General features: G+C 71.8%; 52 protein-coding genes and 1 pseudogene (1 of these 53 cut by a window edge). 33 read left to right on the top strand and 20 right to left on the bottom strand.

Annotation, left to right across the window (positions count from 1 at the left end; all coding sequences use genetic code 11):
* Positions 1-166 carry the start of an RrF2 family transcriptional regulator gene (locus tag ACFWA7_RS17905; protein WP_385534148.1) on the bottom strand. Its footprint begins 293 nt before the window's first position, so only the first 166 of its 459 coding nucleotides appear in the window; it begins with the start codon at positions 164-166; the stop codon falls past the left edge of the window.
* Between the two features lie 196 nt (positions 167-362).
* Here ACFWA7_RS17905 and ACFWA7_RS17900 point away from each other — a divergent pair, with 196 nt between their 5' ends.
* The 3 genes from ACFWA7_RS17900 to ACFWA7_RS17890 all read left to right on the top strand — a co-directional run bounded on the left by ACFWA7_RS17900 (position 363) and on the right by ACFWA7_RS17890 (position 3964).
* Positions 363-1760 carry a family 2B encapsulin nanocompartment shell protein gene (locus tag ACFWA7_RS17900; protein ID WP_385534151.1) on the top strand — a complete coding sequence of 466 codons (1398 nt, stop codon included), beginning with the start codon at positions 363-365 and terminating at the stop codon, positions 1758-1760.
* A gap of 156 nt (positions 1761-1916) precedes the next feature.
* Complete coding sequence (locus ACFWA7_RS17895; RefSeq protein ID WP_385534154.1) at positions 1917-2948, top strand: family 2 encapsulin nanocompartment cargo protein polyprenyl transferase; 1032 nt, start codon at positions 1917-1919, stop codon at positions 2946-2948.
* 389 nt (positions 2949-3337) lie between these two features.
* Complete coding sequence (locus ACFWA7_RS17890) at positions 3338-3964, top strand: GNAT family N-acetyltransferase (protein WP_385534157.1); 627 nt, start codon at positions 3338-3340, stop codon at positions 3962-3964.
* Positions 3965-3999: 35 nt separating this feature from the next.
* Here ACFWA7_RS17890 and ACFWA7_RS17885 read toward each other — a convergent pair whose 3' ends face one another.
* Positions 4000-4572 carry a TetR/AcrR family transcriptional regulator gene (locus tag ACFWA7_RS17885; protein WP_385823799.1) on the bottom strand — a complete coding sequence of 191 codons (573 nt, stop codon included), beginning with the start codon at positions 4570-4572 and terminating at the stop codon, positions 4000-4002.
* Positions 4573-4712: 140 nt separating this feature from the next.
* Here ACFWA7_RS17885 and ACFWA7_RS17880 point away from each other — a divergent pair, with 140 nt between their 5' ends.
* From ACFWA7_RS17880 to ACFWA7_RS17865, 4 genes are all read left to right on the top strand, one after another.
* Complete coding sequence (locus ACFWA7_RS17880; protein WP_385823797.1) at positions 4713-5288, top strand: dihydrofolate reductase family protein; 576 nt, start codon at positions 4713-4715, stop codon at positions 5286-5288.
* A 58-nt stretch (positions 5289-5346) separates the two neighbouring features.
* Positions 5347-5790 (top strand): DUF6304 family protein, encoded by a 444-nt coding sequence (locus ACFWA7_RS17875; protein WP_385823795.1) that lies wholly within the window; start codon positions 5347-5349, stop codon positions 5788-5790.
* 143 nt (positions 5791-5933) lie between these two features.
* A complete protein-coding gene (locus ACFWA7_RS17870; RefSeq protein WP_385534168.1) occupies positions 5934-6899 on the top strand; it encodes a DUF1648 domain-containing protein in 966 nt (321 codons plus the stop codon).
* Complete coding sequence (locus ACFWA7_RS17865) at positions 6899-7255, top strand: GntR family transcriptional regulator (RefSeq protein WP_385534171.1); 357 nt, start codon at positions 6899-6901, stop codon at positions 7253-7255. The genes ACFWA7_RS17870 and ACFWA7_RS17865 overlap by 1 nt, the downstream gene beginning before the upstream one ends.
* Positions 7256-7264: 9 nt before the next feature.
* Here ACFWA7_RS17865 and ACFWA7_RS17860 read toward each other — a convergent pair whose 3' ends face one another.
* From ACFWA7_RS17860 to sodN, 7 genes and pseudogenes are all read right to left on the bottom strand, one after another.
* The gene (locus ACFWA7_RS17860) at positions 7265-7672 is read right to left on the bottom strand and encodes a VOC family protein (protein ID WP_385823793.1); all 408 of its coding nucleotides are present in this window, start codon (positions 7670-7672) and stop codon (positions 7265-7267) included.
* 10 nt (positions 7673-7682) lie between these two features.
* Entirely contained in the window at positions 7683-8333 is a 651-nt protein-coding gene (locus ACFWA7_RS17855; protein ID WP_385534176.1) for a hypothetical protein, read from the bottom strand.
* 14 nt (positions 8334-8347) lie between these two features.
* The gene (locus tag ACFWA7_RS17850) at positions 8348-8908 is read right to left on the bottom strand and encodes a hypothetical protein (protein ID WP_385823790.1); all 561 of its coding nucleotides are present in this window, start codon (positions 8906-8908) and stop codon (positions 8348-8350) included.
* Positions 8908-10494 carry a hypothetical protein gene (locus ACFWA7_RS17845; protein ID WP_385823788.1) on the bottom strand — a complete coding sequence of 529 codons (1587 nt, stop codon included), beginning with the start codon at positions 10492-10494 and terminating at the stop codon, positions 8908-8910. Before ACFWA7_RS17845 ends, ACFWA7_RS17850 begins: the two co-directional genes overlap by 1 nt.
* A 242-nt stretch (positions 10495-10736) precedes the next feature.
* Entirely contained in the window at positions 10737-11615 is an 879-nt protein-coding gene (locus tag ACFWA7_RS17840) for a helix-turn-helix domain-containing protein (RefSeq protein ID WP_385823786.1), read from the bottom strand.
* 262 nt (positions 11616-11877) lie between these two features.
* Positions 11878-12415: pseudogene (locus ACFWA7_RS17835) on the bottom strand (NUDIX hydrolase).
* A 125-nt stretch (positions 12416-12540) separates the two neighbouring features.
* Entirely contained in the window at positions 12541-12936 is a 396-nt protein-coding gene (gene sodN / locus ACFWA7_RS17830; RefSeq protein ID WP_067163856.1) for a superoxide dismutase, Ni, read from the bottom strand.
* 166 nt (positions 12937-13102) lie between these two features.
* Here sodN and sodX point away from each other — a divergent pair, with 166 nt between their 5' ends.
* On the top strand, positions 13103-13528 hold the full coding sequence (gene sodX / locus ACFWA7_RS17825; RefSeq protein ID WP_385823784.1) for a nickel-type superoxide dismutase maturation protease: 426 nt from the start codon (positions 13103-13105) through the stop codon (positions 13526-13528).
* Here the strand turns inward: sodX and ACFWA7_RS17820 are convergent.
* The 4 genes from ACFWA7_RS17820 to ACFWA7_RS17805 all read right to left on the bottom strand — a co-directional run bounded on the left by ACFWA7_RS17820 (position 13432) and on the right by ACFWA7_RS17805 (position 16951).
* On the bottom strand, positions 13432-14061 hold the full coding sequence (locus tag ACFWA7_RS17820; protein WP_385534191.1) for a CGNR zinc finger domain-containing protein: 630 nt from the start codon (positions 14059-14061) through the stop codon (positions 13432-13434). The two genes, sodX and ACFWA7_RS17820, sit on opposite strands and share 97 nt — an antisense overlap.
* Positions 14062-14213: 152 nt before the next feature.
* Complete coding sequence (locus tag ACFWA7_RS17815) at positions 14214-14975, bottom strand: amino acid ABC transporter ATP-binding protein (protein ID WP_385534194.1); 762 nt, start codon at positions 14973-14975, stop codon at positions 14214-14216.
* Positions 14972-15913 (bottom strand): amino acid ABC transporter permease, encoded by a 942-nt coding sequence (locus ACFWA7_RS17810; protein ID WP_385534196.1) that lies wholly within the window; start codon positions 15911-15913, stop codon positions 14972-14974. The genes ACFWA7_RS17815 and ACFWA7_RS17810 overlap by 4 nt, the downstream gene beginning before the upstream one ends.
* Positions 15914-15985: 72 nt before the next feature.
* Entirely contained in the window at positions 15986-16951 is a 966-nt protein-coding gene (locus ACFWA7_RS17805; protein WP_385534199.1) for an ABC transporter substrate-binding protein, read from the bottom strand.
* Positions 16952-17496: 545 nt separating this feature from the next.
* On the opposite strand from ACFWA7_RS17805, the gene ACFWA7_RS17800 reads away from it, so the two are divergent.
* From ACFWA7_RS17800 to ACFWA7_RS17790, 3 genes are all read left to right on the top strand, one after another.
* On the top strand, positions 17497-18711 hold the full coding sequence (locus tag ACFWA7_RS17800) for an NADP-dependent malic enzyme (protein WP_385534201.1): 1215 nt from the start codon (positions 17497-17499) through the stop codon (positions 18709-18711).
* A 214-nt stretch (positions 18712-18925) separates the two neighbouring features.
* The gene (locus ACFWA7_RS17795) at positions 18926-19891 is read left to right on the top strand and encodes a zinc-binding dehydrogenase (protein ID WP_385534203.1); all 966 of its coding nucleotides are present in this window, start codon (positions 18926-18928) and stop codon (positions 19889-19891) included.
* A gap of 64 nt (positions 19892-19955) precedes the next feature.
* Positions 19956-21317, top strand: a complete 1362-nt coding sequence (locus ACFWA7_RS17790) for a cellulase family glycosylhydrolase (RefSeq protein WP_385823783.1) — start codon at positions 19956-19958, stop codon at positions 21315-21317.
* A gap of 11 nt (positions 21318-21328) precedes the next feature.
* On the opposite strand, the gene ACFWA7_RS17785 is transcribed toward ACFWA7_RS17790, so the two are convergent.
* The 3 genes from ACFWA7_RS17785 to ACFWA7_RS17775 form a co-directional block, all read right to left on the bottom strand.
* A complete protein-coding gene (locus ACFWA7_RS17785; protein ID WP_385534209.1) occupies positions 21329-22186 on the bottom strand; it encodes an MBL fold metallo-hydrolase in 858 nt (285 codons plus the stop codon).
* Positions 22187-22580: 394 nt separating this feature from the next.
* Positions 22581-23474: a helix-turn-helix transcriptional regulator gene (locus tag ACFWA7_RS17780; protein ID WP_385534212.1), complete on the bottom strand. Its 894-nt coding sequence runs from the start codon at positions 23472-23474 to the stop codon at positions 22581-22583.
* A gap of 1 nt (position 23475) precedes the next feature.
* Positions 23476-24339, bottom strand: a complete 864-nt coding sequence (locus tag ACFWA7_RS17775) for a DUF4097 domain-containing protein (RefSeq protein ID WP_385534215.1) — start codon at positions 24337-24339, stop codon at positions 23476-23478.
* Positions 24340-24490: 151 nt separating this feature from the next.
* Between ACFWA7_RS17775 and ACFWA7_RS17770 the strand changes: the two genes are divergently transcribed.
* Positions 24491-25315, top strand: a complete 825-nt coding sequence (locus ACFWA7_RS17770; RefSeq protein ID WP_385534218.1) for a hypothetical protein — start codon at positions 24491-24493, stop codon at positions 25313-25315.
* Between the two features lie 16 nt (positions 25316-25331).
* On the opposite strand, the gene ACFWA7_RS17765 is transcribed toward ACFWA7_RS17770, so the two are convergent.
* The gene (locus ACFWA7_RS17765; protein WP_385534221.1) at positions 25332-25517 is read right to left on the bottom strand and encodes a DUF6104 family protein; all 186 of its coding nucleotides are present in this window, start codon (positions 25515-25517) and stop codon (positions 25332-25334) included.
* Positions 25518-25651: 134 nt separating this feature from the next.
* On the opposite strand from ACFWA7_RS17765, the gene ACFWA7_RS17760 reads away from it, so the two are divergent.
* The 20 genes from ACFWA7_RS17760 (at position 25652) to ACFWA7_RS17665 (ending at position 52524) form a co-directional block, all read left to right on the top strand.
* Positions 25652-26050 carry a CU044_2847 family protein gene (locus ACFWA7_RS17760; RefSeq protein ID WP_385534224.1) on the top strand — a complete coding sequence of 133 codons (399 nt, stop codon included), beginning with the start codon at positions 25652-25654 and terminating at the stop codon, positions 26048-26050.
* Positions 26043-28016: a trypsin-like peptidase domain-containing protein gene (locus ACFWA7_RS17755; protein ID WP_385823781.1), complete on the top strand. Its 1974-nt coding sequence runs from the start codon at positions 26043-26045 to the stop codon at positions 28014-28016. Before ACFWA7_RS17760 ends, ACFWA7_RS17755 begins: the two co-directional genes overlap by 8 nt.
* Positions 28017-28503: 487 nt before the next feature.
* Positions 28504-29505, top strand: coding sequence for an AAA family ATPase (locus ACFWA7_RS17750; RefSeq protein WP_385823779.1), 1002 nt, complete (start codon positions 28504-28506; stop codon positions 29503-29505).
* 5 nt (positions 29506-29510) lie between these two features.
* On the top strand, positions 29511-32993 hold the full coding sequence (locus ACFWA7_RS17745; RefSeq protein ID WP_385823777.1) for an SAV_2336 N-terminal domain-related protein: 3483 nt from the start codon (positions 29511-29513) through the stop codon (positions 32991-32993).
* Positions 32990-33265 carry a hypothetical protein gene (locus ACFWA7_RS17740; protein ID WP_385823775.1) on the top strand — a complete coding sequence of 92 codons (276 nt, stop codon included), beginning with the start codon at positions 32990-32992 and terminating at the stop codon, positions 33263-33265. Before ACFWA7_RS17745 ends, ACFWA7_RS17740 begins: the two co-directional genes overlap by 4 nt.
* Positions 33262-34500, top strand: a complete 1239-nt coding sequence (locus ACFWA7_RS17735; protein WP_385823773.1) for an FxsB family cyclophane-forming radical SAM/SPASM peptide maturase — start codon at positions 33262-33264, stop codon at positions 34498-34500. The genes ACFWA7_RS17740 and ACFWA7_RS17735 overlap by 4 nt, the downstream gene beginning before the upstream one ends.
* Positions 34501-34599: 99 nt before the next feature.
* Entirely contained in the window at positions 34600-37587 is a 2988-nt protein-coding gene (fxsT, locus tag ACFWA7_RS17730) for an FxSxx-COOH system tetratricopeptide repeat protein (protein ID WP_385534237.1), read from the top strand.
* 224 nt (positions 37588-37811) lie between these two features.
* A complete protein-coding gene (locus ACFWA7_RS17725; RefSeq protein ID WP_385534239.1) occupies positions 37812-39005 on the top strand; it encodes an acyltransferase family protein in 1194 nt (397 codons plus the stop codon).
* 57 nt (positions 39006-39062) lie between these two features.
* Positions 39063-39773 carry an SDR family oxidoreductase gene (locus ACFWA7_RS17720; RefSeq protein ID WP_385534241.1) on the top strand — a complete coding sequence of 237 codons (711 nt, stop codon included), beginning with the start codon at positions 39063-39065 and terminating at the stop codon, positions 39771-39773.
* A 53-nt stretch (positions 39774-39826) separates the two neighbouring features.
* Positions 39827-40285 carry a carboxymuconolactone decarboxylase family protein gene (locus tag ACFWA7_RS17715; RefSeq protein WP_385534243.1) on the top strand — a complete coding sequence of 153 codons (459 nt, stop codon included), beginning with the start codon at positions 39827-39829 and terminating at the stop codon, positions 40283-40285.
* A gap of 160 nt (positions 40286-40445) precedes the next feature.
* Complete coding sequence (locus ACFWA7_RS17710) at positions 40446-41330, top strand: sigma-70 family RNA polymerase sigma factor (protein WP_385548878.1); 885 nt, start codon at positions 40446-40448, stop codon at positions 41328-41330.
* Between the two features lie 410 nt (positions 41331-41740).
* Positions 41741-43261: an MFS transporter gene (locus ACFWA7_RS17705; RefSeq protein ID WP_385548875.1), complete on the top strand. Its 1521-nt coding sequence runs from the start codon at positions 41741-41743 to the stop codon at positions 43259-43261.
* Between the two features lie 147 nt (positions 43262-43408).
* The gene (locus tag ACFWA7_RS17700; protein ID WP_385548872.1) at positions 43409-43825 is read left to right on the top strand and encodes a pyridoxamine 5'-phosphate oxidase family protein; all 417 of its coding nucleotides are present in this window, start codon (positions 43409-43411) and stop codon (positions 43823-43825) included.
* 197 nt (positions 43826-44022) lie between these two features.
* Entirely contained in the window at positions 44023-45510 is a 1488-nt protein-coding gene (locus tag ACFWA7_RS17695; protein WP_385823771.1) for an FAD-dependent monooxygenase, read from the top strand.
* 113 nt (positions 45511-45623) lie between these two features.
* A complete protein-coding gene (locus tag ACFWA7_RS17690) occupies positions 45624-46460 on the top strand; it encodes an NAD(P)H-binding protein (RefSeq protein WP_385548866.1) in 837 nt (278 codons plus the stop codon).
* An 84-nt stretch (positions 46461-46544) separates the two neighbouring features.
* The gene (locus ACFWA7_RS17685; RefSeq protein WP_385548863.1) at positions 46545-47531 is read left to right on the top strand and encodes an alpha/beta fold hydrolase; all 987 of its coding nucleotides are present in this window, start codon (positions 46545-46547) and stop codon (positions 47529-47531) included.
* Between the two features lie 30 nt (positions 47532-47561).
* Entirely contained in the window at positions 47562-49028 is a 1467-nt protein-coding gene (locus tag ACFWA7_RS17680; RefSeq protein ID WP_385548860.1) for an FAD-dependent monooxygenase, read from the top strand.
* Positions 49029-49235: 207 nt separating this feature from the next.
* Positions 49236-50420, top strand: coding sequence for an acyltransferase family protein (locus ACFWA7_RS17675; protein ID WP_385823769.1), 1185 nt, complete (start codon positions 49236-49238; stop codon positions 50418-50420).
* A gap of 238 nt (positions 50421-50658) precedes the next feature.
* Complete coding sequence (locus ACFWA7_RS17670; protein WP_385548854.1) at positions 50659-51126, top strand: carboxymuconolactone decarboxylase family protein; 468 nt, start codon at positions 50659-50661, stop codon at positions 51124-51126.
* A gap of 168 nt (positions 51127-51294) precedes the next feature.
* Positions 51295-52524 carry an acyltransferase family protein gene (locus ACFWA7_RS17665; protein ID WP_385548851.1) on the top strand — a complete coding sequence of 410 codons (1230 nt, stop codon included), beginning with the start codon at positions 51295-51297 and terminating at the stop codon, positions 52522-52524.
* A gap of 12 nt (positions 52525-52536) precedes the next feature.
* Here the strand turns inward: ACFWA7_RS17665 and ACFWA7_RS17660 are convergent, their stop codons facing one another.
* The 3 genes from ACFWA7_RS17660 to ACFWA7_RS17650 form a co-directional block, all read right to left on the bottom strand.
* Entirely contained in the window at positions 52537-52671 is a 135-nt protein-coding gene (locus tag ACFWA7_RS17660; protein ID WP_371654683.1) for a hypothetical protein, read from the bottom strand.
* A gap of 93 nt (positions 52672-52764) precedes the next feature.
* Positions 52765-53586, bottom strand: a complete 822-nt coding sequence (locus ACFWA7_RS17655) for a BTAD domain-containing putative transcriptional regulator (RefSeq protein ID WP_385548848.1) — start codon at positions 53584-53586, stop codon at positions 52765-52767.
* A gap of 91 nt (positions 53587-53677) precedes the next feature.
* Positions 53678-54526 (bottom strand): BTAD domain-containing putative transcriptional regulator, encoded by an 849-nt coding sequence (locus tag ACFWA7_RS17650; RefSeq protein ID WP_385823767.1) that lies wholly within the window; start codon positions 54524-54526, stop codon positions 53678-53680.
* A 572-nt stretch (positions 54527-55098) separates the two neighbouring features.
* Between ACFWA7_RS17650 and ACFWA7_RS17645 the strand changes: the two genes are divergently transcribed.
* A complete protein-coding gene (locus tag ACFWA7_RS17645) occupies positions 55099-55560 on the top strand; it encodes a carboxymuconolactone decarboxylase family protein (protein ID WP_190090118.1) in 462 nt (153 codons plus the stop codon).
* The last annotated feature ends 103 nt before the right edge of the window (positions 55561-55663 follow it).

Here is a 55663-nt window from a genome sequence, read left to right as displayed (position 1 = left end):
CGAGGTGCTGGAGCCTGGCGACCACCTTCGCGGTGTGCGTATAGGGCACCCGCATGGTCTCGGCCACCTCGCGGGTGGTGGGCGGGGCTTCCCGGTCGCCCTCGTCGGCGACGGCCAGGCGCATCAGTACGCGAAGTGCCAGGTCCGTGAATCTCGTCAGCCGCATGGCGTCAGCCTAGATAACTTGCATATGGCGTGCAAATTTATGGCCGGAACCGCAGGTTGCCCCGGGGGGAGAGCGCAACCTGCCCCGCCGAACACCGTTCTAGTCCCACTCATTTGTGTAATGGCGCGCGCACGGTCCGTGCTGGAAGGCTGCTCGCGCAGGTCAGCTCATGATCGGAAGATCGAGAGGGATACACATGTCGGTCGAGGCAGGGCCCGAGAACCGCGCGCAGCAGAGTCTTGGTACCGCAGCCGCGCGGAATCTGGCGACCACCACCAAGTCCGCCCCGCAGATGCAGGAGATCACCTCGCGGTGGCTGCTGCGGATGCTGCCATGGGTCCAGGTGCAGGGCGGTACGTACCGGGTCAACCGGCGACTGAGCTACTCGGTCGGTGACGGGAAGATCACCTTCATGCAGACCGGCGAGCGGGTGGCCGTCATCCCGGCCGAGCTGGGGGAGCTGCCCGCGCTGCGCGGGTTCGAGGACGAGTCCGCGCTGACCGAGCTGGCGAACCGGTGCGTGCAGCGCGACTTCGCCGCCGGGGAGGTCCTGGCCGCCGAGGGCGACCCGGTGGACACCGTCTACCTGCTGGCCCGCGGCCGCGTGGAGCAGATCGGCACGGGGCCGTACGGGGACGAGGCGGTGCTCGGGGTCCTGGCGGACGGGGCGCACCTGGGCGAGCAGGCGCTGATCTCCGGAGAGGCCGTCTGGGACGCCACGGCCCGCGCCGCCACGGCCTGTACGGTCCTGGTTCTGTCCCGGTCGGACGTGCTCAACCTCGCGGAGCGGGCGACCTCGCTCGGCGAGCACCTCGCGGCGGTCGCGCTCGTGCCCAGCCAGCGCACCAACAAGTACGGCGAGGCGGCGATCGACCTGGCGTCCGGCCACGTCGGCGAGCCGGTCATCCCGCACACGTACGTGGACTACGAGGGTGCGCCCCGCGAGTACGAACTGTCCGTCGCGCAGACGGTCCTGAAGGTCCACAGCAGGGTCGCGGACCTCTACAACCAGCCCATGAACCAGACCGAGCAGCAGTTGCGGCTCACCGTGGAGGCGCTGCGCGAGCGCCAGGAGGACGAACTCATCAACAACCGTGAGTTCGGTCTGCTCAGCAACTGCGACTACGGCCAGCGCCTCCAGCCCCACGACGGGGCGCCCACCCCCGACGACATGGACGAACTGCTCTCCCGGCGCCGGGGCAGCAAGCTCTTTCTCGCCCACCCGCGTGCCATCGCCGCCTTCGGGCGCGAGTGCAACAAGCGCGGTCTGGTCCCGGAGAGCGTGGAGATCGGCGGCAACCGCATCCCGACCTGGCGCGGTGTGCCGATCTTCCCGTGCAACAAGATCCCGGTCACCGATGCCCGTACGACCTCGATCATCTGCATGCGTACCGGCGAGGCAGAGCAGGGCGTCATCGGGCTCCAGCAGAGCGGCATCCCGGACGAGATCGAGCCGAGCCTGTCGGTGCGGTTCATGGGCATCGACGAGCAGGCGATCATCTCCTACCTCGTCACCGCCTACTACTCGGCCGCGATCCTGGTGCCGGACGCCCTCGGCGTCCTGGAGAACGTGGAAGTGAGCCGCTGGCGCTGATCCGCAGGGACCCCGCGCGGGCGGTCGGCGGCACGGGAGGTCCGCCGGCCGTCCGCCCGGAAACCGCGTACCGCACGCGGCGCGTGAACGCGCGTACCGGCCACGGCGTATGGAACACCACGTATCGAACACGGCGAGAGGAATGTCGAGTTGGTCATGGGGGAAGCCGTCGAGGGGCGCGAGGCCGTGGATCTGCTGGAGCGGACCCGGGCGGCGGTCAATCCGTGGCTGCGGGACACCGTGGAGTCGTTGCCCGGCTCGATGCGGCGGGTCGCGATGTACCACTTCGGCTGGGAGCACGCGGACGGCACACCGGCCGCCGGGCAGGCGGGCAAGGCGATCCGGCCCGCGCTCGTGCTCGCGGCCGCCGGGGCGCTCGGCGGCGATCCCGAGGACGCGCTGCGGGCCGCGGCCGCCGTGGAGCTCGTCCACAACTTCACGCTGCTGCACGACGACGTGATCGACGAGGACGCCACCCGGCACCACCGGCCCACCGCGTGGACGGTGTTCGGCACCCCGGACGCGATCATCGTCGGGGACGCGATGCTGGCGCTGGCACTGCGGCTGCTCGCCGAGGACGGCCACCCGGCGGCCCCGGCCGCCTCGGCCCGGCTCGCGGCCTGTGTCATCGAGCTCTGCGCCGGGCAGCAGGCCGACTGCGCCTTCGAGCAGCGCGGCCCCCAGGAGGTGTCCCTGGACGAGTGCCTGGACATGGCGATGGCCAAGACCGGGGCGCTGCTGGGGTGCGCCTGCTCGCTGGGGGCGCTGTACGCGGGGGCGGGGCCCGAGGAGGTGGCCGCGCTCGACGCGTTCGGCCGCGAGGCCGGGCTCGCCTTCCAGCTCATCGACGATCTGATCGGCATCTGGGGCGACCCCGGCCGTACCGGCAAACCCGCCGGCGCCGATCTCGCCTCGCACAAGAAGTCGCTGCCGGTGGTGGCCGCCCTGACATCGGGCACCCCGGCGGCGGCCGAACTCGCCGAGCTGTACCGGGGCCCGATGGGGGCCGCCGCGGTGCGGCGGGCGGCGGGGGCGGTGGACCGGGCGGGCGGCCGCGACTGGGCGCAGATCCACGCGGCCGACCGGATGGCCCGGGCGGTGGACCAGCTGTCCCGGGCGGTCCCGGACCTCGCGGCGGCGGGAGATCTGCTGGCCCTGGCGGAGTTCGTGACCCGGCGCTCCCGCTGACCGGCCCGAGGGGGGATGGGGCGAGGGTCTGTCCGGTGGGTCTGGTCGTCCCGGCCCGGAGTGCGGTCTCGGTGCTGGTGAGCGGGGGTCTGGTGCTTCCCCAAGCTCTCCACTTCGTTCGAGCGGGGGAGACCCCGATGCCGCGAGGCGGAGGAGGGCGACGCGGCGGAGCCATGGCAACCGAGACAACGCCGCTGGGGGTCCCCCCTGGCCCTCAAGGCATTGGGGGAGGGCGTGCCAGCCCCCGCGTGCCGACCAGATCCCCCAGACAGGCCCTGGGGGTCCCGGGGCTGCCTCCGGGGCCCCCTCGTGCCCTGACTCGGGGAGAGCCAACTCTAGGATCGTTCCGATCAGTTGAGGATGAACGGAACGCGACAAGGGCGGCCGACATGGGTACGGGACCGGGCACGGGCATACGGCGGGTCGAGCCGGACGACGAGAAGGCCGTGGAGACGGCGGTGCGCCTCCTCGACGAGGCGTTCCAGGACGACCCGGTGAGCAGCTGGGTCTTCCCTGACCCGGCGCACCGCCGCGAGGTGCACCGCCACCTCATGCGCGCCTTCCTGGAGATCTCGCTCGCCGAGGGGCACGCCGACCTCACCGAGGACGGCACGGCGACGGCCCTGTGGATCGACGTCCCGGCCGAGCCGGAGGAGGACGGCGAGGACGGCGAGGAGGACGGCCCGGCGCAGCTGCGCGCCGCCGTCGACCCGGAGAACGAGCGCGTCGAGCTGATCGGACGGCTCACCGGCGCAGTCCATCCGCACGGCCGGGCGCACGCGTATCTGCTGCTGATCGCGGTCGCCCCGGACCGCCAGGGCCAGGGAGCGGGGGCCGCGCTGATCGCGCCCGTTCTGGAGCGGTGCGACCGGGAGGGCCTGCCCGCCTATCTGGAGGCGAGCAGCGCACGCAGCTCGCTGCTGTACGAGCGGCTCGGCTTCGCGCACCTCGGTGAGCCGCTGCGGCTGCCGGACGGCCCGCTGATGTACCCGATGTGGCGTGAGCCGCGGGGCTGAACGATTCTCCACCGTACGGGGACCGGGGCCGGGGCTCAGCTCCCGAGCACCCGGTCCACGACCATCTGCACCAGCCGCTCGGCCGTGTCGTCGCCGAGCACGCCCGGCAGGGTGAGGTGCTCGACCAGCAGACCGGTCATGGCGAAGTAGAGCAGCCGTACCGTGTCCGCGTCGCCCGGCAGCCCGGCGTCCAGATGGAACGCGATGTTCGCGTCCAGGTCGGCGCGGATGGCGCCGGTCAGCGCCTCCCTCAGCTCAGGCCTGCGGGTGGCCTCAAGACGGAGCTCCAGCAGCGCGAGATAGCCGGTGCGTTCCTTGACGATCCGCCGCAGCAGCCAGTGCATCAGCGAGGCGACCAGCTCCCGCGAGGGCTCGGGCCGCATCGCCTCGCTCACCTCGGCCGGATCCGGTGTCATCCGTACGTGGATGTGCCGACCGGCCTGGGTGAACAGGTCGTCCCTGCTGGTGAAGTAGTTGGACGCGGTGCCGGGCGGCACCTTGGCCTCGGCGTCGACGGCGCGGAAGGTCAGCCCGCGTGCTCCCTCGCGCGCCAGCACCTCGATCGCCGCGTCCACGAGAGCGGTTCTGCGTTCCGGGTTCCTGACCATCCGAGCTCCTCCTGCTTCGTCGAAGGCCCGCGGCCTTCTTCGAAAGTCCGCGACCAAAGGCCTTGCGCAACCACTACACGCGAAGTACTTTACGTGAAGTGGTTGATCGACCGGCCACCCCCCGAGCCGAAGAGGCCAGTTTGCGCAAGCTTTCGTACTACATCGCCCTCACCCTCGACGGCTTCATCGCCGCCCCGGACGGGTCGTACGACTTCTATCCGCTGAGCGAGGAGTTCGTCGGCTTCCTGGCCGCCGACTTCCCCGAGACCCTGCCGACCGCCGCCCGCCGGGCCCTGGGCGTCGACGAGGCGCCCAACCGGCGGTACGACACCGTGGTGATGGGCAGGGGGACGTACGACCCCGCCTTCAAGGAAGGCATCACCAGCCCGTACGCCCATCTGCGCCAGATCGTCTTCTCGCGCAGCCTCGGCGAGTCCCCGGACCCGGCCGTCGAGGTCGTCTCGGGCGACCCGGTGCCGTACGTCCGCGCACTCAAGCAGGAGGAGGGCGCCGACATCTATCTGTGCGGCGGCGCCGACCTCGCCGGGCAGCTCATCGACGAGATCGACGAGCTCGTGATCAAGAGCTATCCGGTCGTGGCGGGCGCCGGAATCCCCTTGTTCCGGGCGGAGTTCACGCCCCGCTCCTTTGTGCCGACGGACAGCCGTTCCTTCGAAAACGGTACAGTCGTGACCACTTACACAAGGAAGCGCTAACTCCCATTTCGGTCACACCCTGTGACGAACAGCAGGTTGCGCCGCTAATCTCCCGCCCATGACCACACAGTCCTGGGCGGGCTGGTACCGAGACCGCCATGGATCCGAAGCGCTGACGATCACCGCCGACGGGACCCAACTGCACACCCGTATCCGGGGAGTCGACTTCGCCGGAGCCGGGTTCGACTCGCTCGGCCCGGTGCCCGGCATACCGACGGGGGGCTCGTTCGCGCTCGACGGCGGCACCTTGTTCGACTTCGTCCTGGAATGGGACATGCCGGTACCGGTCGCCTCCGACGACGGCGCGGTCCACCACGCCACCCTGAGCTGCCTGCTCTCCCTCAAGCCGCCCGAGCCCGATCTGGGGCTCGCGCTGCACCTGGGGGGAGCGGTGTACGCCTCGGGGAGCGCCGAGGTCGACTTCGCGTCGGTCCTCGACGACATCCGCCGCCAACTCCCTTACGGGGCCCACCTCCAGCCGTCCGTCCTCGAAAGCATCTGACCCGGGCGCGGCCGTCCGTACCGAGACCAGGTACGGACGGCCGCTTTCTTCTTCGGGCTTCCGTCAGAAAGCCGTCAAAAAACCGCAGTTGGCGCTCCCCACGGCCGCATTGTTCTACTACTGTGCGAACAATGAAGGTTTCGATGAACCGTGCCCGGTACCGCCTGGTGGCCGTCGCCGTGCTGCCGTTCCTGCTGGCGCTCGCCGTCGACCTGCTCCTCTTCGCCGCCCTGCGCGACCGGCTGCCGACGCGCCTGGCCACCCACTTCAGCGGCGGAGGCACCGCCGACGGCTATGCGGACCGGGGCGCGTACGTGGTGGTGAACCTCGGTCTCGCGGTCGGGCTCGCCGCCGTCTGGGCGGTCATCGCGGCCACCGCCGACCTCGCGCTGCGCGGGGCGCGCTGGATGATCGGCGCCGGGTACGCGACGGCGGGCCTGACCGGCTATCTGATGGCGGCCGCGCTGTACGCCAACCTCGACGCCGCCGACGGCAGCGAGGTCCGGCTGCCGCTGTGGCAGCTCGCGGCGGGCCTCGCGGTGGCCGCGCTCGCCGCGGGCGCCGGGGCGCAGCTGCTGCGGCTCCTCGACCTCCCCGCGGTCGTGCCACCCCCCGGCCCCGGCACGGTCGAGCGGCTCGACCTCGCGGAGGGCGAGGTGGCGGGCTGGGCCAGACGCGCCCCGTCGCGGACGCTGTGCGCGGTCGGCGTGGCGCTGCTCGTCTTCGGTGGCGCGCTGACGTACGTGTACGGCTGGGGGCGCGCCGCCGCGCCTCTGGCGTGCGGGCTGCTCATCCTCGCCTGCTCCTGCCCGTACGTGACGGTGGACCGGCACGGCCTGACCACCCGCCCGACGGTGCTGCCCTGGCCCCGGGTGCGGATACCGCTGGCGGAGGTGGACCGGGCGGTGAGCCGGGAGGTGAAGGCGCTCTCGGAGTACGGGGGGTGGGGCTATCGGGTGCGCCCCGGGCGCTCGGGCCTGATCCTGCGCTCGGGTGAGGCGATCGTGGTGCGGCGCGCGAGCGGGCGCGAGTTCGCCGTGACGGTGTCCGACTCCGCGACGGCCGCGGCCCTGCTCAACACACTGGCCGAGCGGGCGGCGGTGCGCTGATGCTGTTCCGGGTGGACCCGGCGTCCGCGGTGGCGCTGGGCGACCAGATCGCCGCGTCGGTGCGCCGCGCGATCGCCGACGGCACGGTGGAGCCGGGCGAGCGCCTGCCCGCCGCCCGCGTCCTCGCCGACTCGCTGGGCGTCAACGTCCACACGGTCCTGCGCGGCTACCAGCGCCTGCGCGAGGAGGGCCTGATCGAGCTGCGGCGGGGCCGGGGCGCGGTGGTGGTCGGGGCGACCTCGTCCCGCGCCCGGGCCGGGCTGCTCGTGCGGGTACGCGAACTGGTGGAGGAGGCACGGCGGTTGGGCCTGACGGAGGACGAGCTGGTGGACCTGGTCCGCACGGGCCTCCACTGACCTGTTGCCTCAGTACGTCTGCAGCTCCACCAGATTGCCGTCGGGGTCGTGCAGATGGGCGGCCCGCATGGTCGGCCCCCACTGCGGCCGGTCCTGCGCCGGGGCGACCACGGTGGCGCCGGCTGAGGTGCAGAGCTCGACCCCGGCGTCCAGCGCCCCGGGCCCGTCCACACGAATGACGACGGACGCCCCCACGGGCACGTTCTCCTCCCCGACGGCCGCGGCCATCGCGGCCCGGGAGAACAACGCGAACGCGGTACGCCCCTCACAGTCGTCCCAACTCGCATACCCCGACCCCTCGGTCCCCCGCGCCAGCGAGCACCCGCTCAGCTTGGGCAGCACGGCCGCGTAGAAGCGGAAGGTCGACTCGTAACGTTCCACCAGGAGCCGGGTGTACGGAGGTTCAAGAGGTGCCATGGCCCCGAATTTACCCCGTCTGGCGGACCGAGGCGCCGGTGATCTCGCCGTTGCGCACGGTGTACGTACCCGTGTAGCTGCGCGTACTGCCGTCCCGCTGACGGGCGTTGATGTCCACGGAGACGGTGTCGCCCCGGACGGACAGGACGGTGACGTCGGCCCGCCGGGTGTCGGCGAAGCCCGCGGCGTAGTCGGAGTAGCTGGTGGTGAGGTTCTTGCCGCCGAGGCTCCACGCGGTCTCGTAGTCACCCCTGTTGAGAGCGTCGTAGTAGGCCGTGATCGTGCCCTGGGGGCCCGGGGCGGTGGACGGGCCGGTGGTGTCGGTGGTCGGCCCGGCGGCCATGGTCGGTTCGTCCGTGGCCGGTTCGTCCGTGGTCGTCGGGAACGCCGTGTCCGGGTATCCGGGGGTCGCCGTCGCCGTGTCCGCAGCGATGCCCGGGGCCGGGAGGTAGGGCGGCGACGCGGGGCCGGCGCCTCCGGTGTCGCGCGCCAGCGCCCAGATGCCGGTGCCCGCCGCCGCGCACAGCACCACCGCCACGAACACCACGATCAGCATGTGCCGCAGACCGTCGTCCGGGGGCGGCTGCCCGGACCCCCCGTCGCCCGCGGTGGCCGTCGGGCCCTGCACCCAGCGCTGTGCTTCCGCGTCCCAGTAGCTCATGTCACCCGCGCTTCTCAGCCAGTCAGTTGGACGATGGTCTCGACGACGGCCGCGGCCGAGGCGAGCCCCGCGGCGGCCGTCGCGCCGAGGGTCAGCCGGTCGCGCAGCCACTGGAGCCGGTCGCGCCGCACCTGACCGGTACCGGCCATCGCCTCGTCGAGCTCGCTCAGCCCGGCGTCCAGCTCGGCGATCTCCGGTGTCGGCCGGAGCATGCCGAGGTGCTCGCGCAACGTCCGTACGGCAGCGACGAGTTCGGGAGGCGCGTCGAGGAGCTGTGCCGAGGCGTCCACGGCCCGGGCGTCCTCGCCCGCCGCGGCCGCGCCGCCCGTCATCACCCCGATGCCGATGCCGCCGGGGACGCCGGTGGGGACGCCGGTGGGCGGGGCCGCACCCGCGTACGGGGGCGGCGGCGTCCCCGTACGCCGCGAGCGGTCCTCGGCGGACGCGCGGGGCCCGGCCGCCGCCGCGCCGCCGGTCATCACACCGATGGAGATGCCACCGGACGGCGAACCCCCGGCGTCCCTTTCCCCGTCCGGTGTCTCCGGCGTCTCCCGGCCTTCCTCGTCCACCGCCATCACTTCCCGCCTTCCGTGTGCGACGCCGACGACCGGTCCCCCGTCGCGACGGCGCCCCCGCTCATCGCTCCGATGAACACCCCGCCCCCGCTCACGTTGACGATCTGCTGCTCGAAGTCGCCCGTCTCGTAGTCCTTCGCCCGCAGGGCCTCGCGCACCCCGCCGGCGATCCGGTCCTGCACCGTCCGTACGTACCGCTTGACGTCCATGTCCTGGAACACCGACAGATCGTCCGTGCTCCCCAACTCCCGCACCGACGTGGCCGGTCCGTCCGGCAGGGCGTGCCGGGGGTTCGCCAGCCAGGTGCGGAACTCGGCGACGGCCGTGCTGATCAGGGACGTCGTCGCGGCGAAGTTCGCGGTAGGCGCCGCGAGCAGACCGCGGACCGTGTCCCGCAGGACATCGCCCTCGCCGCGCGCCTCGATCACGTCGACGGCCCGGAACTCCAGCCGTACGGGGGTGAGGACGTGCGGCACCACCTCCAGGACCAGCATCCCGCCCTGGGTGTGGACGCGCACCAGCACCGAGACCACGACCTGCTCGTCCCACGTCCCGATCCGGATGCGCAGGAAGTGCCGGCGCGCCTCGCCGCCCTCGCCCACGGCCTCGTCCAGGTGCCGCCGGACCGTCGGCCGGTCGTAGGCGACCATCCAGCGGGCCACCCCGGTCGGCAGATAGACGAACTCGTCCACTTCGAGCGCGCGCAGCCGGTCGCGGCTGGTGGCCGCGGCCGAGGTGCGCAGGGACTCCAGCTGCGGCTTGATGAGGTCGATGACCTCGCGTCCGGTGAGCGGCCCGGCCTCGGGCGCCGCGCCCCTGCGCCGTTTCAGCTCCATCACCAGCGACCACTGCTCGTCGTACGGCCGCCCGGCGCCGATGAACGGCCGGAACGGGTCGTAGATCGTGAGCGAGGCGTGCTGCTCGCGGTCGATGGCCTCGGCGATCCGCCGGTAGCGGTACGGCAGCGCCGGGCGGGGGCACCGGGCGAACGACCGGCCGCCCAGCTCCTTGCGCATCACGGCGGTGACATGGGCGCGGTACGCCCAGACGGGGAGGACGAGCAGCAGCGGGAACACCACGCCCGTCCAGCCGTCGGCGCCGCTGAAGAGCGTGTACAGCGCGCCCGCCCAATAGACGACCGCCACCACGAACGGCATCAGCGGCAGCAGCATCCGCAGCCGACCGCGGGTGGCCTGCCTGACCATGGTGCGGTCGAGGGTGAACACCGCGAGGCCGAGCCCGGACCCGGCGCGCACGCTCCCGAAGACGAGGCAGACGACGGCGTACGCCAGCCAGCCGGGGACGGGGAACACCGTCTCCGAACCGATCCCGGCCACCCCGAGCCCGATGAACACACCCCACAGGCACAGCAGTGCGAGCGCGGTCTCCGCCTCCCGGCGGCGTGCGCGCAGCGCGTGCGCCAGTACGGGCAGCGCGTCGATGCCGAGCGAGAGGGCGATCGGGCGCTCCTCGTGCTGGACGAGTTCCTCGATCACCCGGCGGCGGAAGTCGCTGTCGAAGTAGACGCCCGCGCACAGCAGCCGCGTGGCCTCCCCGTCGCCGTGCTCCGGTCCCGTCGCTGTCATTGAGCCCCCTGCCCCGAGTCGGTGGGTGCGACGCTCGCGCCACTTGGGCGCCGGGCGTCCCTCCCGGACCACCACCAGCGAGGGTGGACCCTAGCGGCGGCGGCCGTACGGGTCTTGGAGAAAATTCACCTTGCGAACACGATGTTCGCGGTGACGGTGTTCGCACGCCTGAAGTCTTCCCTTGGCGTTCCCCCTCAGAGGGGCAGAGGGGCAGAGGGGCAGAGGGTCAGAGGGGCAGAGGGTCAGAGGGTGAGGGCACCTTCCACCCGGCGGGCCTGCAGCATCCGGCCGGGTGTGGTGTCGGCCAGGGCACGGAACTCGCGGTTGAGGTGGGCCTGGTCGTAGAAGCCGCAGACGGCGGACGTCTCGGCCAGCGTGGCACCGCCGCGGGCGAGCATCCGTACGGCGCGGTCGAAGCGCAGCACCCGGCCGTACGTCTTGGGGGTGAGCCCGATCTGCTCGGTGAAGCGGCGTGTCAAGTACCCCTTGCTCCAGCCGACTTCGTCGCTCAACCGGGCGACCGGGATCGTCCCGGCGGTACGGGCGAGCAGCCGGTAGGCGTGGCCGACCTCCGGCGCGGGGTCCGGGCCGCGGCCGAGCCGGTCCAGCAGCACGCCGTCCAGCAGGTCGAACCGTTCGGCCCAGTCGCGGGTGGTCGCCAGCCGCTCCACCAGCAGCTCGGCGCCGGGGCCCAGGATGTGGTGGAGTTCGACCACGTGCTGGGCCAACTGGCCCAGGGGCAGGGCGAACAGGCGGTACGCGCCCAATGGCGTCAGCTCCAGCCGGATCGCCTCCTGGCCGCCGTGGTGCCCGCACAGCGTGGGACTGTCCTCAAGCCCCACGACCAGCGAGCCGATCCGCCCGCTGCCCGTACCGGGCGCCCCGATCCGGCGCACCTGGGCGAACGGCTCGGCGAGGTTGATCACCACGACGGCCCGCCCGGTCGGCACGACCCGCACCTCGTACGGTGAGAGCCCCGAGTCCCAGTACCCGGCGTAACTGCGCAGGAAGGGCCGAAGCCCCGGATGCCAGGCCCGGGTGACCCGCCACAGCCCCCCGGCCCGGGCGACGTCGACCCCGGCCCGGGCGACGGTCCCCCCACGCACGACGTGGAGCCCCAAGAGTCCTCCCCCCTGTCCTCCCCCCTGTCCGGCCCCTGTCCGGCCCCTGTCCGGCCCGTGTCCGGCCCGTGTCCGGCCCCTGTCCGGCCCGTGTCCGGCCCCTGTCCGGCCCGTGTCCGGCCCGGTCCCCCGCATGGTCACCCGGGAGCGCGGCCGTCGGATTCTGCGTGCCCACTCCTTCATATTCATACCCGGCCGGGACGGGCTTCGGCCCGGCTCGGGGAGGCGATCGCGTTCGAGCACCGGATGCGGGAGCTCCCGGTCAAGCGCGTGCCTCGGCCTCGTCCAGCAGGAGGCAGAGCAGGCCGGCCAGGCTGCCGCTGCTGACGATCTCCCGGCGGTCGGTCATTCCCCGGATCTGCGAGATCGGGATCCACTCGACCCGGTCCGGTTCGTTCGCTTCTGTCGGCGGGCCCGCGTACGTGGCGCCGTCGGCGCGGAGGACGTGGTGCTCGGAGTCGGTGATGCCGTTCGCGGCTGCGCGTACACCAGCGGCTTCATGGCCTCGACCCGCCAGCCGGTCTCCTCCTCGACCTCCCGGGCCGCGGCCCGCTCCGGGGTCTCGTCGGTCTCGATGAGCCCCATGGGCAGTTCCCAGCCCCAGATGTCCGTGATGAACCGGTGCCGCCACATCGTCAGCACGCGCTTGCGGTCGTCGACCACGGCCGCCACCGCCAGGTGCCGCATGCGTACGACATGGGGCTCCAACGGCGCCCGTCGGGCTGCTGGACCTCCACGAGCCACAGGTTGACCCACGGGCCGCTGTAGATCTGCCGCTCACCCTGGACGGTCCACCGCATGGGCCCAACTCCCGCTCACCGACGGGGCTTCCAGCATGTCACTCGGACGAGAAAAGCCGACAGCACCCGGCTCCGCGCGGATGCCGGGTGCTGTCGTGTGCTGCTGCCGGAAGGGCGAAGGGGCGTTACGCCTTCTTCGTCTCCCAGAAGATGCGGTCGATCTCGGCGATGAGTTCGAGCGCCTTCTCGCCGGTCTTCGGGTCCGTCGACGCCTTGGCGGCCGAGAGGGCCTTCAGGGTGTCGTTGACCAGCTGGTGCAGCTGGGGGTACTTCTCGAAGTGCGGGGGCTTGAAGTAGTCGCTCCAGAGCACCGAGACGTGGTGCTTGGCGAGCTCCGCGCGCTGCTCCTTGATGACCACGGCACGCGCACGGAAGTGCGGGTCCTCGTTGGCCTGGAACTTCTCCTGGACGGCCTTGACCGACTCGGCCTCGATACGGGCCTGGGCCGGGTCGTACACGCCGCAGGGCAGGTCGCAGTGGGCGCTGACCTTCACCTTGGGGGCAAACAGGCGGGAAAGCATTGAGCTGTCCTTCCTCGTGATCGTCTTCTCAGGTGGGACATTACTCGGTGGGAGACCCGTTTTCGCGAGTGCCCCCGGGGGCTTAGGACAAAAGTCCAGGGTCACCATGGGACTCGTGGCGGAACGTACCGTGGGTGTGGACCGGGTACCGGGAGGTGGGTGGCGGATGACGGATCAGGGGCGGGAGCCGAGGGTGCCGTTGGGGATCGCGGAGGTGACGGGGACCTCCATGGTGCCGACGCTGCTCCACGGCGATCAGCTGCTGGTGCACTACGGGACCGAACTCCGGGCGGGTGACATCGCGGTGCTGCGGCATCCGCTCCAGCAGGATCTGCTCATCGTCAAGCGGCTGATCGAGCTGCGCGAGGGCGGGTGGTGGGTGCTCGGCGACAACCCCGACGACGAGGTCGTCGACAGCCGGGCTTTCGGGACCGTGCCGTGCGAGCTGGTGCTCGGGCGGGTGCGCGCCCGCTACCGGCCGCTGATGCCCGGGCGTCAGCGCTCGCCCGGGGCGCTGCTCTCCTGGGCGGTCTCGGCGGTGCGGCCGGTGTTCGCGGACCGGTCGGTCTCCAGGCGCTTGCGCGCGCGGTAGGCGGCCACGTTCGCCCGGGTCGCGCACCGGTCCGAGCAGTAGCGCCGGGAGCGGTTGGTGGAGGTGTCCAGGTAGGCGTTGCGGCACGGCGCCGCCTGGCAGAGGCCGAGGCGGTCGACGCCGTACTCGGTGAGGTGGAAGGCCAGGCCCATCGACGCGAGCGCCGCGTAGCCCGCGGTCGCGTTCGAGGTGTGGTCGGCCAGGTGCATGTGCCACAGCGGGCTGTCGTCCTCGTCCCGGTGGTCGTGCCCGGAGATCTGCGGGCTGACCGGGAACTCCAGCAGGAGCGAGTTCAGCAGGTCCACCGCCGAGACCTCCTCGCCCGCGTCCGCCGCCTCGAACACCGCACGCAGCCTCGCCCGGACCGCCCGCAGCCGGGGTACGTCCGCGTCGGTCGCCCGGCGGGCCGTGGTGGACTCGGAGCCGAAGAGCTCCCGGATCACCTCGACCGACGTGAGGGCATCCTTGTTACGGGCCGGCTCCTCGGTGTTGACCAGGCGCACGGCATAGTCCGAGTAATAGGCCAGTTCCACGTGTGATCCTTACGGCGACAGTAACGGCTGGGCGCTGTCCGAGGGTATTACGCGGGGGGCCTCGACGGGGACGGAACCCCGGTACGCCGAAAGGGGCGGTACGGGCTCCTCGGCCCGTACCGCCCCTGTCCGTACTCCTGCCGCCGCGGCGCCTACAGCACCTTCGACAGGAACGACTTCGTCCGGTCGTGCTGCGGGTTGGTCAGAACGTCGCGCGGGTGGCCGGACTCGACCACCACACCGCCGTCCATGAAGACCAGCGAGTCGCCGACCTCGCGCGCGAAGCCCATCTCGTGGGTGACCACGATCATGGTCATACCGTCCTCGGCCAGGCCGCGCATGACGTCCAGGACGTCACCGACCAGCTCCGGGTCGAGCGCGGACGTCGGCTCGTCGAAGAGCATCAGCTTCGGCTCCATGGCCAGCGCGCGGGCGATCGCCACACGCTGCTGCTGGCCGCCGGAGAGCTGCGAGGGGTAGTTCTTCGCCTTGTCGGCCAGGCCGACCCGGTCGAGCAGCTTCTGCGCGCGCTCGCGCACCACCGCCTTGGACTCGCCCCTGACCTGGATCGGCGCCTCCATGACGTTCTCCATGGCCGTCATGTGCGGGAACAGGTTGAAGCGCTGGAAGACCATGCCGATGTCGCGGCGCTTGACCGCGACCTCGCTGTCCTTCAGCTCGTAGAGCTTGTCGCCCTTCTGGCGGTAGCCGACGAGCTCGCCGTCCACGTACAGCCGGCCGGCGTTGATCTTCTCCAGGTGGTTGATGCACCGCAGGAAGGTCGACTTGCCGGAGCCGGACGGGCCGATCAGGCAGAACACCTCGCCCTCGGCCACCTCCAGGTCGATGCCCTTGAGGACCTCGGTCGCGCCGAAGGACTTGTGCACGCCTTCGGACTTCACCATGGCGGTCATCGGGTCACCGCCTTGGGGGTACGACGGAGCAGGGCCAGATTGGCCTTGATCCGCTGGAACGGGGTGGGCGGGAGCGCACGGCTGGCGCCGCGGGCGTAGTAGCGCTCCAGGTAGTACTGGCCGATCGAGAAGATCGTCGTCAGGATCAGGTACCAGGTGGCCGCGAGGAACAGCATCTCCACCGAGGCACCGGACGTCTGGCCGATGTCCTGGGCCTCGCGCAGCAGCTCGTAGAACTGCACCGCCGAGACCAGCGAGGTGGTCTTCAGCATGTTGATGACCTCGTTGCCCGTGGGCGGCACGATCACGCGCATCGCCTGCGGGATCACGATCCGGCGCAGCGTCTTGGAGTGGCTCATGCCGAGCGCGTGGGACGCCTCGGTCTGGCCCTCGTCGACCGCGAGCAGACCGGCCCGGCAGATCTCCGCCATGTACGCGGCCTCGTTGAGGCCGAGCCCGAGCAGCGCCGTGAGCAGCGGCGTCATGAACGAGGACCAGTAGTCCTTGTAGATCGGGCCGAGGTTGATGTACTCGAAGACCAGGCCCAGGTTGAACCAGACCATCAGCTGGACCAGGACCGGGGTGCCCCGGAAGAACCAGATGTAGAACCAGGCGATGGACGAGGTCACCGGGTTCTTCGACAGCCGCATCACGGCGAGCATGATGCCGCCCGCGATGCCGATCGCCATGGAGAGGATGGTCAGCAGCAGGGTCTGGCCGACGCCGTGGATGATCCGGTCGTCGAAGAAGTAGTCGGGGATCGCACCCCAGTTGATCTTGCCTTGGCTGAACGCGTAGATGATCGCGACGAGCAGGCCGATCGCGATCACGGCGGAGACGTACCGGCCGTAGTGGCGGACCGGGATCGCTTTGATGCTCTCCGGAGCGGCGGGGGGCGGGGTGTCCGCCGGCTCCGTCTTGTTGACGTCAACAGTCACGGGTGTTGCCTTTCAGAAGCCTTCAGCCCCTCCGCCCGGGGACGGGGCGGAGGGAGCCTGGAGCGGGGAGGATCAGACGCCGCCGTTGACCTTGGCTTCCTTCACGGCGCCGGCTTCGACGCCCCACTTCGCGATGATCTTGTCGTAGTCACCGCTCTTGATGATCGCGTCGAGCGCCTCCTTGAGGGCGTCGCGCAGCTGGGTGTTGTCCTTGGAGACCGCGATGCCGTACGGAGCGGCCTCGACCTGCTCGCCGACGATCTGGAAGTCCTTGCCGCCGCCCGAGGTCTTCACCGCGTACGCGGCGACCGGGAAGTCCGAGGAGCCGGCGTCGGCGCCGCCGGAGCGCAGCCGCGTCTGGGCCTGCTGGTCGGTGTCGAAGGCCTCGATCGAGATCTTGCCCTTGTCGCCGCACTTCTCGGACTGCTTCTTGGCGAGGTCCTCGGAGACCGTGCCGCGCTGCACCACGATCTTCTTGCCGCAGAGGTCGTCCCAGGTCTTGATTCCCTGGTCCTTCCCCTTCGGAGTGTAGATCGAGACGCCGGCCGTGAAGTAGTCCACGAAGTCGGCGCCCTCGCCGACCTTCTTCTTGGTCTCCGAGTCGATGCCGTTCTGGCGGTCCTTGGTGTCCGTCATGGCCGACATGGCCATGTCGTACCGCTTGGCGCGCAGGCCGGTGACCAGGGTGTCGAAGGTGCCGTTCTCGAACTGGAACTTCACGCCCAGCTGCTTGCCCAGGGCATCGGCCACATCCGGGTCGATACCGGCGGTCTTGCCGTCCTTGTCCTTGAATTCGACAGGGGCGTACGCGATGTCCGAGCCGACCTTGATGACGCCCTTGTCCTGAATGGTCTTGGGCAGCTTCGAGAAGAGCGGGGCGTTGCTGGTGCCTGCCGAGCTGGCGCCGCCGTCCTTGTCCTTGCTCTTCGTCTGGTCTCCGCAGCCGGTCAGCAGCAGGGCACCGGCGACCGCGATCGCGCCGACCGCGGCAATCCGGGACGAGGCGGCGGTCGTACGACGGGTGGTGCTTGCGGTCATGGTCGGGTTCCTCCGGCGGGTGATGGAGTGGCCAGTGAGTGAACAGTGGGCCGTGGTGCCCGTCCTTGGGCGACACGACCGTGTTGTGTCGGCATCTTGCCATTCGGACCTGCGGAATCAGGGGGGCACGCATGTCAAAATCGGATAACGGGTCACCCCCCAACCTCAACGGGCCGGTACATCAAGGCCGGACCATGTGCGGGTTTTACCTTTACCGGCCGGAAAATCTGCGGTTCATCTCGGGTTGTGGACGCGTTTCACGCCGCATAGCTCACTTGTCCCGACATGCCGCTATGAGTCGTGTCACCACGGCGTTCCGCAGTCGAAATGGACTACTCGGCGGACGCCTCCGTCCGGTAAGAAGGATCCTTACACCCCTCATCCGGGGCTCAGGGCGCGTTGTGCGGCGCGCCCGCGCGTACGTACCTCCTCCTCGCGGGGCGGGCCAACCGCTCTTCGCGGGGAACGTGCGTGGTGCCCACCCACCCCTCCTCAACAAGGAGTGGCCACCCTCAACTGATGAAGACTTAAGGGGTCAAATCAACATGGCAGCGGAGATCGTCAATCCTCGCAGCGACAGCAGTACCGACGGAGCCTCCTCGGAGGAGCCCTTCGATCCGGCCTTCGCCCTGCACCGGGGAGGCAAGATGGCCGTGCAGGCCACCGTGCCCATCCGGGACCGGGACGACCTGTCCCTGGCCTACACGCCGGGTGTGGCGAAGGTGTGCACCGCGATCGCGGAGAACCCCGACCTGGTCCACGACTACACCTGGAAGTCCCAGGTCGTCGCCGTGGTCACGGACGGTACGGCCGTGCTCGGGCTGGGTGACATCGGCCCGGAGGCGTCCCTTCCCGTGATGGAGGGCAAGGCCATCCTCTTCAAGCAGTTCGGCGGGGTCGACGCGGTGCCCATCGCGCTCGCGACCACCGACACGGACGAGATCATCGAGACCGTGGTGCGCCTGGCGCCGTCCTTCGGCGGAGTGAACCTGGAAGACATCTCCGCGCCGCGCTGCTTCGAGATCGAGCGGCGTCTGCAGGAGGCCCTGGACATTCCGGTCTTCCACGACGACCAGCACGGCACCGCCGTGGTCACCCTCGCGGCGCTGCGCAACGCGGCGAAGCTCACCGGGCGCACGCTCGGCGACCTGCGGGCCGTGATCTCCGGGGCGGGCGCGGCCGGCGTGGCCATCGCCAAGTTCCTCCTGGAGGCGGGCCTGGGCGATGTGGCGGTCGCCGACCGCAAGGGCATCGTCAGCCGGGACCGCCAGGACCTGACCGACGTCAAGCGCGAGCTCGCGGCGATCACCAACAAGGCGGGCCTCTCCGGCTCCCTGGAGACCGCCCTGGCCGGCGCGGACGTCTTCATCGGCGTCTCCGGCGGTACGGTCCCGGAGCCCGCGGTGGCCTCGATGGCGCCCGGCGCGTTCGTGTTCGCCATGGCCAACCCGAACCCGGAGGTCCACCCGGACATCGCGCACAAGTACGCGGCGGTGGTCGCCACGGGCCGTTCGGACTACCCGAACCAGATCAACAACGTGCTGGCGTTCCCGGGCATCTTCGCGGGCGCCCTCCAGGTCCGGGCCTCCCGGATCACCGAGGGCATGAAGATCGCCGCGGCGAACGCGCTGGCCGACGTGGTCGGCGAGGATCTGGCGGCCGATTATGTGATCCCGTCCCCGTTCGACGAGCGGGTCGCCCCGGCCGTCACGGCTGCGGTCGCCGCTGCGGCGAGGGCGGAAGGCGTGGCCCGTCGCTGACGGTTCCGCCTGCCGCTCGGCCCCGGCCTGATTGCGGCTGCGGACCGTGCGATGGGGGTCCCCCCCTGCTCGAACGAAGTTGAGAGCTTGGGGGATGGCCGCGCAGTTCCCCGCGCCCCTGTAGGGCGCGGGGAACCACGACCTCTCCCGGGTGCGGCGCGTCACACGCGGTAGTGGTTCCGGCCGGACGGCGGGCGCGCCTATCGTCAGGGCCATGTTCGCCGCCTATGCCGCACGCATCGACCGTGACCAGCCGCTCTCCGGTCTGGAGTTGGGGGAACGGCCCGCCCCCGAGGTACGACCGGGCTGGTCCCTCATCGACGTCCGGGCGGCCTCGCTCAACCACCACGACCTGTGGTCGCTGCGCGGGGTCGGCCTCGGCGAGGACAAGCTGCCGATGATCCTGGGCTGCGACGCGGCCGGGGTCGACCAGGACGGCAACGAGGTCGTCCTGCACTCCGTGATCGGCCAGACGGGCCACGGGGTGGGTCCGGGCGAGGGCCGCTCCATCCTCACCGAGAAGTACCAGGGCACCTTCGCCGAGCAGGTCGCCGTGCCGACCTGGAACGTGCTGCCCAAGCCCAGGGAGCTCAGCTTCGCCGAGGCCGCCTGTCTGCCGACCGCCTGGCTCACCGCGTACCGGATGCTCTTCACCAACGCGGGCGTGCGGCCCGGCGACTCCGTCCTCGTACAGGGCGCGGGCGGCGGGGTCGCGACCGCGGCCATCGTGCTGGGCAGGGCGGCCGGGCTGCGGGTCTTCGCCACCAGCCGCGACGAGGCCAAGCGGAAGCGGGCGGTCGAGCTGGGCGCCCTGGAGGCGTACGAGCCGGGCGCGCGGCTGCCGCAGCGGGTCGACGCGGTGATCGAGACGGTCGGCGCGGCCACCTGGTCGCACTCGGTCAAGTCGCTCAGGCCCGGCGGCACGCTGGTCATCTCGGGCGCCACCAGCGGCGACCGTCCCGCGCACGCCGAGCTCACCCGGATCTTCTTCCTGGAGCTGAAGGTGGTCGGCTCGACCATGGGCACCAAGGACGAGCTGGAGGACCTGCTGGCGTTCTGCGCGGCGACGGGGGTACGGCCGGTCATCGACGAGGTGCTGCCGCTGGAGCGGGCCCGCGAGGGGTTCGAGAAGATCGAGTCGGGCGACGTCTTCGGGAAGATCGTGCTGACGACCTCTTGATGGTTCGTCAGAAACCCTGATCTGATCTCCGGCATGCTCACCGACGACATGCCGGAGGTGTTCCATGCGTACCAACAAGTTCCTCGCAGCCGTGGGGTGTTGTGCGATCCTCGCGACCGGTGCGGTCGTGCCCGACGCCCACGCCCGGGAGGCGGGCGCCGTCCCCCGGCTCACCGACGAACAGGGGCGCACGCTCACGCTCCGGGGCTGGAACGTGGAGGACAAGAACCACCGGGGTGATCAGGCGCTCTCCGCGATCACCGAGCGGACCTTCCGCGACCTGCGGGCGAACGGCTTCGGCCTGGCCCGGCTGCTGGTCTTCTGGGACGACCTGGAGCCGGTGCGGGGCCGGTACAGCCAGGCGTACCTCCGCAAGATCGAACGGATCCTGGACTGGGCGCACCGCTATGACGTCCGGGTGCTGATCGACGCCCACCAGGACGTCTTCGGCCCGGCGTTCGGGCACCGGGGCATTCCCGAGTGGGCGACGCGGACGGACGGGCTGCCGTTCACCCCGCACCCGGACGACTGGTTCTCCGAGTACTACGAGCCGGCCGTGCAGCGGGCGTTCACGCATCTGTACGGGGACGAGGACCTGCGGCGGGCGCAGGCTTCGATGTGGCAGGTGCTGGCGCGGCGGTTCGCGCACCACCCGGCGGTCCTCGGCTACGACCTGATCAACGAGCCGATGGGCGAGTTCCGGGCGGGCGAGGACCCGGCGACGGCGGCGCGCCGGATCGAGGCCGAGCAGCTCACCCCGATGTACAACCGGCTTGCGCGGGCGGTGCGTTCGGCGGACCGGCTCCACTGGGTCTTCGTGGAGCCCACCCCCGCTGTGGGGGAGGGCGTGCCGACGGGCCTGGGCAGGATCAAGGACCCCAAGGCGGTGTACGCGCCGCACTTCTACAACACCGCCATGGAGACGGGCGCGGACTACGACCCGTCGGCGGGGTGGATCGAGTCGTACGAGTCGGCGGTGACCGCCTATCCGAAGAAGTACGGGGTGCCCGTGGTGGTGGGCGAGTGGGGCCCGCTCAACAGCGAACTCCCGCACATGGGCCGCTTCTACACCGACGCGCTCGCCTCACTGGCGCGCTACACCTCCGGGTGGGCGGGCTATGTGTGGTGCTACGGGGGCGGCTACTGCGCGGCCGACGCGGGGGGTGTGCTGCGGCCCAACAAGGCACTGACCGCGACGCCGTACGCGCGGGCGGTCGCGGGGCGGGTGCGCTCGGAGACGTATGACCCGTCGACGCGGACGTACCGCCTGGTGTACGTGGCGGGGCACGGCACGACGGAGCTGTCGGTGCCGACGGGGGTGCGGGGGTGGCGGGTCCGGGTCGCCGGGCCGGGGTCGGTCCGGGGCCTGGACGTGCGGGCGGTGGCGGGGGCGACGGTCACCGTGACGGTCGCGCCCCGCGCCTGACGCCCCTGCCCTCAGCCCCGGTGCACGAGGATGAAGTCCCCGTACGGGTGGGAGCCCGGGCGGCCGTCGGTCTCGGCGAGCGCGCGGCGCAGGGTGTCCAGGTGCGCGGCGGTGAGCTCCAGTGGCGGCTCGTCCGGCTGGTAGGTGGTGCCCCGGGGGTAGTCCTCGTCCGGGGTGGTGGTCATCTCGATGTGGCAGCCCAGGACGTGGGCGACGGGCCGGGTGGCGCAGAAGCCGAGGAGCCGGTCGGCGGTCTCGGCGTACGCGGCGGCGTCGTCCACGTACAGCCGCCCCGGGTACAGCGAGTCGCCGGTCAGCAGGGTCCGGGTGTGCCGGTCGTGGAAGACGACGGCGGCGGGGTGGTGGCCGGGGCCGGGGATCAGGTCGAGCACGCGGCCGCCGAGGTCGAGCTCGACGGCCTGGTGCGGCCAGTCGGTGAACCCGAAGTGGCCGACCACGTCGTCGAGTCCCGGCGGCACGACGGTGGTGCGGGGCCGGTCCGAGAACTGCGCGTCGGCGGCGATGTGGTCACCGTGGCCGTGGGTGTGGGCGACGAGCAGCTCGTACCCGGTGCGGGGGTGGCGGGTCAGCCAGTCGTCGATCAGGGCGTCGACGGTGGCCCGTAGCGGGAAGTGGGCGGGGTCGGCGCTGGCGCCGGTGTCCAGCAGGAGGGCGCGCTCATTGCCGAAGAGGAGGAAGAGGAAGGGCGCCTCGAAGTGGACGGACTTGTTCTGCCGCAGCAGGACGGTGTGTTCGGTGTAGCGGTGGATCTGGATCTCGGGGGCGGGGTCGTGCTTGGGGGAGGGCCAGCCCGCGTGCCAGTGGGCGGGGAGGGTGGGGGCGGGGGCGGTGCCGAGGAAGTCGATCACGGCTCCAGTCTGCCCCCCGGGGCTGCCCCCCGGGACCCCTTTCGTCCGCGGGCCGTCGGTGGCTGATCGCGCAGTTCCCCGCGCCCCTGGGGGTCGGGGCGGGCCGGGATCGCCCCGCAGGGGCGAATTGAGGGGCGCGGGGGACGGGGCGAGCAACCACGCGCCACCTGCAGACGGACTCCGGGCCGCATAGGGGCGCGGGGGACGGGGCGAGCAACCACGCGCCACCTGCAGACGGACTCCGGGCCGCATAGGGGCGCGGGGGACGGGGCGAGCAACCACGCCCCACTCGCAGACGGACTCCGGGCCGCATAGGGGCGCGGGGGACGGCGCGAGCAGCCCCCGCCGGTCCGCGGGCGTACAGGGGGCCGGGGGCGGAGCCCACGCGGGACGGCTACCCCGTCCCGCCCCGCAGGATCGCCCCGATGTGCGCCGCCGCAGTCGACAAATGGCGGCGCGTTTCGCGGAGTTGCGGCTCCGTCACACCGTGGTCGCGGGCCGCGTCGCGGATGTCGTCGCGGAAGCGGTCCAGGAGGCGGTCCAGGTCTCGGGCCGGGTCGCCGGTGGCCGGGTCGTCGGCCCAGGTGGGGGGTGCGGGCTCCTTCACCGGGGGGCGCGTGAAACGGCCGAGTTCCCTGGTGATCTCGGCCAGGCCCTCCCGTACGCCCGTCGGCCAGTCGCCCCGGGCGAAGTGGTCCTGCACCTGCTCCGCCACCCGCTGCATCTGCTCGCGCGCGGTGTCCTGGGCCTCCTTCGCCTGGCGGCGGGCCTGCTGGGCGTCCTCGCGGGCCCGGCGCGACTCGTCCTTCGCGCGGCGCGCCTGCTCCTTCCACTCCTGCTTGGCGCGCTTGAACTCCTCCTTGGCCTGCTGCCAGGACTCGCCCTCCCCGGCGTTCCCGGCTCGCGCCTCGCGCGCCTGGCGGCGCACGTCGTCGCGCAGGTCGCCCGCCGCACCCCGTACGTCCGCGCGGATCTCGGCGGCGAGCTCGGAGACCGACTCGCGGATCTCCAGCTCCAGGTCGGCCAGCTCGCCGCTGCGGCCCGCGAGTTCGGCGCGGCCCGCGTCGGTGATCGAGTACACCTTGCGGCCGCCCTCGGTGGTGTGGGTGACCAGGCCCTCCGCCTCCAGCTTGGCCAGGCGGGGGTAGACCGTGCCGGCGCTCGGCGCGTACAGGCCCTGGAAGCGCTCCTCCAGGAGGCGGATCACCTCGTACCCGTGGCGCGGGGCCTCGTCGAGCAGCTTGAGGAGGTAGAGGCGCAGACGGCCGTGGGCGAAGACGGGGGGCATCTCAGAGCACCTTCTCGGTCGTGGTGGCGGCCGGGTCCGCCGTGTCGTGCGGCTCGGGGCGGCGCAGCAGGGCGATCGAGCCCGAGATCGTGGTCGCCCGCAGCGTGCCGGTGCCCGCCCCGAGCGTCCCGGTGATCCTCTTCGCACCCCACTGCCCGCTGACCCGCAGGTCGTCGAAGGCGTTGGAGACCGCGCCGCTGGTGGTGTTCGCCTCGACCCTGGCGTCCGCGGCCGGGTGCTCCAGACGGATGGCGATCTCGCCGGACACCGTGGTCAGCTTGACGTCGGCGGGCTTCCCCGACGGGTCCAGGTCGAGCACCATGTCGCCGCTCACCGACTCCGCCCGTACGGAGGTGGCCGCGCCCTCGATCACCGTCAGATCGCCGGAGACCGACTGGAAGCGGAGGTCGCCGGTGACGGCCTGGGCCTCCACGTTCCCGGAGACGGTGTCCGCGCGGACCGAGCCGGACAGGCCCACGAGCGTGGTGTCGCCGGTGACGCCCCGTACGTCCGTACGCCCCCGGATCCCGGAGACGACGGCGGCCGCGCCGACCACGCCCACCTCGACCCCGCAGCCGGACGGCACCGTGAGCGAGACGACCGCGCTGCGCTGCCAGCCCTTGCGGTCGAACCACTTGAGGAAGCCCTTCCAGGGCAGGTCCTCGTAGGCGACGGTGAGCGTCGGGCCCTCCTGGGTGACGATCAGCGGCGGTCCGTCGAGGGCGGACACCTCCAGGCGCGCGGAACCCTCCTCGGTCCCCACGACGTTCACCGTTCCGTTGACGATCCGTACGTTGAGCGCGGTCACCGGAGCGTCGAAGGTGAGTGTGCGCGGCTCCGAAACGGTCCACGTCGACTCGGCCATGGCTCTGCCCTCCCTGGGCGGGTCATACGCAACATACCGCGTCTGCTTGATAGACACGATATATCGCGGATGGGGGAAGTCAAGCAGGGGAGTGGGGTGAAAAAGGGCCATTAGTGGGTGGGAAGTAGGGAATTGCCCTAGCGTATGGATCATGTCCAGCGTCTCGGGCGCCACCCCCGCTCCCGCCCCCGGAGCCCTGCTCCTCTGCCGCGCCGAGCCCGCGGCGGTCCGTCCGGCCGCGCATCTGCTGCGCGAGCGGATGCTGCTCGCCCCGGCCGGGGACGGCTGGAGCGTGCTGGTCCCGGAGACCAAGCCGTGGCTGGACGGCGCCGACCCGGTCGACCAGGTGCTCGCCGGATGGGCGGCCGCGCTCGCCGTCGGCGCGAGCTGGCCCGTGGTCGCCCTGTGGTGGGACGAGGGCCGGGCCGGGTACACCCTGGCCGCCGGCTTCCGCCGGACGGTCGGCTATGTGTGGCTGGCCGACGGGACGGCGGCGGGGGAGGGCGAGGCGATGCGTACGTTCGCGGCCAGGCTCGGCCTCGACCCCGTGCTCGACCTGGAGGAGCTCGACCGGCTCACCCGGCCCGACCCGGCGGCCGACGCGCGGGCCCGGCTGCTCGGGCTCACCGCCGTACTCGCCCGCGCGGGCGTCGAGCTGCCCGCCGGGCTCTCCCCGGGCGAGCCCGCCGACCGGCTGCGGTCGGTCGCGGCGGCGGCCGGCGCGGAGGCGGTGGAGTGGTCGGGCTGGCGGGACGCGGTCCGCGCGGAGCTCGACGTGGTCGAGGGCGGAGCGCTGGGGCCGTGGCTGGTCGGACCCCGCGCCCGGATCCTCGGCGCGGCCCAGCTGGCGGCGGGGCTGCCGCTGACCGCCTGGGGCCTGGCCCGCCGCAACGGGGGGTGGACGGTCGCGGGCGTGGTCCTGCTCGCGAACGGGGCGCTGGGGCTGGCGTACGACCGGGTGCGCGGGCAGGCGTGACCGCGCGGCTCAGGACCTACTCGTCCTCGTCCTCGTCGTCGTCCAGGCGGGCCAGCCAGGTGGCGAGCCGTTCGACTGGAACCTCGAAGTCCGGGTTCAGGTCGACGAACGTGCGCAGCTGGTCGGCAAGCCACTCGAAGGTGACCTCCTCCTCGCCGCGCCGCTTCGCCAGCTCCTCGATGCCGCGGTCGGTGAAGTACACAACGTGCTCCTGTGGTGCTCCGGGATGTTCCCCTCCAGGGTATCCGGCGCAGTGAAGGGGTCCCGTGCAACCGTTCGGCCGATTACCCTCGTCATCTCAAGTCAGGGGAATATGCGACTGGTTGGGGGGCGGCCATGGCGCACGTACGGGAGATCGAGCTGCCGGGTGGGGCCGTGGTGCTCGCCCGGGTGTCCACCGCCGGGGGGTACGCGGCGGACGACGACGACGTCGGGGTGATCGAGAACGCCGTCGCCAAGGTGGAGCGGCTCGGCGAGCTGATCGCCGGGGTCGGGCGGTCCGTGCTCGACGCGGCCGCCGCCGTACGGCCCGACGAGGCGAGCGTCAGCTTCGGCATCGAGCTGTCCGCCAAGGCCGGGGCGGCCGTCGCCGTCCTCGCCGACGGGGAGGCCAAGGCGTCCATCCAGGTCACGCTGGTCTGGCGGCTGGAGGGCCGGCCCGCACCCCCGGTGCCCCCGCCGCCGCCGAACCCGCCGCTCGTGTCCCCGGCCCCCGGCGGCTCGCCCGATGCCTGAGCACGCCCACGATCCCTTCATCGACGACCTGGTGCGCTCGGCCACCGTCCACCTGCTCCCGGCCGGCGGCGGCACGATGTGGGGCAGCGGCTTCTTCGTCGCCCCCGGCTGGCTGCTGACCTGTGCGCACGTCCTGCGGCCGCATCTGGGCCGGGACCGGGAGCAGGTCTTCCACGTCGGCGGCGACCGGCTCGGCGGCGACCCGCTGCCCGCCCGGCTCGCGGCGTGGCTGGTCGACGACGACCTGCGCGGCGACGACGTGCCCGTCGAACAGGACCTGGCGCTCGTCCGGCTCCTCGACGACGACGTGGAGCACGAGTGCGTCTGGCTCAGCGACTGCGCCGAGCCGCCCGGCGCGAGCGGCGCGGTGGTCTACGGCTTCCGGCCCGAGGGGCGCCCACTGGGCTGGCACAGCACCATCAACATCCGTACGTACGACGGGAGTTACGGGCTCCGGTTCAGCGAGGCCGAGTTCCCCAAAGGGGTCTCCGGCGGCCCGGTGCTCGATCCGCAGACCGGCGCCGTGGTCGCCGTGATGAAGTCCCGCCGGGTCGAGCGCGACGGCGGCCGGGCCATCGCGCTGCCGGCGCTGCGCAGGTTCGGCGACCTCTACCGGACCGTGCTCGCCGAGCACGACCGGTGGCACGGCGGCGAGCCCAGACTCAGCGGCTACAACACCTGGGTCGACCGGCAGCAGAAGTTACCCGCCGCCGGGCTGCACCACACGCCCGAGCAGTGGAGCCCGTACGACCGGCGGGCCGCCCTGAACCTGCTCGCCGCCGTCCCCGGGCCCGGCGGGGTGCCGCCGGTCGCGAAGCTGGCGCGCAAGGCGCGCGGCGGGATCGCGCCGCCGGGCAGCCTGCCCGACCCGCGCACCTGGCGCGACGGCCACGGCCTGCTCTACGAGGCGCACCGGCCGATGCCCGCCATCGCCTTCCTGCACTACCTCAAGCTCGTCGTGGAGTACGAGCGCGGGCGCGGCGGCGACCCGGCGCGGCTGGACGCCTGGGTGAGCGAGCGGCTGCGCGGGGTCCCGCCGGTGGTGCACACCGTGGTCACCGAGGCACGGCTGCCCGAGGGTCTGCTGCCGGTGCTCGGGCCCGGCGCGCCGGAGGAGATCCTGGCCGTACTGCCCTATCCCACCGTCGAGCGCGGCGGCGCCGTCGTCACGGTCGAGCTGGAGCCGCTCTCCGACGCGCCCGACCGGTTCTACTGGCGCATCCGGGTGCACGACGGTGACCGGGAGGGCTCCAGACCGGTGGCCGAGGAGTGCAGCGGCGACGGGGTGGCCCCCGGCGAGCTGATCCGGCGGCTGCGCCGGCACCTGGTCACCGCCTTCCAGAGCGTCGACACCGACGACTGCCCCGCGCCCCTCGAAGTCGCCCTGCCCGCCGACCAGTTCGACACCGCCGTGCACCGCTGGCAGCTCACCGAGATCGGGCGCCTCTACCGGCCGCCCTACCTCGGCGTGCAGCGCCGGGTGGTGCTGCGCGACCTCGACCGGCGCGGCGAGGCGGACCCCGAGTGGCGCGAGCGCTGGGACGGCCTGATGGCCGCCGAGGAGCTCGCCGCGGTGCCGGCGCCGCTCCCGGGCAAGGCGCCCCGGCTGCGCCACTTCACCGAGCTGGAGCCGGGCGCGGTGCCCGTGCTGTGCCGGCCCGCCGGGCGCGGGGTGGGCGGCGCGGCCATGCGGATGGCCCTGGACGCCGGCCACGGAGTGGCGCTGTGGCACACCGACGGCCACCCCGAACAGGGCTGCCAGGACCTCTGCGCAGCGCTGTGCGCCGGGGCGGCCGATCTGCTCGGGCAGGCGAAGGACCCCACTGAACTCCCCGACCGGCTGCGCCGTATCAGGGAGGAGATCAGCGATTCCAAGGATGCCCAGCACTGGGCGGAGGGTGTGGCGATGCTCTACGACGACCCGGGACGGCCGCTGCCGGACCTCCAGCGGCTGGACGCGCCGTGACCCGGCCCCCAGGGCCTGTCCGGCGGATCTTGTCCGGGACGCGGGGGTCCGGCACGCCCTCCCCCAAGGCCTTGAGGGCCACGGGGGACCCCCAGCGGCGTTGTCGTCGGTTGCCGACTCCCCCAAGCTCTCAACTTCGTTCGAGCAGGGGGACCCCCATCGCGTCGACGCGCTCCTCCGCCTTGCAGCTGGACGCACCAGGACCCCGCTCACCAGGACCGAAAGGCGGAGGCACCTCGTGGGCGACCAGATCCGCCGGACAGGCCCTGGCCACGCCCCGCGCGGGCACTCCGTGCGCCGCCGTGCGCCCGGACAAGCGCCGCTGTGACCTCCTGTGCGTCCGCTCGCCCAGGTCCTTTCCGGAAAACGCATTTCGGCGGCCCGGGAGTGGGTACCTTCCGACTGGACCTCGACTCGCAACGACACGTGACGCAACGACACGTGGTCAAGAAGTGGTGCCCCGCCGACCGTCGACGAGGAGCGAGCGATGGACGACTGGCTGATCTACCGAGGCTTCGGGGCACCCGATCCGGAGCGGATCCGTGCGCTGCCCCCGCCGCCCCGCTGGCGCACCTTCGGCGGCGAGCCGCGCCCGTACGCGGTGCCGGACATCGACATCGCGTCCAAGCGCAGGCTCGGCGACCGCGTCTCCGAGCTGTCCGCGCACGACGCCGAGACCCTCCAGCTGATCAACGCCGCGCTGTATCTGCGCCGCCCGCTGCTGATCACCGGCGAGCCGGGTTCCGGCAAGTCGACGCTGGCGCACTCCATCGCGTACGAACTCGGCCTCGGCCGGGTCCTGCAGTGGCCCATCATCAGCCGCACCGAGCTCAGGGACGGGCTCTACACGTACGACGCCATCGGGCGGCTGCACGACGCTCAGCTCGCCGACGGCCAGGCCGACGACATCGGCCGCTACATCCGGCTCGGCCCGCTCGGCACCGCGCTGCTGCCCGCCACGCGGCCGCGCGTGCTGCTCATCGACGAGCTCGACAAGAGCGACATCGACCTGCCCAACGACCTGCTGAACGTGCTGGAGGAGGGCGAGTTCCCGCTCCCCGAGCTGGAGCGGATCGCCGACCGGCCGGGCCGCGACGTGGTCGAGGTCCTCACCGACGACGGCCATCGGGTCGCGGTGCCGAACGGCAAGATCAGCTGCCAGGCCTTCCCCATCACCGTCCTGACCAGCAACGGAGAGCGCGACTTCCCGGCGCCGCTGCTGCGCCGCTGTATCCATCTGCACCTGGAGCCGCCGCGCGAGGAGCGCCTCGCGGCCTTCGTCCAGGCCCACTTCGGGCCCGGCGCCGACGAGCGCAACGTCGATCTGCTCAGCCGCTTCACCCGCGACGACGGCGACGGCGAACTGCGCCCCACCGACCAGCTCCTGAACGCCATCTTCCTCACCCAGCAGGTGAGCGAGGAGGGGCCGGAGCGGCGCGAGGAGATAGCCGAGCTGCTGCTGCGGCCGCTGGACACCAGGCAGCGGTGACCCCGATGACCGCCGCCCGGGACCCGCGCCCCGCCGAGAGCGCCGTGAGCTCCACCCTCACGGCACTGGTGGCGCGCCTCCGGGAGGCGGAGATCCAGCCGACCGCCCAGGAGCTGGCGGACGCGCTGTGGCTGGCGGGCTTCGCCGGGCCGCTCGCCCGGCCCCGGCCGCAGGTCCCGGACGCGGTGCGGCCCGTCACCGGCGGCCCCGGCGTCAAGCCGCCGGACCCCGTCGACGGCGCGGGCCCCGCCCCCGCGGAGCGCGTGCGCGAACAGGGCGTCCCCGGCGGGCCCGTGGTCCGTACGTACGAGGGCCAGGCCGACCTGTTCACCCCTGGGCCCGGCACCGGACCCGGCACCGGCACCGGACCCGGCCAGGGCGGCGGCGCCGGGAGCACACCCGGCGGCTCCGGCGGGGTGCGGGTGGCCGCGCCCGCCGCCTCGACCCTGCCCGAACCACTCGCCCTGCAAAGGGCGTTGCGTCCCCTCCAGTACTACCGCCCGCCCGCCCGCACCGCCGCCCGCCGCCTCGACGAGCAGGCCACCGCCGACCGGGCCGCCGACACCGGTCTGATCCTGCCGGTGCTGCGGCCCGACCGCCGCCGTCAGGCCAGGCTCGCCCTGCTGATGGACGTGTCCTCCTCGACCGTGGTGTGGGAGCAGACCCTCGACGAGCTGCGCCAGGTCTGTGAGCGGGCCGGGGCCTTCCGCGAGGTGCAGCTGCACTATCTGCACGAGGGCGCGGACGGCCGGCCGCGCGTCGGCGCCGGCGTCGCCGCAGGCGGGCACCTCGCCGACCCGTCCCAGTTCTGGGACCCGGCCGGACGCCGGCTGACCCTGCTGCTCAGCGACTGCGCGGGCCCCATGTGGCGCAGCGGGCAGCTGCACCGGCTGCTCTTCGGCTGGGCGCGGACCGCCCCGCTCGCCGTGGTCCAGCCGCTGCCCCAGCGGATGTGGCGCTCCACCCATCTGCCCACCCGGCAAGGGGTGCTGCGGCGCCGCGAAGGCCCGGCCGGGCGCCTGGAGTTCCGGCCGCGCAGGCCGGAGCGGGGGCGCGACGCCCGGGGGATACCGGTGCCGGTGCTCGCCCTGCGCCAGTCCTCGTTCGGCGCCTGGGCGCGGCTGGTGAGCGGCTCCACCGAGCAGACCATGGAAGCGGCGGTCGGCCGGGTCCGCGCCGACCACGGCCCGGCCGCCGGAAGCGCCCGCGCCGAGCAGGCGCTCGCGCCCGCCGAGCGGGTCGCCGCGTTCCGCGCCACCGCCTCGCCCGACGCGGCCCAGCTCGCCGCCTGTCTGTCCGCGGCGCCGCTGGTGCTGCCCGTGATGCAGCTGGTCCAGCGGGCGATGCTGGTCGACAGCGGGCCCGAGGTGCTGGCCGAGGTGCTGCTCAGCGGGCTGCTGCGGGTCTGCGACGAGGAGAGCGGCGGCGGGCTGCCCGGCTATGTCTTCCTGGACGGGGTCCGCGAGGAACTGCTCGAACACCTCGGCGCCGGGAGCGCGATCCTCGTCCTCAAGCACTGCTCGGAGTACGTGGAGCGGCGCTACGGACGGACCGTACGCAACTTTCCCGCGCTCGCCGCGGCCGTCCTGGCCGGGTCGGTCGACCCCGGGGGCAGCGCGCCCGCCGGGCCGTCCGACGACTCCCGGCTGCGGATCTTCGCCCGGGTCTCGGCGCAGGTGCTGCGGCGCTTCGGCCGGCCCGACCAGTTCGTCCAGCCGGGCGGCGCCGACGGCGCGGGCCCGCGCGAACTGTCCGACCGGGCCCGCGACTGCCTCGACCGGTTCCGCTCGTACGGCACGGTCCGCGACCTCGACATGGGCGTACAGCTGCTCAGCGCCGCCGTCCGGGGCGAGCGGCGGGTCGCCGAACGGGCCTATCTGTACGGCGAGTTGGCGCAGGCGCTGCTGCTGCGCTGGGAGCTGCGGCGGCTCGGCGAGGACCTGGGCGAGGCCCTGTCCGCCGTGGAGAACGCGCTGCCGCACGAGCGCCGGGCCCATCTGACCCTCGCCCGGATCCTGGAGGCGATGGCGGACGAGGCGGAGTCGGGCCGGGCGGGCGCGGACGAGGCGTGGTGGCTGAGGGCGCTGACGGGGGCAGCGCGGGAGCCCGGCTATGCGGGGCCGGCCGGGGTCGAGCCCGGGGAGGCCTTCCTCAGCGCGTCGGGAGCCGCTGCCAACTGGCTCCACGGCATACCCAGCCGGGCTCGCGCCGCCGAGGTGCGCACCACCCGCCAGGTCGCCGTCTACCTCCTCAACCGCGCCCACAGCAGCCTCGCGCTGATCGGCGGGATCCCCCCGGCCTCCGCCACCCAGCGCGCCGACTGGCGGGCCGCCTCGCTGGCCCGGGTCCGGGTGCTGCGGCGGCTCGCCGAGCTGGAGCCGAAGTGGGCGGGCGGCTGTCTGGACACCGCGGTCCAGGTGGCCGACGCGCTCCTGAAGGAGGACCGCACCGCCGACGTGCTGCTGCTGCGCGGCGCGCTGCTGCTCGCCCTCGCCCGCCACGCCGCCGCGGGCCCCGGCGAGGAGGCGCTGCTCACCGCCCGCGCCTACGCCGACCGCGCCGCCAGGGACCTCTACGCCGGGTTCGAGACGCCGGCGCCGGGCGCGCTGAGCGACGGCGAGGTCAGCCGGGCCTGGCTCGACGTCGCCGACGCCGTGGAACTCTCCCGGGCCGAGACGGACGACTCCACCCGGCTGACCGTGCTGCAGGCCCTCGACCAGGCCCGCCGGTACGCGGGCCCCGACCGCGAGGCGCAGGCGGTGTGCCTGCTGCGGATGGCGCAGGTGCTGCGCGAGCGGTACGAGTCGACCCGCAGCCGCACCCACCTCGACTCGGCGGTGGTGGCCTGGTCGGAGGCGCTGGAGCTGATGGGCCCCGACGACCCGCGCCGGGCCGCCGCCTTCACCGAGCTCGGCGACGCGCTCACCGCGCGGGCCCGGGCCAAGGAGTCCGTCGACGACGCCCGGGGCGCGGTGCGCGCGCTGCGCCGGGCGCTCGACGAGACCTCCGAGTCCGACCCCGAACTCGCCCGCCGGCGCTATCTGCTGGGCGCCGCGCACGTACGGCGCTTCCACGCCGAGGAGGTCCTCTCCGACCTGCACGAGGCCCACTGGATACTCGGCGCGGCCGCCCGGGCCACCGACCGCAGCGCGGTCCTCGCCCGGATCTGGCTGCTGCGCGCCGAGGTGCTGCGGCTGCTTTCGGAGCGCACCGGCTCGCCGTCCCGGCTCGGCGAGGCGGCCGACCACGCGCTGCGGGCCGCGGAGGAGAGCAGGGCGGCCGGGGAGCCGCTGACGGAGGCCGGGGCGCGCCGGCTGAGGGCGCTGCTGCTCGAACGGACGGCGGGCCCGGCACGGGCACGGGAGGAGCACCTTGAGGTACTGCGCATCCTTTCGGCCGCGGCGGCGGCGGGACAGCCGGACGCCGAGGCGGAGGCCCTGAGCCGGGCGGAGACCGACCGGCTCGACGGCGAGCTGGGAGCGTCGTGACGGCGACCATGACCGACGGGGGGAGGGCGCTGCCGGACCCCGCGGCATTACCGGACCTGCGCCCCCTGACGGCCCGCTCCCCGCACGAGTGCGCCCACCCCGTACTGGCCGCGGTGCTCGCGGACCTGTGCCACCGGGCCGCGGCCGACGGGCGCGCCGGGGCGTACTTCAGTGACGCGCCCGCGGCGGCGCCGACGGATGCGGCGGGGGCGTACTTCGCGGACACACCGTCGGCCCGTCCCGGCGGCGCGAGCCACGAGGACGTGCCATGACCACCGCCGAGGAGCCCCGCTGGCCGCACCGCGAACTCGACCCGGACGCCGTGCGGCCCGTACCGCTGCGGCAGTTCGTCCTGAAGGTGCACAGCCGGTGCAACCTCGCCTGCGACTACTGCTACATCTACCGCGGCCAGGACGCGAGCTGGCGCGAGCGCCCGGCCAGGGTCCCGGAGGCGACCGTGCGCCGCACCGCCCGGCGCATCGCCGAGCACGCCGCCGCCCACCGGCTCACCGCGCTCCGCATCGACCTGCACGGCGGCGAGCCGCTCCTTGGCGGGGCCGGTCCCGTCGTGGCGTACGCGGCCGAGGTGCGGCGCGCGGTGCGCGAGGCGGTCCGGGGCGTGGTGCCCGGCGGCTGCGAGGTCACCGCGACCGTGCAGACCAACGGCACCCTGCTGACCCCGCGCACCCTCGACCGGCTCGCCGCCGCCCGCGTCCGCGTCGGGCTCAGCCTGGACGGGGGCGCGGCCCGGCTCAACACCCGCCGCACCGACCGCCGGGGCCGCTCCTCCTGGCCCGCCGTCGCCGCGGCCGCGCGGCTGCTCGCCCGGCGCCCCGCCGCGTACGCGGGCATCCTGTGCACGGTCGACCTCGCCGCCGGCCCCGAGGACGTCTACCGCTCGCTGCTCGCGCTCGGCCCGCCCGGCATCGACCTGCTCCTGCCGCACGGCAGCTGGGCCGCGCCGCCGCCCGGGATCGCCCCGGCCCCGGTGCCGGGGCGGCGCGCGCGCCCCACCCCGTACGGGGACTGGCTGGTGCGGGTCTTCGACCTGTGGTGGGACGCCGGCCGGATGCGGACCGGGGTGCGGCTCTTCCAGGAGATCGTGGCGCTGCTCCTCGGCGTGCCGAGCTCGGTCGAGTCCGTGGGGCTCTCCCCGATGGTGGCCGTCGTGGTGGACACGGACGGCGCGATCGAGCAGACGGGCGCGCTGCGCTCGGCGTACGAGGGCGCCTCCGCGACCGGGCTCGACGTCTTCCGCCACTCCTTCGACCGCGCCCTGCGCCATCCCGGCCTGGCTGCCCGCCAGTTGGGGGCGGCGGCCCTGTCGCGGGATTGCGCGGAGTGCCCGGTGCGGGAGGTGTGCGGGGGCGGCAACTACGCGCACCGTTACGCTCCGTACAGCGGATTCCTCCACCCCAGCGTGTACTGCGCCGACCTGGAGCGGCTCATCCGCCACATCGCGGCCCGGCTGGCGGACGCCGACGGGCTGCCGCGGGGCCGCCCATGACGCCCAACTCCTCTTCACCGCCAGTCTTGTTTGTGACGCACAATGGAAAGCCGTGCGCACATCCAGCAGCTTCCGGCCCGAGCCGAGGGAGTCCGCCGCATGTCCGACCACGAGGGCGCCGTGGAGCCCACGCTGCCCGAGTCCGCTGAGGAGTCCCCCCGCGTCACCGTGCTCTTCGCCGGGCAGAGCCAGGCCTGGGCCGACTGGATCGGGCAGCAGCTTGAGCGGGCTGGCCACCCCGCCGTCCTCATAAGGTGGGACCCGCTGCACCTCAAGCCCGCCGACTCGGCGCTCGCCGATCTGCTGGAGCCGCCCGGGCACATCCTGGTGGTCCTGGACGACTGGTATATGCGCTTCGACTCGGAGAAGTACCAGAGCTGGGCCCGGCTGCTGCGCGACACGCTGCCGCAGCACCGCGACCGCGTCGCCGCCGTCAGCGTCACCGCCAAACCGCTGCCGCCCGCCGCTGCCACCCTGCGCCCCGTCGGGCTGCGCGGGGTCGGCCCCGACGAGGCGCGCCGCCGGGTCCTGGAGTGCGCCGGGTCGCAGGGGCGCCCCGGCGGGGTCGTCCTGGAACGCCCCATCCGCTTTCCCGACGACCGCCCCGGGATCTGGAACGCACCGCGCCGAAACCGCCAGTTCACCGGCCGCGAGGACGCCTTCGAGCGGGTCCACGACATCCTGGCCGCCTCCGGCGAGGAGGGCGGCCGGGTGGTGGTGCACGGTCTGAGCGGCGTCGGCAAGACGCAGGCCGCGATGGAGTACGTGCACCGGTTCGCGGGCGAGTACGACATCGTCTGGTGGGTCGGCGCCTCCGCCAAGGCCGGCGCCCGCGAGGGGTTCGCGGCGCTCGCCCCGGCCCTGGGCCTGCCCCAGGGCAGCCGGCTCGGCGAGGTCATCACGTCCGTGCGCGGCGCCCTGGAGACGACCGGCCGGCGCTGGCTGGTCGTCTTCGACGGCGCGGAGAGCCCGGAGGCGGTCGGCGAGCTGATCCCGGAGGGCCCCGGGCACGTCCTGGTCACCGCCAACTCGCCCGAGTGGCCCGGCCTGAGTGCCCAGCTGCTCCAGCTGCCGCCGTTCGACCGCGAGGAGAGCGTCGCCTTCGCCCGGCGCCGCGCCGAGCGGCTCGGCGAGCACGACGCGGACCGGCTCGCCGAGGCCGTCCAGGACCTGCCGCTGCTGCTCGACCAGACCGCCACCTGGATCGCCAACAACCCGGCCGCCTCCGTCGCCGACTATGTGCGGAGCATCAGCCAGGGCGACCCGCACACCGTCTCCACCATGCCGTCCCGCGAGTACCCGGCGAGCTTCCAGGCCGCCTGGTCCAAGACGCTCAACAGCCTGCACGAGACCTCCGCCGAGGCCTGGGAGCTGCTGAAGCTCCTCGCCCACTTCTCGCCGGACGCCGTGCCGCTGCGGCTCCTCCAGAACGCCCGGGTCAGCGATCTGCCGCCGCACCTCGCCGCCCTGGTCACCGACCCCAGCAGCTGGAACTCGGCGCTGCGCACGCTCTCCCGGGTGACCTCGACACCGCTGGAGTACGACGACCCCGGCCGGCTCGGCACCCGTACCGTCGGCTCCCTGCGCATCCACCGGCTGCTGCACCGCTTCGTCCGCGGCAGCCTGCCCGAGCAGGAGCACGAGCGGGCCACCGCCACCGCCTGCCGGGTGCTGGTCGCCGCCGATCCGCGCGACCCGTCGGGCTCGCACAACTGGCCGCGCTACGCCGAGCTCATCCCGCACCTGGAGCCGTCCGGCGCGCTCACCTCCACCGACCCGGACGTGCGCCGCCTCGTCCTCAACTGCATCGAGTACCTGCGGGTGCGCGGAGAGTTCCGCGAGGGGCGCCGGCTCAGCGGCCTCGCCGTGGAGTCCTGGCGGCCCCTGTCGGGCCCCACCGACGGCCTCGTCCTGGTCGCCACCCACCAACTCGCCCACACCCTGCGTCAGTTGGGTGAGTACGGACGCGCCGAGGAGCTGGGCCGAGGCACCCTGCGCCGGCTGATGGCCGAGGGCCGCGGCGGTATCGAGGTGGTCCGCGCCAAGAACGGCCTGGGCGGCACGCTGATGGTGCTCGGCAAGTACGCCGAGGCGCGCGCCCTGTTCGAGGAGGCGGCGGGCGAGACCGCGGCCCTGCTCGGCGACTGGAAGGTGCCCCGGCTGCTCGGGATCCGCCACAACCTGGCGGTCACCCTCGCCCTCCAGGGCCACTACGCCAAGTCGCTCTCGCGCCACGACGAGGTCCTGGAGGAGTGCATCTCCGTCCTGGGCGGCAAGGACCACCTCACCCTCCAGGCCGGGCTCTACAAGGCCCAGATGCTGCGGCTGATGGGCCGGTACGGGGAGGCGCTGACCATCCAGGAGTACAACCACCGCCTGCACCGCCAGATCCTGGGCGACGACCACCCCCAGACACTCACCGCCCAGCACAACCTGGCCCTGTGCCTGCGCCGCGACGGCGAGCCCGAGCGGGCCAGAGGGCTGCTGCACGAGGCCCGTGAGGCGATGCTGCGGCGCGCCGACGCGACCGCGTTCACCTGCGACTACGCCATGCTGCTCCGGGAGCTGGGCCGCCACGAGGAGGCGCACGAGCTCGCTTCCGAGGCGGCCGCCGGATACGAGGGGCTGCTCGGCGCGGAACACCCGTACACGATCGGCGCATACGACAACGTGGCCCTGGTGCTGCGCGAGACGGGCGAGCACCGCGCCGCCCGCGACCTCTCCGAGCGCAACCTCAGGGCCTTCACCCGGGTCCTCGGCCACGTCCACCCCTGGACGCTGGGGAGTGCCATGAACACCGCCTCGGCCCGGGCGGCCGACGGCGATCTGCCGGGTGCGGCCGAGCTCGGCCGCTCCGCGCTGGTGCGGGCGGTCACCTCGGTCGGCCAGACACACGTCCTCTCGGTCAACCTCCAGGCGGGCCTGGCCCAGGACCTGCGGGCACTCGGCCGCCGGGCCCAGGCCGCCGAGCTGCTCCGGGACGCGGTGACGACCCTGGCCATCGCCCTCGGCGAGAAACACCGCCAGACCGCGTACATGAGGAGCGGGGCGCGGCCGTACTGGGACTTCGAGCCGATGCCGGTGTGAGGCGACTGTGAGCAAAGCCACGTACGGCTGGATTTGACACTTCTCTGACGTTCTTCCGACGTTCCCCCGTCCTGGATCTGACAACTCCCGTACATGGACGCAGGGTTCCGTTGGTCCCCGGACACAGTCGTACACAATCCTGAACCGGTGCGCCTTGAAGGCGTAACGGACCCCGAAGATCCTCTTTACGGCGGCACAGTCATGCCCAACAAGGGGGGAAGCTCATGACACAGGGCGATATCGCGAACTCCACTCGCGTCCTGCGCGATGTATCGACGCGGGACGGGTGGCTGCGCCCTGCGACCAGCCGACTTCCCTCACTCACCGGATTACGTTTTCCGGCCGCACTCCTCGTCTTCCTCAACCACACCGGTCTGCCATTTCCCGGTATGCGGCTGATGAAGGACAACGGCGACGCGATGGACTGGTTCAGCGTCACCCGGAACGCCGGCGCGCTCGGTGTCACCTTCTTCTTCGTCCTCAGCGGTTTCGTACTGAGCTGGTCCGCGCGCGAGAACGACACCCACCGCGCTTTCTGGCGGCGCCGATTCGCCAAGATCTACCCGAATTACGTGATCAGCTGGGGCCTGGCGATGATTCTCTTCGCCTCGGCCTACACCCCGACGCGCACCGCGATCCTCAACCTGCTGATGCTGCATACCTGGGTACCCACCTGGGACGTCTTCTCCAGCGTCAACACGCCCAGCTGGTCGCTCGGCTGCGAGGCCCTCTTCTATGCCTGCTTCCCGTTCCTGGACGCGCTCTTCCGCCGGGTCCGGCCGGAGCGGCTGAAGTACTGGATCTCCGCGCTCGTCGCCGGTGTGATCGCGACACCGCTGATCACCTATGCCGTCTTCCCCGACAAGCCGTATTTCCCGGGGGGCGCGGAGACCGGCGCCCACGCGACCGTGACGCAGTACTGGTTCGCCTATTACTTCCCGCCGGTACGGGTGCTCGACTTCGCCCTCGGCATGCTGGTGGCGCACGCGGTCATGAACGGCCGCTGGCGGAACATCGGCCTCCTGTGGTCGGGACTCCTGCTCGGCGGGAGCTATGTGCTCTGCTCCCATGTGCCGTTCCTGTATTCGCAGCGCGCCGTGACCATCATTCCGATCGTCTTCCTCATCGCGGCCGCCGCGACCGCCGATGCGGAGAGCAGGTTCACCATTTTCCGCAATCGAACTATGGTCTGGCTGGGCGAAATCTCCTTCGCCTTCTACCTGTTGCACTACATCGTTCTCGCCTACGGGCGTAAGTGGCTCGGCCACGACTTCTATTCGACGGGCGAGACGGTGGGTCTGCTCGTCGTCTTCTTCCTGATCAGTGTGATGGGTTCGTGGTTGCTTTACGTCCTCGTGGAGCGGCCCATCACCCGCGGCTGGTCGAAGCCACGGCGCCCCCGGGCCGTGCTCGGCTGACCGCCCGACCCACCTGAATTCGAGTGCAGTTCAAGATTCGACTGTGAGGATCCCCCCATGAAGACCATCGCTCTCATCACAGGCGCAAACAAGGGAATCGGATTCGAGATCGCCCGCCAGCTCGGTGAGCTGGGTATCACCGCGATCGTCGGCGCGCGCGACGAGGAGCTGGGCAAGGCCGCCGCCGACAAACTCGGCCAGCCCTTCGTGCGGATCGACGTCACCGACCCGGTCAGCATCAAGAAGGCCGCCACCTATATCGACCTCGCTTACGGCAAGCTCGACATCCTGGTCAACAACGCCGGCATCACGGTCTCGCACGAGGACGGCCGGCCCAGCACCACCTCGCTGGAGACCATGCGCTCGCTCTACGAGACCAATGTGTTCGGCGTGGTCGCGGTGACCAACGCGTTCCTGCCGCTGCTGCGCAAGTCGCCGGCGGGCCGGATCGTCAACCAGTCCAGCGAGATGGGCTCGCTCACCAACGTGCTGAACCAGGACCACCCGATCTGGCATGTGAACAACCTGCCGTACAACTCCTCCAAGACCGCGCTCAACATGGTCACGGTGTCCTACGCCAAGGAGCTGTGGGACACCCCGATCAAGGTCAACGCGGTCGACCCGGGCTGGTGCCGCACCGACATCACCGGGGGCGAAGGCTACAAGTCGGCCGAGCAGGGAGCTGCGATCGCCGTGAAGCTCGCCACCCTGGACGCGGACGGCCCCACCGCCACGTTCGTGCAGGACCAGGGCACACTGCCCTGGTAGCGATACTTTCTTATCCTCAACGCCCGTTCTGCTGAAGGAAGATGAAGGAAGCCATGTCCACTCCCCGGATGAACAACCCGGCGCAGGTGCTGCCCGACTCCATGAAGGCCATCCTCGGCCTGATCAAGTCGATCCGTAAGGCCGGTGTCGAGGACGCCACCCTCGAACTGATCCACCTGCGCGTCAGCCAGATCAACGGCTGCGGCCCGTGCCTGGACGCGTCGGCCAAGGCCGCGCAGAAGGCGGGCGTCTCCGAGGAGCGCATCTTCTCGGTGGGCGCCTGGCGCGAGACGCCGTTCTACAGCGACGCCGAGCGCGCGGCGCTGGCGCTCGCCGAGCACGTCACCCGGCTCGCGGACCGCGAGGACGCCGTGCCGGACGCCGTGTGGAACGAGGCCGCCGAGCACTACGACGAGCAGCAGCTGGCCGCCCTGGTCCTCCAGATCGGCGTGGTCAACCTGTTCAACCGCCTCAACGCCTCCACCAAGCAGCAGGCGGGCCAGGCCTGGTAGCCGCGCCGCATACCGCCGGGGACCCGGGTCCCCGGCGGTATGCGACATCTGGCCGGCCGGTGGGACCGGCGAACGAGCCCGCCAGCGGCTGACGTTGTCACATTTGCCGGGGTCGGTTCGTCATGGGATTGACGGAACGCGAACCAAAAGGATGTGACCGATGGACGAGCGCGAGTGGCTGGCGCAGCGGTTCGAGGAGAACCGGAGTCATCTGCGGGCGGTGGCCTATCGGATGCTCGGCTCCGTGAGCGAGGCGGACGACGCCGTCCAGGAGGCCTGGATCCGGCTGAGCCGGTCCCACAGCGACGACATCGAGAACCTGGTGGGCTGGCTGACGTCCATCGTCGGCCGGGTCTGCCTCGACATGCTGCGCTCGCGCCGGGCCCGGCGCGAGGACCCGCTGGACGCCCAGGTCACCGAACCCGCCCTCAGCCCGGACGACGCCGGCGACCCCGAACACCAGGCGCTCCTCGCCGACTCGGTGGGCTTGGCGCTGCTCGTGGTCCTGGAGACGCTGGAGCCCGCCGAACGGCTCGCGTTCGTCCTGCACGACATGTTCGCCGTCCCCTTCGACGAGATCGCCCCCATCGTCGACCGGACCCCGACCGCGGCCCGCCAGCTCGCCAGCCGGGCCCGCCGCCGCGTCCAGGGCGCCGAGCCGGTGCCGGACCCCGATCTCACCCGGCAGCGCCTGGTCGTCGACGCCTTCCTGGCCGCGGCCCGGGGTGGCGACTTCGAGGCGCTGGTCGCGGTCCTCGACCCCGACGTGGTGGCGCGCACCGATGTGAACGCCGAGGGGCCGGGCAGGCTGTCGGTGATCCGCGGCGCGGCGGCCGTCGCCAAGCAGGCCCTCACCTTCGCCCAGTTCACCAAGGCGGCCCAGCCGGCGCTGGTCAACGGGGCACCGGGCGTCGTGGCGAACAGCGGCGGCCAGCAGTTCCGTGTGATGGCCTTCAAGTTCTCGGACGCCGTGATCGTCGAGATCGATGTGATCGCCGACCCCGCGCGGCTGCGCGACATCGATCTGGCGGTGTTCCAGGACTGAGCCGCTCCGCTGGAGCTCGTCGGCGTATAGGCAGGCAGGAGGGCCCGGGACCGCGACCGCGGTGCCGGGCCCTCCTGTGTGAGGCCGCATCGCCGCAGGTCAGATGCCGTTCTAAAACTATTTTTCGTCCAGCGGTCACATTCGCCGTGCGGGATCCGTCATATCTGTGACGGACGAGTCCGGGCCGGTGAGCCGAGGGGGGCAGCGCCGGTGGAGCGTCCGTCGCCCTCGTTCGGGGGCGCCCGCTCGACAAGCCCCCGATGGAGAGCAGCCTTTGACACGTTCGTCCCGCGTCCGGAACAGAACTCTCGGGCGGCGTTCCGTACCGACCGCGGTTGTGTCCGGCAGCCACCCGGCATCGCCGGGGGCGCTCTCACCTACTCGATTCTGCATAGTTTAGGAGTCTCGTAATGGCTGCCGCCGACTCACTCGCGCGGTCGGGACCCGGGGCTGGTTTCAAGCCCGGTGCGATCCTGGCGTTTGTGTGCCTGGGCCAGTTCATGGTCTTCATCGACGTGTCGATCGTGAACCTCGCCCTGCCGTCCATCCAGGACGGCCTCGACATGTCCGATGTCAGTCTGAACTACATCGTCACCGCCTACTCGACCGTGCTCGGCGGCTTCCTGCTGCTCGGCGGACGGCTCGCCGACACCTTCGGTCGACGCAAGTTCCTGATGGGCGGCTTCCTGGTCTTCGCCCTCGCCTCGCTCACCTCGGGTCTGGCGCAGAACGCCGCCATGCTGATCACCTCCCGCGGCTTCCAGGGCCTCGGCGCCTCGATGATCGCCCCCGCGGCGCTCTCGATCCTGACCAACACCTTCCCCGAGGGCCCGGAGCGCAACAAGGCCCTCGGTGTCTGGGGTTCGCTCGCCGGTATCGCCTCCATCCTCGGTGTGATCCTCGGCGGTGTCCTCGCCGACGGCCCCGGCTGGGAGTGGATCTTCTGGATCAACGTGCCGATCGGCATCGTGCTGGCCGTGCTCGCGCCGAAGATCGTCCCCGAGTCGAAGTCCGACGCCCCGCGCCAGCGCTTCGACTTCGCCGGCGCCGGGACCCTCACCGCCGGTCTGCTGCTCCTCATCTTCACGCTCGGTGAGGCCATCAACGTCGGCTGGGGCACCGCGCGTACGATCGGCAGCCTCATCGGTGTCGCCGCCCTGCTGATCGCCTTCATCGTCATCGAGACCAAGGTCGAGGCGCCGATGATGCCGCTGCGCATCTTCCGCCTCAAGACGATGCGCGTCGCCAACATCTCCGCGATCCTCGTCTTCGGTACGTTCGGCGCGCTGTTCTTCTTCGCCAGCCTCTTCATGCAGCAGGCGTTCGGCTACTCCCCGATGAAGGCCGGCTTCGCCTATGTGCCGCTCGCCGTCTCGGTGGCCTTCGGCGCCGGTGCCGCCTCCGGCATCATCTCCAAGGTGGCGGCCCGCCCGGTGCTCGCGGTCGGTCTGACCCTCACCACCAGCGGTCTGCTGCTCCTGTGGCGCGCCCCGGCCGACGGCTCGTACGTGGTCGACCTGCTCCCCGCGTTCATCCTGCTCGGCCTCGGCTGCGGCATGGTCTTCGTGACCCTGCAGATCGCCGCGTTCATCGGTATCTCGGACGAGGAGGCGGGCGTCGGCGCCGGTCTCATCAACACCAGCCAGGAGGCCGGTGGCGCCCTCGGCCTCGCCGTGATCGCGACCATCGCGTACAACGGCCTGGAGGACAAGCTCGCCAAGACCGGTGGCAACCCCGCCAAGATCCACGACATCCAGGCGACGGCCAACCACCACGCCTTCCTCGCCGCCGCGATCCTCTGCTTCGGCGCTCTGCTGGTCGCCCTGTTCTTCATGCCGAAGGGCGCGCAGTCGATGAGCTCGGCGCACGCGCACGGCGGCGGCGACGCGGAGGCCGCGGGCACGCCCGAGGCCGCCGGCGTCGAGAAGTGACCTCTGTGAACCGCCCGCTCGCCGCATAGGGCTGGGCAGGCCGTGGCGCTCCTCCGACACCTGGCGGAGGAGCGCCACCGGCCGTTGGACGGGGTCCGGGCCGTCGTGGCCGCGGGCCCCTGGGAACGCCTGGAAGGACGTATCCGCATGTCACTGCCCCGAGGGCGGACGAGTGCTCCGGAGGTCTCCGCCTCGGTGGAGGCGTTCCTCACCGAGCCGCTCGTCGCCACGCTGACCACCCTGCGGCCCGACGGCTCGCCCCATGTGGCGCCCGTACGGTTCACCTGGGACGCGGCGTCGGGGCTCGCCCGGGTCATGACGGTCGCCACCTCGCGCAAGGCGCGCAACGTGCTGGCGAACCCGGGCGGCCGGGCCGTCCTGTGCCAGGTGGAGGGCTTCGCCTGGGTCACCCTGGAAGGCACCGCCACGGTGTCGGACGACCCGGCCCGGGTGGCCGAGGGCGTGCGGCGCTATGCCAAGCGCTATGGGTCGGCGCCGCCGAATCCGCCGGGCCGGGTGGTTCTGGAGATCGCGGTCGACCGGGTGATGAACCTCAATACGTAATTCACCCCCAGTACCACCGCAGGACTTAATCGGCGCGGCACCACCGGATGCATGGACATTCGGCGGTGCCGCGCTTTCTGTATTCCCGCACCCGACTCCCGTACCGGATCGATGACTTGAGTCGTACTCAGGCGCCCGCTGCCACGATCGGTCATATCGGCTGATCCACGTCATCCATCTGCACGAGGAGTGCGAATATGACCCAGGGCGCAATTGTTGTCGGGGCGGGTCCGGTCGGACTCATGCTCGCCGGTGAACTCCGCCTTGCCGGTGTGGAGGTCGCCCTCTACGACAAGCTTCCGGCTCCCAGCGGAGAATCGCGCGGTCTCGGATTCACCGGCCGTACGGCCGAAGTCCTCGACCAGCGCGGCCTGTTGTCGAAGCTCGGTGAGTTCCGCTGGGGCAAGCAGGGCCACTTCGGCGGCGTCCGCATCAACTTCGACGAGCTCGACGAGAGCCACTACGGCATCATGGGCCTGGCCCAGTCCCGCACCGAGGAGACCCTCGGCCAGTGGGTCGAGGAGCTCGGCGTCACCGTGCGCCGCGGATACGAGGTCACCGGCTACCGCGAGACCGAGGACGGCGTCGTCGTCGAGTACGAGGGCCCCGACGGCCGCGGTGAGGAGGAGGCCCAGTACCTCGTCGGCACCGACGGGGGCCGCTCCACCATCCGCCGCCTCGCCGGCATCGACTTCCCGGGCGAGCCCGCCACCCGCGGTATGTACCTGGCCGACGTGGTCGGCGCCGGACTGCGGATGCGCCCCATCGGCGAGCGCATCGAGGGCGGCGGCATGGTCCTCTCGGTCACCCTGGAGCCGGGCATCGACCGCATCGTCATCCACGAGCCGGGGGTGCGCCCGCACCACGGCGAGGGCGAGCTGACGTTCTCCGAGGTCGCGGACGCCTGGGAGCGCATGACCGGTGAGGACATCCACGGCGCGAGCGCCCGCTGGATGTGCGCGCTGACCAACTACACCGGCCAGGCCACCGACTACCGCAAGGGCCGGGTCTTCCTCGCCGGCGACTCCGCCCACGACCACGCCCCGCTCGGCGCGCAGGGCGTCAGCGTCGGCCTCCAGGACGCCGTCAACCTCGGCTGGAAGCTGGCCGCCGCCATCAAGGGGCAGGCCCCCGACGGGCTGCTCGACACCTACCACTCCGAACGGCACCCGATCGGTGAGCAGCTGCTGCGCAACACGCTCGCCCAGTCGCTGATCTACCTCAGCGGCGAGGAGATGGAGCCGCTGCGCGCCGTACTGCGCGAGCTCGTGCAGATCCCGGACGCCGCCCGCCACCTCGCGGGCCTGGTCAGCGGTCTCGACGTACGGTACGACGTCGACACCGACGGGAGCGGCCACCCGCTGCTCGGACTGCGCCTGGCCCCGGGCCGCGAGGTCACGCTCGCCGACGGCGGGCAGAAGCGGGTCGCCGAGCTGCTGCACTCCGCGCGCGGTGTCCTGATCACCACCGGCGACTCGCGCGAGGCGGTCGAGCTCGCCGAGGGCTGGGCGGACCGCGTCGACGTGGTCACCGGCAGCTGGGTCCCCTCGGACACCGCCGCCGGCCAGGACCCGGAGGCCGTGCTCGTACGCCCCGACGGTCACGTCGTGTGGGTCTCGCCCGACGGCGGCAAGCTCCGTGACGCGCTTGAGCGGTGGTTCGGCGCGGCTCAAGTGGCCGGTTAGAAGCTGCATCCGCAGTACCAGCCGCCACCCTGCCCAGGGGCCTGTCCGGCGCCTACCCGCCGGACAGGCCCCGGCCGTACCCCCACCCAGCCACATCCGAAAGGGAATCCACCATGACCGTCCTCGTCACCGGCAGCAGCGGCAAAGTCGGCTCGCACCTCGTGCGGCTCCTGCACGCCAGGGGCGTCGCCGTACGCGCCGGCTCGCGCAGCCCCGAGAAGCTGACCCTGCCCGAGGGCGTCGAGTCCGTGAAGCTGGCGCTCGACGCGCCCGCCGACTTCCCGGCCGCGCTCGCCGGGGTGACCTCGGTCTTCCTGTACTGCGAGGCCTCGGCCGTCGGTGAGTTCGTCGAGCGGGCCGAGGAGGCCGGCGTCGAGCACGTCGTCGTCATGTCCGCCGACGCGGTGCTGCGCCCCGACGCCGCCGTCAACCCGATCGCCGCGCCCCACCTCGCGGTGGAGCAGGCGCTCGCCGCCTCCTCGATCACCTCGACCCCGCTGAACTGCGGCGCCCTCGCCAGCAACGCCATGCCGTGGGCCTGGCAGCTCAAGGCGCGCGGCACGGTGGGCCTGCCGTACCCGAACAGCTACGCCGACCCGGTCAACGAGCGCGATGTCGCCGAGGCCGCGCTCGCGGTGCTCACCGACCCGTCCCTGCGCGGCCGTTCGTACCACCTCACCGGCCCCGAGGCGCTCACCTTCGCCCAGCACATCGCGGCCATCGAGGCCGCCGCAGGCCGGTCCATCCCGGTCACCGAGGTCCCCCCGGCCGTGTGGCGGGCGAACAAGCCCGACTTCATGCCGGGCGACATCGCGGACGCGCTGCTCGACCTCTGGGCGGCCAGCTCCTCCCCGGTCCCGCTCACCGGCGACGTCGAGAAGCTGACCGGCCACCCCGCCCGGCCCTTCTCCGAGTGGGCCCAGGAGTACGCGGGCCCGTTCCGCGGCTGACGCCCGACCCGACTCCGCCTCCCCCCCCACAGGCGCTGGCAAGTCCCCCCCATGCAGGCACACGTACGACAGGTAGGACGAAGCATGTCGCTGGACCGCAGAAAGATGATCAGCCTGGGCGCCGGGTCCGCCGCCCTCGCGATGGCCGGCGGTGCCGTGGCGGCCGAGCCCGCCTCGGCCACGCCGCACCACGGCGTCCCGGACGACGCGGCGCTCGCCCGGTCCCTGCCCGGCGGCTTCCGCAGCCACCACGCGCACGTCAACGGTGTGCGGCTGCACTATGTGGCCGGCGGGTCGGGCGCGCCGCTGGTCCTGCTGCCGGGCTGGCCGCAGACCTGGTGGTCGTACCGCAAGGTCATGCCGGTGCTCGCCCGCCGCTTCCGGGTGATCGCGGTCGATCTGCGCGGCCAGGGCTCCTCGGAGAAGCCCCAGGGCGGCTACGACAAGAAGACCATGGCCCGGGACGTCCGCGAGCTGGTGCGCGCCCTCGGCTACGACCGGGTCAACATCGCGGGCCACGACATCGGGTCGAAGGTGGCGTTCAGTTTCGCCGCCAACCACGGTGACGCCACCCGCAAGGTGGCGATGCTGGACGCCCTGCACCCCGACGAGAGCTTCTACGAACTCCCGCTGATCCCGCGCCCCGGCGCCGGCTTCAACCTCTGGTGGTACGCCTTCAACCAGGTGCAGGGGCTCCCGGAGGAGCTGATCCGCGGCCGCTCCCGGCACCTCATCGACTGGTTCTTCGCCAACTCCCTCACCGACCAGTCCCTGGTCGGTGACTTCGACCGGAACGTGTACGCGCGGGCCTACGACACCCCCGACGGCATCCGGGCGGCCAACGGCTGGTACCGGGCTTTCGCCCAGGACATCGCCGACATCAAGACGTATCCCAAGATCACCGCGCCCCTGCTCGGCCTCTCCTCCGAGGTCAGCTACGCCCAGTTCCGGCAGACCCTGCCGACGCTGGCGACGGACGTACGCGTGGTGAAGCTCGACAAGACCGTGCACTACCTCCAGGAAGAGGCCCCGGACCGCGTCGCCCGGGCATTCACGGAGTTCTTCGCCTGACCCATGACCTGACATACGAGGAGCACGCACATGGCACAGGGAGCGATCATTGTCGGGGCCGGACCGGTCGGGCTGATGCTCGCCGGTGAACTCAAGCTCGGCGGCGTGGAGGTGGCCGTCTACGACCGGCTGCCCGCGCCGAGCGGCGAGTCCCGCGGCGTCGGCTTCACCCGCCGCGCCGCCGAGGTCTTCGACCAGCGCGGGCTGCTCGCCCGGTTCGGAGACGTCGAATGGGCCCAGGGCCACTTCGGCGGGGTGCGCATCGACTTCTCCAAGCTGGAGGACAACCACTTCAGCGTCCGGGGCGTCCCCCAGTTCCGTACCGAGGAGATCCTGGAGGCCTGGCTCGCCGAGCTCGGCGTGAAGGTCCACCGCAACCACGAGGTGACCGGCTTCCGGGAGAGCGGGGACGGCGTCGTCGTCGCCTTCGAGGGTCCCGAGGGCCCGGGCGAGCAGGAGGCCCAGTACCTCATCGGCTGTGACGGTGCCCGGTCGGTCGTCCGCAAGACCGCGGGGATCGACTTCCCCGGCTGGGACGCCACCCGGGGCATGTACATGGCCGACCTGGTCGGCGCCGGGGTGCGCCAGCGGCCCATCGGGGAGCAGGTGCCCGGCGGCATGGTGATGGCGTTCAACCTGGAGAACGGCGTCGACCGGATCGTCATCCACGACGAGAAGCTGCGCCCCCACGAGGACAAGAGCCAGCTCACCTTCGAGGTCGTCGCCGACGCCTGGCAGCGGATGACGGGGGAGTCCCTCCACCACGCCGAGGTCCGCTGGATCAGCGCCTTCACCGACACCACCCGCCAGGCCTCCGAGTACCGCAAGGGCCGCGTCTTCCTCGTCGGGGACGCCACCCACATCCATATGCCGGCCGGTGCGCAGGGCATGAGCGTCGGTGTCCAGGACGCGGTGAACCTGGGCTGGAAGCTGGCCGCGGCCATCAACGGCTGGGCGCCCGACGGCCTGCTCGACACCTTCCAGTCCGAGCGGCACCCGGTCGGCGAGAAGCTGATGCGCAACACCCGTGCGCAGACCCGCCTCTATCTGACCGGCGACGAGATGGAGCCGCTGCGCGCGGTGATGCGCGAGCTCGTCGAGTCCCCGGACGTGGCCCGCCATCTGGCCGGCCAGGTCAGCGGTCTGGACGTGCGGTACGACATGGGCGCGACCGGCCACCCCCTGCTGGGCTTCCGCCTCTCGCCGGACCGCGAGCTGACGCTCGCCGACGGCGCCCGGACCCGGGTCGCGGAGCTGCTGCACTCCGCGCGCGGTGTCCTGATCACCACCGGAGACTCGCACGAGGCGGCCGAGCTCGCCGAGGGCTGGGCGGACCGCGTCGATGTGGTCACCGGCAGCTGGGTCCCGGCGGACAACCCGGCGGACGACGACCCCGAGGCCGTACTGCTGCGCCCCGACGGACATGTGGCCTGGGCCTCGCCCGACGGCGGCAAGCTCCGCGACGCGCTGGAGCGCTGGTTCGGCACGGCCGGCTGACCCGGGCCGGGCCGCCGGACCCCGAGCCCGGCGGCCCGTACGCGCTGTTCCTCGCGCCCCGTCCCGTACGCCCCGTCCCACGCGACGCACGAGCCGCGCTCAAGCCGGGCGCAGTGTAATCGCCCCCGGCGCCGGCCACCCCCGCCGGCCACGCCCTTCCTCTCCCCCCACGAGAGGACAACTCCGCATGTCCTAGGAAGGTTTGTCATGACGCACGGCGCGACCAGGACGTTGCGTGAGGTGCCGACGAGGGACGGCCTGCTCAGTCCCGGGCTCTCGCGGCTGCCCTCGCTGACCGGACTGCGGTTCCCCGCCGCACTCCTGGTCTTCTTCAGCCATGTCGGACTGCCGATCCCCCTGCTGCGCCTGCTCAAGGACGACCAGGCGGCGAACGACCTCGCCAAGGTCACGGAGAACGCCGGCTCCCTGGGTGTCGCCTTCTTCTTCGTGCTCAGCGGCTTCGTACTGACCTGGTCCGCCCGGGAGAAGGACACCGCCCTGGCCTTCTGGCGCCGCCGGTTCGCCAAGATCTACCCCAATTACGCGATCACCTGGGGTCTGGCGATGCTGCTGTTCGCCTCGTCGTTCACCCCGACGCGGGTCGCGCTGGCCAACCTGTTCATGGTCCAGGTGTGGGTGCCGGACTTCCAGTACCTGTTCAGTGTGAACCCGCCGAGCTGGTCGCTGGGCTGTGAGTTCGTCTTCTACGCCTCCTTCCCGCTGCTGCACCGGCTGTTCCTGCGCATCCCGGCCCAGCGGCTGAAGTACTGGATCGGCGGCCTCGTCGCGGCGATCGTCCTCACCCCGCTGTTCACCTACAACGTGCTGCCCGACGCGGGCGCGGTGTCGCTCACGGGGGCACCCGCGGACGCCTCGGTGAAGCAGTACTGGTTCTCCTACTTCCTGCCGCCGGTCCGGCTCCTCGACTTCGCGCTCGGCATGCTGGTCGCGCACGCGGTGATGAGGGGGCGCTGGCGCAACATCGGCATCGTCTGTTCGAGCCTGCTGCTCGCCGGCGGATACTGGCTCTCCTCGCACGTGGACCTGCTGTACTCGCAGCGCTCCACCACGATCATCCCGATCATCCTGCTCATAGCGGCCGCCGCCATGGCGGACGTCGAGGGCAGGTTCACGGTCTTCCGCAACCGCGCGATGGTGTGGCTCGGCGAAATATCGTTCGCCTTCTACCTCCTGCACTTCATCGTGCTCGCCTACGGCCGCAAACTCCTCGGCCACGACCTCTACTCGACCCCCGCGGCGATCGGTCTCATCGCGGCGATGCTCGCCGTCAGCGTGCTCGCCTCCTGGGCGCTGTACGCACTGGTGGAGCGGCCGATCACCCGGCGCTGGTCCCGCTCCCGAAAGGCCCGGGCGGCCGCTGCCGTGGCCTGAACGCAATCGTCCGGTTTGTGGTCGCGCAGATCGCACGAATAGGCCTGAATCGAGCCACCCACCCGCGGCCGGTAGGCCTCCCCCCACGGTCGGTACGCCCTCAACGGGCGTGCCGGCCGCCTCTGTTGGCGCCCATGTGGCCGAAAGGCGAGCGTGACCCGAGTTGATCTCAAGGGCCCTCCTTCACAGTAGCTACCGAACCCCCCGACCGGCTGAACAGAATCAGAAGGAGCCAGCCATGCACGAGCCGCGTATGGAAAACCCGGCCGCTTTCAACCCCGAGGCCGCCCGGCTGATCCAGGAGCTCTACTTCGCCTCCCGCAAGGGCGGCGTCCCCGAGCTCATCCTGGGCCTGGTGCACCTGCGGGCCAGCCAGATCAACGGCGACAGCTTCTGTGTCTCCGGGGACGCCCAGCGCGCCCGGGAGGCGGGCCAGAGCGACGAGAAGCTCTTCGCCGTGGCGGCCTGGCGCGACGCGCCGTTCTTCACCGAGGCCGAGCGTGCCGCGCTGGCGCTCGCCGAGGCGGCCACCCGTATGGCCGACAAGTCCGACCCAGTCCCGGACGAGGTCTGGAGCGAGGCGAACAAGCACTTCAACGCCGAGCAGATCTCGTCCCTCGTCCTCACCATCGGCGTGACGAACCTGTTCAGCCGCCTCAACGTCACCACCAAGCAGCTGGCGGGCAGCCGGGAGTGGGACAGGTAAGGGCCGGACGGCCCCACACGGGCGGACGGCCCGGTCACCCCGCACACGGGTGCCCGGGCCGTCCGCGGCAGCAGCAGGCGGGACCGGTCGGCCCGCAGAACGAACAGACCGAACCGACAGTCCAGTTGACAGACCAGAGACGACTCCCATGTCCCAGGAGGGTGTGCCATGACTCACGGCAACACGATCGGCGGCGGGCCGCCGGCCGCCGCCGCGCGCGAAGTGCCGCACCGCGAAGGCCTGCTGCGCCCCGAGATCACGCGGCTGCCCTCGCTGACCGGGCTGCGGTTCCCCGCCGCGCTCCTGGTCTTCCTCAACCACACCGGTCTGCCGTTCCCGGGGCTGCGGCTGCTCAAGGACAACGGGACGACCAAGGACTGGTTCGAGCTCACCAAGAACGCGGGCTCCCTCGGCGTCACGTTCTTCTTCGTCCTCAGCGGGTTCGTGCTGACCTGGTCGGCGCGCGCCAAGGACACCTCACCCGCGTTCTGGCGCCGCCGGTTCGTGAAGATCTACCCGAACTACGTGATCACCTGGGTGCTGGCGCTGGTGCTGTTCGCCTCCGCCTACACCCCGACCCGCACCGCCGTGGCCAACCTCTTCATGGTCCAGGTGTGGGTGCCGAAGTTCGACGTCTTCTCCAGCGTCAACACGCCGAGTTGGTCGCTCGGCTGCGAGGCGGTCTTCTACGCCTGCTTCCCGCTGCTGCACAACCTGTTCCTGCGCATCCCGCTCGCGCGCCTGAAGTACTGGATCGGCGGCCTGACCGCCCTGGTGATAGCCACCCCGGCCATCACCTACGCCATCTTCCCCGACAAGCCGTACTTCCCCGGCGGTGAGCAGCTGGGCGCGCACGCCACCGTCACGCAGTACTGGTTCGCCTACTTCCTGCCGCCGGTGCGCATGGTGGACTTCGCGCTCGGCATGCTGGTGGCGATCGCGGTGATGAAGGGGCGCTGGTGGAACATCGGCATGATCTGGTCGACCGTGCTGCTCGTCGGCGGCTATGTGCTCGCCTCGCACGTGCCGTTCCTCTACTCGCAGCGCTCGACGACGATCATCCCGATCGTCTGCCTGATCGCGGCCGCCGCGACCGCGGACGTGAAGGGCGGGTTCAGCCTCTTCCGCAACCGCACGATGGTCTGGCTGGGCGAGATATCGTTCGCCTTCTACCTGATCCACTTCATCGTGCTCACCTACGGCCGCAAGTGGCTCGGCCACGACTTCTACTCGACCGCCCAGACGACCGGCCTGCTGGCCGCGATGTTCGCCATCAGTGTGCTGGCGGCCTGGGCGCTGTACGCACTGGTCGAGCGGCCGATCACCCGCGGCTGGTCCAAGCCCAGGCGCACCGGGGCCTCGGCGGGCAGCGCGGGTCCGCTCGCCGAGGTCAAGTGACCGGCGGGAAGGTCAGTCGATCCCCCGGATGATGTTCAGCTCGACGTCGTCCTCCTCCGCTCCGGCGAGCCGGAGCGGAGGAGCGGCGGCGACGAGGTCACCCGGCCGAAGCTCGTGATCTTCCCGGTCTTCCCTCTTCTCGTACATCTGCTCCCCCTTCGCATGGATACGAGCACGGGCTTTTCGAGCATGGCCGTGCGATGGCGGCACGGCGAGCCGCCGGGTTGCACATGGCTCGGATCAGGCCGCGTACAGATCGAAGGTGGAGGTGCGGCGGGGGCCCGCGACGACGTCGAGCTGGGGGTCGACGGCGAGGATCGCCTGGTGCAGCCGCTGGAGCTGCGGCGAGGGCTCCACACCGAGGTCCTCGATGAGCCGGCCGCGCAGCCTGCGGTACACATCGAGCGCGGTGGCCTGCCGTCCGGAGCGGTAGAGCGCCACCATGGCCTGCGAGTGCAGCCCCTCGTGCTGCGGGTTGCGGGCGATCAGATCGGTGAGCTCGGCGGTGAGTTCGGCGTGCCGGCCGAGGCGTAAGTCGGCGTCGATCCGGCGCTCCTTGATCACCAGACGGCTCTCCTCCAGGCGCATCACCTCGATGTCGAGGATCGGCCCCACCCGCACGTCGACCAGCGCGGGCCCCTCCCACAGGTCGAGCGCACGCCGGAAGCAGTCCGCCGCCCGCTCGTTGTGGCCCTCGTCGAACGCCAACTGGCCCTCCGCCGCCAGCTGTTCGTACGCGTGGACGTCGACCGCCTCGGACGGGATCTGGAGCAGATAGCCGCCGTACCGGGTGGCCAGAACGTCCTTGGCCGAAACTTGTGCATCGGGGCCCATGGCCCCGGCGAGCCGGCGACGCAGCTGGAGGATGTACGTCTGCAGGGTGGTCAGCGCGCTCTGCGGCAGCTCGGTGCCCCAGATCTCCTCCATCAGCGTCGGTACGGGGATGACGCGCCCCGGGTACAGGGCGAGCAGCGCGAGGATCTGACGGGGCTTGCCCGCCGTGGGGACGACGGAGACTCTGTTCACTTCGGCACTCAAAGGGCCCAGGACCTGAATTTTCACGGCTTCCTCTCGGATAAAAGGCGGGGGTGCGCCGGGACATCGTTGTCTCCCCCCGGGGCCGGGCCGCCGGGGGCGTACGTACGCGTACGGGTCAGCTCGCGCGGGCGACGAGCTGCTCGGTGACGGGAGCGTCGTCGGACACCGGCGAGCCGGGCCGGGCCGCGAGGATGGCCATCTGGAGCCGGCCGAGCTCGGCCGAGGGCTCCAGACCTGCCTGTGCGACGAGGGTCGCGCGCAGCCGCTGGTAGACGCCGAGCGCCTCGCTGCGCCGCCCGGAGCGGTGCAGCGCCAGCATGAACTGGCCGTGCAGCGCCTCGTGCATGGGATACCGGCTGACCAGGACGGTCAGCTCGGAGAGCAGTTCGCGGTGGCGGCCGAGGCGCAGATCGGCCTCGATGCGCCCGTCGAGCGCGGCGAGCCGGGCCTCTTCCAGCCGCTCGGCCTCGGGGCGCAGCCGGCTGCCCTGGTGGACGCCGGTGAGCGCGGGCCCGGTCCACAGGGCGAGCGCCTCACGGAGCAGCCGGGCGGCCCCGGTGTGGTCGCCGGCGTCCATGGCCCGGTGGCCGGCCGTGGCGCGCCGCTCGAACTCGCGGAAGTCCACGGTCCCTTCGGCGTCCTCGGTGCCGTCGCCCTCGGTCTCCAGGCGGTAGCCGCCGGGCAGGGTGACGAGGACGTCCTTGGCGGTGCGCCGCTCGCCGTCCCGGCGGGCCAGCGCCTCGCCGATGAGCTCGCGGAGCTGCATCACATACGTCTGCACGGTGGTGCGGGCACTGCGCGGAGGGGCGTCGTCCCAGAGTTCCTCTGCCAGCGTCGCCAGCGGCACCACCTGACCGGAGTGCAGCGCGAGGAGGGTCAGCACCTGCCGCGGCTTCGGGGCAGTGGGCGCGATCGATAACCCGTTCTTCCGCACCGACAGTGCACCCAGCACTTCGATGTCCATGTTTCTCCCCAGAGTCGGGAAATACGGGGGGTAAGGGTATTCGTGTCGGAAGTGTCCGCTCGGCTGGCAGGCCCTCGGCGGCAACCCGCTTTGATCATGCGCTCGGACCCACCCGCCGCGGCAACCCCGCCTGTGGCTGATTTGACGTACCTGTCAAAGTCCTGACCGCGTTGTCAAAATCCTGTAGCAGTTGCGAATTCTGCTCGGATTGAAGCCGCTCGACTCTGGGTAAAGAACGGCCGGATGTGGCGGATTTATCGGGCCGTGCGCCCCTGTCCCCGCCCGGATCCCGCTCCCGCGTCGACCCCGCTCCCGTGGTGCTCCGGGATCCGGATCTTACGCCGCCCTTAGGTAAGCGCCCAGTACACGGACACCACACCCGCTCGGATGTGGTGTGGGTCACACCTGACTCCCGTCACATTCACGGGCCACGTTTCGTCATAGGTGTGACGGAGGAAGCCGACCGGTGTGGATGTTCTGGCAGGGCCGGTCGGCGTCCGGCGTCGTAGTTCCCGCGTGTTTGTGTGTGAAGTGTTCGGCGTTTACGTGAGATCTTTTGAGGAGAGCAAATCATGACTGCTCGGGCGAAGCACCCTGCTTTTGTCGTTCCCGGTGCCATTGACGCTTTGGTGGCCCTCGGAAAGGCCAGCAAGGAAGTTCCCGGCGTCGATGTGAAGCTGCTTGAGCTGCTGCATCTGCGCGCGAGCCAGATCAACGGCGACGGCGCCAACGCGGACCGTCACCCGCGTCTGGCGAAGGCCGCGGGCGAGACCTCGGACGAGCGTCTGTTCGCCGTGGCCGCCTGGCGCAACACCCCGTACTTCACGGACGCCGAGCGCGCCGCCCTGGCGCTCGCCGAGGCCGTGACCCGCCTCTCGGACCGCGAGGACGCGGTCTCGGACGAGGTGTGGAACGACGCGGCCAAGCACTTCAACGAGCAGCAGCTCGCGGCGATCGTCCTCTCGGTCGCCACCGCGAACCTGTGGAACCGTCTGCACGTGGCCATCGGCCAGGTTGCCGACCCCAACAGCTGATCACCCCCGTACAGCTGCTGGTGCCGGCCGACACCCCCGACGGCCGGCAGGTCGGGCGGACGGCTCGACGGCGGGCGGCCCGGTCACCGCAAGGACGTTGCGG

This window comes from Streptomyces sp. NPDC059994 (genome assembly GCF_042737755.1).
Taxonomy (GTDB): Bacteria; Actinomycetota; Actinomycetes; order Streptomycetales; family Streptomycetaceae; genus Streptomyces.
Note: the sequence above shows the minus strand (reverse complement) of the source record. Positions and strands in the feature narration are given on the sequence as shown.

Bases quoted from the DNA above. Each gene is read 5' to 3' on its own strand.
- sodX (WP_385823784.1), top strand. From the start codon at position 13,103: ATGACGGATCAGGGGCGGGAGCCGAGGGTGCCGTTGGGGATCGCGGAG.
- ACFWA7_RS17770 (WP_385534218.1), top strand. From the start codon at position 24,491: ATGTCCAGCGTCTCGGGCGCCACCCCCGCTCCCGCCCCCGGAGCCCTG.
- ACFWA7_RS17645 (WP_190090118.1), top strand. From the start codon at position 55,099: ATGACTGCTCGGGCGAAGCACCCTGCTTTTGTCGTTCCCGGTGCCATT.
- ACFWA7_RS17660 (WP_371654683.1), bottom strand. From the start codon at position 52,671: ATGTACGAGAAGAGGGAAGACCGGGAAGATCACGAGCTTCGGCCGGGT.
- ACFWA7_RS17790 (WP_385823783.1), top strand. From the start codon at position 19,956: ATGCGTACCAACAAGTTCCTCGCAGCCGTGGGGTGTTGTGCGATCCTC.
- ACFWA7_RS17780 (WP_385534212.1), bottom strand. From the start codon at position 23,474: ATGCCCCCCGTCTTCGCCCACGGCCGTCTGCGCCTCTACCTCCTCAAG.
- ACFWA7_RS17690 (WP_385548866.1), top strand. From the start codon at position 45,624: ATGACCGTCCTCGTCACCGGCAGCAGCGGCAAAGTCGGCTCGCACCTC.
- ACFWA7_RS17675 (WP_385823769.1), top strand. From the start codon at position 49,236: ATGACGCACGGCGCGACCAGGACGTTGCGTGAGGTGCCGACGAGGGAC.
- ACFWA7_RS17720 (WP_385534241.1), top strand. From the start codon at position 39,063: ATGAAGACCATCGCTCTCATCACAGGCGCAAACAAGGGAATCGGATTC.
- sodN (WP_067163856.1), bottom strand. From the start codon at position 12,936: ATGCTTTCCCGCCTGTTTGCCCCCAAGGTGAAGGTCAGCGCCCACTGC.
- ACFWA7_RS17885 (WP_385823799.1), bottom strand. From the start codon at position 4,572: ATGGTCAGGAACCCGGAACGCAGAACCGCTCTCGTGGACGCGGCGATC.
- ACFWA7_RS17670 (WP_385548854.1), top strand. From the start codon at position 50,659: ATGCACGAGCCGCGTATGGAAAACCCGGCCGCTTTCAACCCCGAGGCC.
- ACFWA7_RS17680 (WP_385548860.1), top strand. From the start codon at position 47,562: ATGGCACAGGGAGCGATCATTGTCGGGGCCGGACCGGTCGGGCTGATG.
- ACFWA7_RS17755 (WP_385823781.1), top strand. From the start codon at position 26,043: ATGCCTGAGCACGCCCACGATCCCTTCATCGACGACCTGGTGCGCTCG.
- ACFWA7_RS17795 (WP_385534203.1), top strand. From the start codon at position 18,926: ATGTTCGCCGCCTATGCCGCACGCATCGACCGTGACCAGCCGCTCTCC.
- ACFWA7_RS17665 (WP_385548851.1), top strand. From the start codon at position 51,295: ATGACTCACGGCAACACGATCGGCGGCGGGCCGCCGGCCGCCGCCGCG.
- ACFWA7_RS17735 (WP_385823773.1), top strand. From the start codon at position 33,262: ATGACCACCGCCGAGGAGCCCCGCTGGCCGCACCGCGAACTCGACCCG.
- ACFWA7_RS17895 (WP_385534154.1), top strand. From the start codon at position 1,917: ATGGGGGAAGCCGTCGAGGGGCGCGAGGCCGTGGATCTGCTGGAGCGG.
- ACFWA7_RS17700 (WP_385548872.1), top strand. From the start codon at position 43,409: ATGTCACTGCCCCGAGGGCGGACGAGTGCTCCGGAGGTCTCCGCCTCG.
- ACFWA7_RS17815 (WP_385534194.1), bottom strand. From the start codon at position 14,975: ATGACCGCCATGGTGAAGTCCGAAGGCGTGCACAAGTCCTTCGGCGCG.
- ACFWA7_RS17850 (WP_385823790.1), bottom strand. From the start codon at position 8,908: ATGGCGGTGGACGAGGAAGGCCGGGAGACGCCGGAGACACCGGACGGG.
- ACFWA7_RS17695 (WP_385823771.1), top strand. From the start codon at position 44,023: ATGACCCAGGGCGCAATTGTTGTCGGGGCGGGTCCGGTCGGACTCATG.
- fxsT (WP_385534237.1), top strand. From the start codon at position 34,600: ATGTCCGACCACGAGGGCGCCGTGGAGCCCACGCTGCCCGAGTCCGCT.
- ACFWA7_RS17875 (WP_385823795.1), top strand. From the start codon at position 5,347: ATGACCACACAGTCCTGGGCGGGCTGGTACCGAGACCGCCATGGATCC.
- ACFWA7_RS17845 (WP_385823788.1), bottom strand. From the start codon at position 10,494: ATGACAGCGACGGGACCGGAGCACGGCGACGGGGAGGCCACGCGGCTG.
- ACFWA7_RS17760 (WP_385534224.1), top strand. From the start codon at position 25,652: ATGGCGCACGTACGGGAGATCGAGCTGCCGGGTGGGGCCGTGGTGCTC.
- ACFWA7_RS17855 (WP_385534176.1), bottom strand. From the start codon at position 8,333: ATGAGCTACTGGGACGCGGAAGCACAGCGCTGGGTGCAGGGCCCGACG.
- ACFWA7_RS17705 (WP_385548875.1), top strand. From the start codon at position 41,741: ATGGCTGCCGCCGACTCACTCGCGCGGTCGGGACCCGGGGCTGGTTTC.
- ACFWA7_RS17890 (WP_385534157.1), top strand. From the start codon at position 3,338: ATGGGTACGGGACCGGGCACGGGCATACGGCGGGTCGAGCCGGACGAC.
- ACFWA7_RS17650 (WP_385823767.1), bottom strand. From the start codon at position 54,526: ATGGACATCGAAGTGCTGGGTGCACTGTCGGTGCGGAAGAACGGGTTA.
- ACFWA7_RS17745 (WP_385823777.1), top strand. From the start codon at position 29,511: ATGACCGCCGCCCGGGACCCGCGCCCCGCCGAGAGCGCCGTGAGCTCC.
- ACFWA7_RS17860 (WP_385823793.1), bottom strand. From the start codon at position 7,672: ATGGCACCTCTTGAACCTCCGTACACCCGGCTCCTGGTGGAACGTTAC.
- ACFWA7_RS17750 (WP_385823779.1), top strand. From the start codon at position 28,504: ATGGACGACTGGCTGATCTACCGAGGCTTCGGGGCACCCGATCCGGAG.
- ACFWA7_RS17900 (WP_385534151.1), top strand. From the start codon at position 363: ATGTCGGTCGAGGCAGGGCCCGAGAACCGCGCGCAGCAGAGTCTTGGT.
- ACFWA7_RS17805 (WP_385534199.1), bottom strand. From the start codon at position 16,951: ATGACCGCAAGCACCACCCGTCGTACGACCGCCGCCTCGTCCCGGATT.
- ACFWA7_RS17800 (WP_385534201.1), top strand. From the start codon at position 17,497: ATGGCAGCGGAGATCGTCAATCCTCGCAGCGACAGCAGTACCGACGGA.
- ACFWA7_RS17710 (WP_385548878.1), top strand. From the start codon at position 40,446: ATGGACGAGCGCGAGTGGCTGGCGCAGCGGTTCGAGGAGAACCGGAGT.
- ACFWA7_RS17870 (WP_385534168.1), top strand. From the start codon at position 5,934: ATGAACCGTGCCCGGTACCGCCTGGTGGCCGTCGCCGTGCTGCCGTTC.
- ACFWA7_RS17725 (WP_385534239.1), top strand. From the start codon at position 37,812: ATGACACAGGGCGATATCGCGAACTCCACTCGCGTCCTGCGCGATGTA.
- ACFWA7_RS17715 (WP_385534243.1), top strand. From the start codon at position 39,827: ATGTCCACTCCCCGGATGAACAACCCGGCGCAGGTGCTGCCCGACTCC.
- ACFWA7_RS17865 (WP_385534171.1), top strand. From the start codon at position 6,899: ATGCTGTTCCGGGTGGACCCGGCGTCCGCGGTGGCGCTGGGCGACCAG.
- ACFWA7_RS17775 (WP_385534215.1), bottom strand. From the start codon at position 24,339: ATGGCCGAGTCGACGTGGACCGTTTCGGAGCCGCGCACACTCACCTTC.
- ACFWA7_RS17685 (WP_385548863.1), top strand. From the start codon at position 46,545: ATGTCGCTGGACCGCAGAAAGATGATCAGCCTGGGCGCCGGGTCCGCC.